The organism is Erythrobacter sp. 'gip.4 top 5' (assembly GCF_056495765.1).
In genome coordinates this window covers 164,701-222,371 of sequence record NZ_CP200270.1, presented here as the reverse complement: position 1 = coordinate 222,371, position 57,671 = coordinate 164,701, and the positions used below count along the sequence as shown (strand labels likewise).

The window sequence follows — 57,671 nt, the reverse complement described above, 5'->3', positions numbered from 1 at the left end:
AGGCCGGGCCGCACCTTGGTGGTGACAAAAGCAAAGAACCCGCTGGTAAGAAGATAACGCAACGCCACAATCAGCGTGACGGCAATGCTGACGGACAGCAGTGCAAGGGGAAGCGGAAGATCAGCGGTAAACATAGTCACAAGCTATGCCGCAAATTTGCACCCCGCGACAGGGCAATCTCGCTCGCCGGCTACGCCAGTGTATCGAGCGATGTGCAAAGCGGATCGAGCAGTGCCATGTGCCGCCGCATCGCGATCCGCGCGAGGCTTTCGATCTGGGCCTTGCGCCGGGCCGTGGCCAGCGGATCAAGCGCGGCGGGCCGCAGAATCTCGGCATCATAGCCATCCGCCACGATCACGCCGCAGGTCTGCGGCCGAAAGGCCTCGCCATCAAGCGGCGCACGATCCAGTCCTGGCGGCAGACCCCAATAGAAGCGGTCACAAAAATCGAGGTAATCGGGCCACTTGGCATCGCCGAGCAAATCAGCGCGTGCGACCTTGATCTCGACGATAACGATCAGCCCCTTGGCATCGAGCCCCATCAGATCGGCGCGCCGCCCGTTCTTCAATGGCACTTCGGACAGGCACCAGATGCCGTTGCGCGCAAACAATCGCCCGATCCCGCGCGCCACATCTGCAGCGCACAACGCAGGCGAATCACACGAATCAGGCGAATCAGATGAGGCAACAGGCGCGCTGGACATGCAGCAGCGTTGGAACGAAGGGAGAACGCAGTCAAGTCGCGTTAGGGTGGGATCAGCCTTGAGTTGAGGGTGAAAGCACCCGCGCCATCGCGCTGCGCGCCGCATGAAACTCCCGCCAAAGCGCCAGCGCGGGGGCGGTCGTATCCTGTCCGCGGCGCGTAAGGGTGGCAAGCGCGGCTAGCCCGCTTTCAAGCATTGCTGCGCAATCGGCGGCGGTCTGCGAGACCAGCGCGCGCTGCTGCGGCGTTGCCCGCGCGATCACTGTGCCAAGTTCGCCGCCAATCTCTACCGGCTCGGGTGCGAGCCGCGCAAGCAACGCAAGGCGGGCAGCCTGTCCGTGAAGCGCCACCAGCGCCTCGGCCAGCACTTCAGGCGCGGTATCCTCCGGACGCGGCTGGGTGGCCTCAGGGAGAATCGATTGGGGTGGAAGGGTGGCCATGCAGCAAGCCTATGCCCGCGGCCTTGCCGATTGGTTAAGCCGACCCGTGCGGATCCTGCGATCAGACGTGTCATGGTATCGACGGCACAAATGTGTGGCGCGCAGCGATGCCACTTGCTAAGCGCTGCGCCGCGCGCAAGATTGTCTTGCAGCGCCGGGCACCCGTAGCTCAGCTGGATAGAGCGCTGCCCTCCGAAGGCAGAGGTCACAGGTTCGAATCCTGTCGGGTGCACCATATTTCTCAGACATCTCATGGCCAATCTGGTCAATGATCGCAGAGTGCTTTCCGGCGGGGAATGCCCCGATAGTTAACATCGGGAAGAAACGGACTTTTTCCCGATCGTAATGGGATCGAACACTTTCTCCATTCGTGAGAATTCGAGCACGTTCTCCCTTCTCTATATGGGGTATTTACCCCATGTCGCACGGCAATATTCTGCTTGGCGCGCAAAGCGGGTGGCGTATTCTTTGCCACGCATGAGCACTCTCACTCCACTCGCCTTGGCGCTGCCGGCTCTTGCCATGGCAGGGGCAGCGGCCGGTTTTGCCGGCGGCCTGTTCGGCATCGGCGGCGGGTTTGTGGTTGTTCCGGCGCTGATGTTCCTGCTGCCGGTGCTGGGTGTGTCGCCAGAGCAGACCGCGCGTGTTGCGGTGGGTACCTCGCTTGCGTCGATCATCTTCACCTCGATCCGGTCAACCAGCAGCCATGCCAAGCGCGGATCGGTGGATTTCGGCCTGCTGAAAGGCTGGGCGATCTGGGTGGTGCTGGGAACAGCCGTGGGCACGGTGTTTGCCGATTGGGTATCGGGCGCCCATCTCGCCGTGATCTTCGGCACGGGGGTGCTGGCCTTTGCCGTGTTCTTCCTGCTCCCGGCGCGGCAGGGTGCGCCGCTGTTCGCTGCGCTGCCATCCGGATTGCCGCGTGCTGGAATTGCTAGTGCGCTGGGCGCGTTTTCGACCTTGCTTGGCATTGGCGGCGGTACGCTCACCACCTTGACCATGACCGTTTGCGGCACGCCGATCCACCGTGCGATCGGCACGGCAGCGGGGATGGGCGCAGTGATCGCGATCCCGGCGACGCTCGGCTTTGTCCTGATCGGACTTGGTGAGAATGGGCGCGGCTGGGGTTCGCTCGGCTTTATCAACCTTCCCACCGCTGCGGTGCTGATCGCGACTTCGGTGCTGTTTGCGCCGCTGGGCGTGGCGGCGGCGCATATGCTGTCGCCTGCGATCTTGCGCCGGGTGTTCGGCCTCTACCTCACATGCATCGGCGTGTTGATGATCGCCAAGTTCTGACCTTTTTTCTGTTATCGAAAGGACGCTGCCCATGCCGACCACTCGCCGATCCTTCATCGCCGGTGCCAGTCTGACAGGCGGGCTTGGCGCCTTGCCATTGTCGGCTCTGGGGGCCGCGACCGTCACGCCGATGGTCGAACCCGATTTCGGACCGAAGATCGGGCAGGCGCTGCTTAGCCGGAACGAGAATCCCTATGGTCCGGCTCCATCGGCGCTGCGGGCGATTGCCGAGACGTCGAAGATGGGGTGCTATTACGCAGATCGCGGCCTGCAACGGCTGACCGCGATGATTGCTGAACGGCACAGCGTTGCGCCTGCGCAGGTGGTGGTCGGGTCGGGATCGACCGAGATCCTGTGCGCCATCGCGCTTGCCTGGGGACGCGATGGCGCGATCCTGTGCCCCGATCTGTTCTGGGACACGACGGTTCTTTATGGCGAGCGGCAGGGCATAGAATCGATCCGGGTGCCGTTGTCCGCGGACATGACAGTCGATCTTGCGGCGATGGCGGCCAAGGCACCGGACGGCGCGGCGCTGGTGCAGCTGTGCAACCCGAACAACCCTACCGGCGTGCTGATCGAGCCTGCCGCGCTGCGCCGCTTTGCAGCACAAGTGACCCCGCACGCGACCCTGCTGGTGGAAGAAGCCTATAATGAGTTGACCGACCGGCCTGAAGACAATGCCATGATCGATCTGGTGCGCAGCGGCGCTGATGTGATCGTGTGCCGCACCTTTTCGAAGATCTACGGCATGGCAGGGCTCAGGGTGGGTTACGCCATCACCAGCGAGGCCAATGCCAAACGCATAGAATCGCACCTGATGAGCTTTGGCGGCAATCTGGCCGGACTTGCCGCAGCGATCGCCAGCTATGACGATACGGCGTTCCTGAGCCAGTCGCGCGCCGCCGTGCTGGAAGGGCGGGCGATGATCATGGATGCGGTGGCGCAGGCCGGCCTTTCCGCGCTGCCATCGCAGACCAATTTCGTGTTTGTGAAGGTGCCCGATGCCAACGCCTTGCGCGATGCGATGGGTGAGCGCGGCATTTCCATCCGCGGCGCTTACGGCCCGTGGAAGGGCTATTCACGGGTCAGCACGGGGCGGATCGAGGACGTGTCGCGCTATGCCGCCGCACTTCCCGAACTGGCGCAGAGGCTGTGGGCGTAAAGCGCATCCTTCGCCTTCAAACGGGGTCTGCGCCGCCCTTTCGCTGGGAAAGCTGGCGCGAATAAACCCAACCGATGGCGATCAGGCTGAAGCCCAGCGCCATGAAGCTTGCGATTCGCAGCAGCCCTTCAAGACCCGCTGCGTCAATCAGGAACACTTTGATGACGGCGGCCAGCATTAGCACCAGCGAACCGATCCGCCAGCTGCGCGTCGCGCGCCATGATCCCCACCACAGGAACCCCATCGCCAGCACAATGCCGAGAAGCGAGATCAGCAGGCTTTCAGTCTGGCTCACCTCGCTGGCGGTCAGAACCGAACCGGCAAAGGTTTGTCGCAGCAGCGAATAGGCCAGCAGCGCAATCAGGACCATTGTCGCCGCCTCCCCCGCCGTGCGCACGGCGGCGGAGACAGTGTGCCACTGGGTCTGCACCAGCCACAGCGCGGCGATTGCGATGGCGTAGGCAGGTGTCAGCCAGTTAGCGATCGGGGTCGGCCCGACGTGCTGCACGCTCAGCAACGGATTGTGCAGGACGAGGGTGAACACGCCGAAATGCGCGAGCGCCGCAGCAAGCAGACCGAGGCTGACGGGACGCCGTACCTCTGCCGGCAGCCTCTGCCCCGCCGCATGGGCGCCTGCCACCAGCAGCCCCTGCCACAGGGTGCGTTCGGCCATGCCATAGTGTTCAAACTGGAACAGCGAGTTGATGGCGAAAAGCTGCTTGTAGACGCTGTGGAGCACGACCGCGCCGATGACTCCGAGTCCGAGCAGCGCGGCGGCGTGGACATCACGCCGCAGGCTCCGGCCGGTCCCACACAGCGCGGCCAGCGCCGTCCAGAGCGGAGCGATCCGCACAGCCAGATCCGCCAGAGACACAGCCGAGGTTGCCATGAATGGCTGGCCGATCAGCGCCAGCGCTCCGGCTGTCGCCCAAGCAGCCAGCGGCACCACCGACCACGCCGCCGCAATCGCCAGCGCGGTCGCCCATGCCGCGATGCGGGCGGGCTGGGTCAGGAGCAAGGCAATGGCCGCTGCGGCGGCAACCCAGGCCAGCGCCACGCTGGGCAAAACCTGCGCCATGACGCCATAGGTCAGGCCGACGGCGAAAGCCTCAGCCACATGGCGAGGGGGAAGGCGGCGGGTGATCACGGCCATGGTGGCAAAAGGCGCTGCTGTCGCTGCCCAGCGCACCACGGCGCGCAGCATGTCGGCGGGCAGGGCTAGGTCGCCCAACTGGGTGAATTCGTTTTCGAAGCCTGGTGTCACGGCCAGGGCGAGCAGCGTAATCGCCGCCCCGGCCCAGGCCGCGCCCTGCAAGGCGGGTGCATCGCGGCGGGCATGGCACCACAGCAACGGCGCGCTCACGATTGCCGCCATGACCGGGGCGAGCCACGCCGGGGTCAACATGAGCAGCGCGGCAAAGCCCAGCAAGGCAGCAGGCGCCAGCACGGCCACCGCTTCGCGTGTCCGCGCCTCCTCCCCGCGCCGCCAGAGCAGTGCGAAGGCCGCCGCAGGAATCAGGGCGAGTCCGGCACAGACAGCCGCCAGCACAGGCTCGCTGTCATCTGCGTTCCAGCTGCCGTAGCGTACGTAAACGGCGATCGCGATGAACAGGCAGACAGTGCCAAGCTGCGCAAGATCGAGCAGCCCTGCGCGCCCGCGCCCATGGTGGGCGAGCGATACGCCGGCAAAGATTGCCACTTGCGCGGCGGCCACCAGCGCGAAGAAGCTCGCATCGGGATCGGGCCAGATGATCAGCAGCCAAAGGCCAAGGCCTGCTGCAACCAGCGTTCCGGGGCGCAGCACCGCGAACCGCCAGCCAAGGCCCGCCAGCGCTGCGCCGATCAGCAGATACAGCCCCCACGTCAAGGGCACGAAGCCCGCATTGCTGACCAGAACGGCCATTTGCAAGGCTGCCAGCGCACCTGCGGCAAGGTGCGGCAGGCGCGGTCCGCCCTTGGCGTGAAGGAAGGCCGGCAGGACAGTGCCCAGCACCACCAGATAGACCCCCAGCGCCGCGAAATCCGAGCTGGTGGAAACACCCGCCAGCATCATCAACACGCCCCAGCCCAGGCCCGCCGCCAGCGCCGCATAGCTCAGCCAGCGGTGCCCTTGGGTCTGGCCGCTCCACGCCAGACCGCCGCAGATCAGTGCCAGATAAAAGGACAGCAGCGGGACATTGGCACCGTCGCTGTCGACCAGCAGCGGCGCGGCGAAGCCACCCACCAACCCGATCACGGCGCTAGGCAGACCGAACCGGAACGACAGGCCAATCGCCGCGGCGGTAACGCTGGCAAGCCCGATGAAGGCGGCGCCGGCGCCGATCAGGCCATAGGATGTGCCTGCAAGATAAAAGGCGCCGTAGAGCGTTGCCAGCCCTGCACCGGCAAGCGCCTGACGCACACGCGGATCGGCCAGCCTTGCATCGAATCGAAACGCGGTTTCCGCGCCCGCCAACAGCGCGATGCCAAAAACGAAGCTCATCGCAACCCGAACCAGCGGAGTCAGTAGGCCCGCTTCAATCGAGAAGCGCACGAGGAAGATCCCAGCAATCGCCAACGCAAAGCCACCGCCCCAGATCGGTAAGCGGCGCCCAAAAATATCCTCAAAATCGAACGAAAAACTGCGCGGCGCTTTTGCTGGCTTCACCACATCCGGCGCGCTTTCATCGGTAGCGGCCGGCGAGGTGGAGGCGACTTGCGGCTCCTCAGCGAGCGGCGGCGCGCTCGCTACAGGTTTCGTTTCAACCGGGATGGCCGCTGTTTTGGCCGCGACTTGCACAATCGGCTGCGCCGCAACCAGTGCATCCGCCGGGGAACGCGGAGCATAGCGTACCGCGTCCAGCTGCTTTGCAAGGTCGGCAATCCGGCGTTCGAGCTTGTCGATCCGCAGCCACGCGGCCACGAGAAATCCGCCAAACAGAAGGGTTAAAAAGCCGTCCATGATCCGGTGCCTTCATCGCGGCGGTGCAGGGGCTTTGCAATCGACAATGCTTGTGAGCCAGGAAGACGTGCGCGTGTTCCCCGGTTTACGCAAACAAGCGCCCGGCCACGGCATCCAGCTTCGCCATAACTTCGGGATCATGCTCGTCCGGCGCGGTGATGACCGCATCGTCGAGCGCGAAGTCGATGGGTGACGGTTCGCGCTCCTCCGGCAGGGCGGCGATGAAGTTGGCCACCATTGCGCGGGCCAGCGCGCCATTGGTCTGCATCTGCCCGACCACCTGCGCTACATCGACAGCCTCGCCATCGCGCCAGCAATCATAGTCGGTTACCATCCCCACCAGCGCATAGGGCAGCTCGGCTTCACGGGCGAGCTTGGCTTCGGGCATCGCGGTCATGCCGATCACGTCCGCGCCCCATTGGCGATACATCCGGCTTTCGGCGCGGGTGGAGAATTGCGGGCCTTCCATGGCGAGATAGGTCGCGCCGACTGCCACCTTGCCGCGCGCCTCGGCCACGGCCTCAGCGGCCATCTGCGACAGGCGGGGGCAGACCGGATCGGCCATCGAGACATGAGTGACAAAGCCGCTGGTGTAGAAGGTGCAGGCGCGGTGTACAGTGCGGTCGATAAATTGTTCGACCACGGCAAAGCGTCCCGGCTCCAACTCCTCACGCAAAGACCCGACCGCGCTGATCGCCAGAATGTCAGTGCACCCGGCGCGCTTCAATGCATCGATATTCGCGCGCGAATTTAGTTCGGTGGGCGTAATCGGATGCCCGCGCCCGTGGCGTGGCAGGAATCGCACCTTCACCCCGGCCAGCGTGCCGCACAGGATTTCGTCCGAAGGATCGCCCCACGGCGTCTCGATCGCGATCCACTGCGCGTCCTCGATGGCGTCCATGGCGTAAAGCCCTGATCCGCCGATGATTCCGATGCACCATTCGCTGGCCATGCTGCTTGCCTGTTCGTTGCTCGCCCCTTGGGTTGGGGCGTGGGAGGAGGGGCTTAGGTCAGGTCGAAGCGGGTGGGCAAGGCCTTGCGGATGATTGTGTCCGCCGCCGCATAGGGCTGCGCGATCAGCGGGAGCGCCTGCATCGCGGTGAAATGCGCGGACAAGGCGGGCCAGCGGTCAATCGGCGTTTCGGCCACCAGCGATATTTGCATCAGCACGGTTGCCACGGTTATGTCGGCAATCGAAAGCGCATCGCCCGCGAAGTATTCGCGTCCGGCAAGCCGCGCTTCGAGCACGTCGAACACCGGCGGAAGCTGGTTTGTCCAGGCATCGCGCGCTTTGTCCAGGTCGGGTTCTTGGCCTTTTGACACGGCGAAGAAGATCGGGCGGAAGATGCCCAGCCCTCCGGCCATGGCGAGCGCGGTATCGGCGTATTCTTCAATGAACAGCGCCTCACCCAACGCCATCGGATCATCGGGATAAAGCGCAGGCGCCGGGTGCTTTTTCTCGATAAAGGCGCAGATTGCGGAAGAATCGGGCAGCGTGCCTGCCACGCCGTTTTCCGCCACCGAACGGTCGCGCAGCACCGGGATGCGTTTCATCGGAGAGATATCGCGGAACCATTGCGGCGGGGCAAACACGTTCACCGCCTCGATCTCGTAAGCCACACCCTTGGCGATGCAAACGCCTTCGATCTTGCGCAGGAACGGGGATACCGGGCTGCCGTAAATTACCAGATCAGGGCGGGAATCGGTCACGCATTTCTCTCCTCGAAAGCATCTCTCGCCGCCTCTTTAGGGGCCACCGCCGATAGCGCAATCGCCAGTGGCCGGGCGGGATTGGGCGGCGTACACGGGTTCCACAGCAGCGATTGCGTTTTGCGATGCAACGCGCCAATTTGGGCAGGAGAGAGACGACTCCCGCTTCGTTTGAGAGGAATAGATATGGTCACCCAGTACAAGAACCTGATTGGCGGCAAGATGGTCACCACTGACCGCATGCTCGATGTGGTCAATCCGGCCACCGAGCAGGTGATCGGCCAGGTCCCGGCTTGTGGCAAGGCCGAGCTTGATCAGGCCGTCGCCGCTGCACGCACCGCGTTCACAACCTGGAAGAACACGCCGATTGAAGAGCGCCGCGCCGCGATCATGGCCATCTCGGGCGCGATCAAGGCGAACGCTGACGAACTCTACCGCCTGCTCACCAGCGAACAGGGCAAACCGCACGATCAAGCCAAGGGTGAAATCTATGGCGCTGCCGGGATGAGCGCGGCGCAATCCACCCTCAATCTCGATGACGAAGTGACCGAAGACAGCGACACGCGCCTGTCGCGCACTCGCCGCGTGCCGGTGGGCGTGGTCGCCGGGATCGTGCCGTGGAACTTCCCGGTGATGATGGCGATCCAGAAAATCGCGCCCGCGATGCTTTCGGGCTGCACCATCGTGCTGAAGCCATCACCCTTCACGCCGCTGACCACCCTGCGCATCGCTGAACTGATCGCGGACAAGGTGCCTGCCGGTGTCGTGAACATCATCACGGGTGAGGATGATCTCGGCCCGCTGATGACCGGCCACCCCGATATCGACAAGATCACCTTCACCGGATCGACCGCAACCGGCAAGAAGATCATGGAGGGCGCATCGGCAGACCTCAAGCGCATCACGCTGGAACTGGGCGGCAATGACGCCTCAATCGTGCTGCCTGATGCGGACCCGAAGAAGGTCGCCGAACAGCTGTTCTGGTCAAGCTTCTCCAACGCAGGCCAGATCTGCGTCGCCGCCAAGCGCGTCTATATCCACGAGGATATCTATGACGAGCTGTCCGCCGCCATCGTCGAATTCGCCAAGACCGTGACCGTGGGTGACGGCGCGCAGCAGGGCACTGGTGTGGGTCCGATTCAAAACAAGAAGCAGTTTGACCGCGTGGTGGAGCTGATCGAGGACGCCAAGGACAACGGCTACAAGTTCCTGCTCGGCGGTAATGTCGATCCTTCGGGCACCGGCTACTTCGTGCCGCTGACGATCATCGACAACCCGCCCGAAGACGCACGGATCGTGGCCGAGGAGCAGTTTGGCCCGGTGATGCCGTTGATGAAGTTTTCGACCGAGGAAGAAGTCATCGCGCGCGCCAATGCGTCTGAATACGGTCTTGCAGGGGCCGTGTGGACGGGCAATCCGGACAACGGCGTCAAGATCGCCGAACAGCTCGAAACCGGGACGGTGTGGGTCAATGAATATCTGCACCTGTCGCCTTTCGCGCCGTTTGGCGGGCACAAGCAGTCCGGCTTTGGCGCCGAATACGGCAAGGAAGGGTTGAAGGAATTCACCTATGCGCAGGTAATCACGGTCAAGAAGGACAATGTCCCGGCTTGATCCAGGAGTGATTGGCAGGCATCGTACAGGCAAAGGGAGAGTGGTTATGCGTAGGCACATCAAATCTTTGGCTGCCGTTTTGCCGATGCTTGCCGTTGCCGGACTGGCCGGGGCAGCGATGCTTGCCCCGGCCGCACCGGCCCATTCGCAAAGCCTGGGTGACATCATGGGGTCGGCCAAGAAGGTGCTTCAGGCCGCCACCGTCTCCGATCAGCAGATCGTCGCCTATTTCGGGCAGATGTCCGATCAGATGGATCGCCAGAACCCGCTGGCTCCGGCCACAAATCCCTATGCGGTGCGGCTGGCGAAGCTGACCCGGGGGCTGGACAGCTATGATGGGCTCAATCTCGATATCCAGGCCTATCTGGTCAACGAAGTGAACGCCTTTGCGATGGGGGATGGCACGGTGCGGGTCTATTCCGGGCTGATGGACGCCATGACCGATGATGAAGTGCGCTGCGTGATCGGGCATGAAATCGGCCATGTGAAGCTGGAACACGGGCAAAAGCGGATGAAGCGCGCGCTTCAGCAGGATGCGGCGCTCAGCGTGGCCGGAACCGCCAGCGGCGGGGTGCGCCAGATTGCCAATTCCGAACTGGGCGGCCTGCTGCAGAACGTGATGTACGCCCAGCATTCGCAATCTGCGGAAACCGCGTCGGATGATTACGCGCTGACCTTCATGTCGGCCAATGGTTACAACCTGCAAGGCTGCCCATCGTCGATGGACAAGCTGGCGGCGCTGGGCGGGGGCGGCGGAATTGCGCTGCTGCAAACGCACCCCGATCCGGCCAAGCGGGCCAAGCGGATGCGCGCCAAGATCAAGTGATCGATCCCGGCACTCTGCGTGCGGGGCTGGTGCGGGTGGCGTCCCGCGCCGGCCTTGGTGTGTTTTCGGGTGCGCCGCAGCGCCTCACCGGCGGAGCGGTGATGGAAAGCTGGCGGTTTGGCGCTGGCGACGCCGCCTATGTCCTGCGCCGCGCGCCAAGCCCCGCGTTCATGGATGGGCGGGCCTACGGGCATTCCACTGAAGCCGCGCTGATCAAGGCCGCCCGCGCCAAAGGTGTGACCGCGCCGCAAGTGGTCGCGGTGCTGGAGGAGGCCGACGGGCTGGGCTCCGGCTTCGTCATGCGCGCCTTGCCGGGGACGGCTGATCCGAAGGTTATTCTGGGGTGCGATGACCCGGCAGGTCTGCTCACGCAAGCGGCCCGGGACTTGGCGCGCATTCACCGACTGCGGCAGACGGACGTGCCGGACGGCGTTCCGGTGATGGACACCCGCGCCGCCATCGCTGACCTGAAAGCCCAGTTCTTGGCGGCCGGTGGCGACCGGCCGATCATCGCGCTGGGGCTGAAGTGGCTGGAAGATAATATTGACGCTCTTGCCCACCCCCAACCCCTCCCGCAGGCGGGAGGGGGGCATCTTGTCCTCAACCACGGCGATTTCCGGATGGGCAATCTGCTGGTTGAAGGCTCGCGGCTGACCGGCGTACTAGATTGGGAATTGGCCCATTTCGGCGACCGCCACGAGGACTTGGCGTTCGGCTGCATGGCGGTGTGGCGCTTCGCCCGATATGAACGGCCCGCGCTGGGGCTGGGGTCAATCGAAGACTACATCGCCGCCTATGAGGCCGAGAGCGGTACGACAGTCGATCCCGCCCGTTTCCGCTTCTGGACGATCTACCGCACCGTATGGTGGGCGCTGGGGTGCCTCAAGATGGCGGCGCAATGGCGCTCGGGCGCGGACCGGATGCTGGAGCGCGTGGTGATCTCGCGCCGGACGAGTGAGCAGGAACTCGACCTGCTGCTGCTGATGGAGGAGGATGCTCCGGAGGTGGAGCGGGCGCGGCCAGTTGCGGCCCCTATCTCGGTGGAGGAAACCGAATTCGGCGAAGCAAGCGACCAAGAAACCCTGACGGCCATTTCCGAATGGATCGCCTCGATAAAGGATCAGCTTTCACCGCACGACCGGTTTCAGGCAGCCGTTGCGCGAAACGCACTTGGCATCGTGCGGCGAGAGGTAATGAACGGAGCCTCCGACCTGTTCTTCCACGACGGGCGACCATCGCAAATTTTGACAGGTGATATTTTGTTCGATGCGCCTGAGTTTCTAGCGACCCTAAGAATGCGTGCGCTAGCCAAAGTGGAAATCGATTCCCCGAAATATCCTGCGCTCGCCCATGCGCGCAAAAAATGGACCGGAGAGCACTAAATGGACTTCGCCATTCCCGCCGACCTGCAGGCGTACCTCGACGAACTCGACGCCTTCATCGCTGCCGAGATCAAGCCGCTCGAAGCGCAAGACGACAACATCCGTTTCTTCGACCACCGCCGCGAATATGCGCGCACAGACTTCGAAGCGGGCGGCCTGCCCCGGCACGATTGGGAAGAACTGCTCAAGGAAGCCACCGCCCGCTCCCACAAGGCCGGCCATTGGCGCTTCTCCGCCCCCAAACGCTATGGCGGGAAGGACGGCAGCAACCTTTGGATGGCGGTAATCCGCGAGCATTTTGCGAAGGGAGGCCTCGGCCTCCACAACGACTTGCAGAACGAACACTCCATCGTCGGCAACTTCCCCTTCGTCGCCATGTTCGACCAGTGGGGCACCGAGGAACAGAAAGCCGAATTCATCACCGGCAGCTTTGAACGCACACGCCGCGTCGCCTTCGGCCTCACCGAACCCGATCACGGCTCCGACGCCACCCACATGGAGACGGTTGCGGTGCGCGAGACCCGCGACGGCATCGATGGCTGGCGGATCGATGGAGCAAAAATGTGGATCACCGGGATGCACATTGCCACCCACTGCGCGATGTTCTGCCGCACAAGCGGCAAGGCGGGGGATGCCAGCGGGATCACCTGTTTCCTTGTCCCCAACCCCACCGAAGGCCTCACAATCGAGGAGTGGATGTGGACCTTCAATATGCCCACCGATCACCCGCGCCTGTCGGTGACGAACGTGTGGGTGCCGGACTCTGCCATGCTCGGCCTAGAAGGCCGCGGCCTCGCGCTGGCGCAAAGCTTCGTTCACCAGAACCGCATCCGCCAGGCGGCATCAAGCTGCGGCGCGGCGCTTTATTGCATCGATGGAAGTGTGAAATATGCGCGGGAGCGCAAGCCGTTTGGCGAGGAACTGGCGCGCAATCAGGCAATCCAGTTTCCGCTGGTGGAACTCGCCACGCAGGCGGAAATGCTGCGGCTGCTGATCTTCAAGACCGCGTGGGAGATGGACAATATGCCCCACGAGGAGATCGAGCGCACCATCAGCGACAAGGTTTCGATGTGCAATTACTGGGCGAACCGGCTGGTGTGCGAAGCGGCGGACCGCGCGATGCAGGTGCATGGCGCCATCGGCTATTCGCGCCACAAGCCGTTTGAACACATCTATCGTCACCACCGCCGCTACCGCATCACCGAGGGCAGCGAGGAAATCCAGATGCGCAAAGTGGGGGCGTATTTGTTTGGCTATCTCGGGCCGAAGCGCGGGATGTTCTCGTGATCGTTTAGCCGTCCGCCTCCAGCAGCGCCCGCAAGTCTTTGAGCGCCTTGGCCCGCAACTGGTGGACCCGCGGCACGCTGACATCGAGCACGGCAGCGATTTCCGTGAGGTTTAATTCCTCGACGAAAAACAACTGGAGCACCAGCTTCAGCCGATCAGGCAGTGCGATCATCGCGTGCAGCAGACGGTCGCGGTCCTCGGCGGCGCAAAGCGCCTCGAACGGATCGGGATCATCACTGGCGAAGGCGAGGCTGGTTTCATCATAGGCGTCCTCAATCGGGGTCAGCTTTACGCCCGAGGCTTCGATAGAGAGGAGTTCGGCGTCGCTCACATCCATGGCCCGGGCGAGTTCGGCGCGGCTGAGCCTTTGATGCGCGCGCAGACCATCATGGTGTGGCTGGCCCAATCGGTCGCGCCGGACCATCCGCTGGGCGCCAGCCTCAAGGCGTTCTATGGCGGGCTGGCCAGCCAGATCGGCGCCAATTGCCTACAGGCGGATGCGCAGCATATCGGCAGTATTCAAAGCGATATCAGAGATTTGCTGGACGCGGCGGGGTAGTGGTGGCCAATGTTTCACGTGAAACATTTGCAGAACATCGGGTTCAGGCGATCCATTCCGCGATGATCCGGGCGGCGTCTTGCGGGTCTTGGAACGGGTGAAAATGGGTCATGTCTGGGCGGTAGAGGTCGGTTCCTTGCGGCAGGATGCTGGCAAGCTCGGGCCAGGTCGGGGAACTCTTGAAATCGTTGAGATCGGTGGCTTGCGCCCGCACCACCAGCACCGGAATGTCGACGTGTCTGGCGGCCTCCAGAATCGCGCCATTGCTGCGGCTGGAGGCATAGACGCTGGCTTCGACCTCGGGCGCGCAGGCCAGTTCCAGCCCTTCGCCAGAGGCGGCTGGGGTGAGGCCGTAGCGACAATAATCGGCAAATACGCGAGCGTCGAACAGGGCGTAAGGATCGCGGGTCCCGAAGCGTTCGATCATGGCTTCGACACTGGCGAAATCGCGCTTGCGGCGAATAGCGGGATGGGGGTTGTCGGCGGTGTAGAGCGGCTGTCCCGGCGCGTAGAAGGCAGGTGCCAGGATCACCGGATCGAACAGGACGAGGCGGCTGAACCGCTCCGGCGCGTCCGCGGCGACTTGCAGCAGGGTGTGCGCCCCCATCGAATGGCCAATGCCGACCGCGCCGGCGATACCTGCTTGTGCAAGGAAATCAGACACATCGCTGGCAAGAAGCCGCCAATCTTCGATCGGCCCGGCGCGTGATTGGCCATGGCCGCGCAGGTCGACCGCATAGGCGGGATGATCAGGGAAGGCTTCGATGATGGCATCAAACACCCGCCCGTGAAACCCTGTGGCATGGGCAAAGACCAGTGGCACGCCAGTCGCATCGACGCTGCCTTTCGAAGCCCATTCGTGCACCGCAAGGTCGATGCCATTGACGAAGGCGTGACGGGTGACGGGCTGGGGACGGGCAGTGTTCATGCGCCCGACCAACCGGATCGCCAGCCCCAAGTCAATCGCCAAGCGGGATCAGGGGTCACAACGCCGGGGCAGGGGCGGCCTCGTCGCGGTTGCGCAGGAACCGGAGCGCTTCGGCCAGCCGTGAGGGCGCGATCAGGTGGAGCGTGCCAAGGTAAATTGTCACGCCCCAAATTACCGCGCACACAAGCGCCAGCAGATCGGGCAGTGGCGGTAGCGCGTGTAGCAGCAGCGCAACCCCGGCCCCCATCACCAGCGCCGCGCCAAGTGGCGGGGCAAGCGCGCTGCCCAGACCGGCCAGGCTGAAGCCCAGCACGGCGCGTGACAGCAATATCGTCGCCATGGTCAGCACCGCCATTCCGCCGACCCAGCCCCATGCAAAGCCGGTCACGCCCCAGTGCGAGCCGGTGTAGAACGCCACCGGCATCACCACGCTTCCCAGCATCGTTACCCTCAGAGGAATGCCCGGAAAGCCGCGCGCATTGGTGGCAGGCGCGAACAGGATCTGCAGCGTCAGCATCGCCATGGCCACCGCCAGGATCGGGAGCTGCGGGATGATCTCAAGCCATTTGTCGCCCAGCAGCACCGGCACCAGGACCGGGGCGACCACCGCGATCCCGGCATAGGCGGGCAGGCCCACCATCATCACCAACCGGATCGTGGCGAGCAGCGCGGAGGAGCCCCAATCGCCTGCGCCCTCACCCTGCTGGCGCGAATAGGCGGCATAGGCGACCTCATTGATAGGCGGCACGAATTTCGACGCCAGCAACTGCGCCAGAAACAGCCCGGTGGTGTAAACGCCCAGATCATGGGTATCGAGCACGCGACCTGCGATCACCACGTCGGCCTGGCTCTGGACGAACCAGAACAACTGGGTCGCGGTCATCACGCCGCCAAATCCGGCGATGTGGCCCGCGCCCTTGAACCGGAAGATCGGGCGGATTGGCGAGCGCGCGGCCCAGGTCATTCCGATCGCTTCGGTCAGCAGCATCACCAGCGGCGCGGCAACCAGTGTCCACACGCCCCAGCCTGACAGTGCGCCGGTTAGCGCTGTGCCGGCCCCCGTCACCGCCACCACCAGCCGCACCTGCGCCGGGCGGCGGAAATCCATCCGTCGGGACAGGACCGCATGGGGCAGGGCGCAAAACGGGACAGCAAGGTATAGCAGCGATTGCACCCGCAGCAGATCTGCCACCATCGGTTCCTTGAACCACAAGGCCACCAACGGCGCGGCGAGAAACTGGGCCAGCGCCAGCCCGCCATTCAGCAGCATGAGCATCCCCAGCGTTTGGCGCAGACGCTCCTCGGTCACTTCCTCCTCGCGGATCAATGCGCTCGCGAGACCATAGCCATTCATGGTGCTCAGCAGCATCAGCATCACCTGCGCCATCGCGAACAGGCCATAATCCTGCGGCGCGAGCAGGCGGATCACGATCAGGGTGGACGCCCAGGACACGATCTGGGTGAGCACCTGACTGCCAGAGCGCCAGATCACCGCTGTACGCACCTGCGCAGCCAGCGATGGCGCGGCGGCGGGCGCTGGCGCAGGTGCGACGGGATCGGCTTCAGCCACGGACAGTTTCATCCCGGATGATGGCAGCGGTAGACGCAGATGGGGGCAAGGCATCGCCCCATGCCTTGGCCAGCAACATCGCCAATGTGCGGCTGCGCACGAACAGCAGATCCGCCATCGCATATCCTTCGACCGCGCCCATGTCGCGTTTGTAGCCCGAATCCCCTGCGCCCATATCCATTACACGCTGACCATCGGCAATTGCATCCTGCATCGCACGGGTGTTGGCGAGCTTGCCGATACCGAACGCCTTCAGGTCTTCGACATAGCTTCCGGCGATCCCATATTGTACCGGCCCGTCATCTAGATCGAAGCTGAAAGCGATGGGGCGATCGTCCAGCATCAAAATGGTTGCGGACAGGTTTTCGGCGATCACGCGATCGCGCAGCACATGGCTCCATACGGCGCGCTGGGCTGCGGTCATGAACTTGGCGCCGCTGCCGTTGGTAGTGCGCGCGATCCAGCTTTGCGTTTCGATGCGGCCCATGTCCTCAAGCGCGCCGGCGGTCCAGTCGCGCCCCCGGATATGGCGCCAGTGCGGACGCCCTTGTTCTTCAAGTTTGCGCCACGCGGCGCGGTGTTTGCGCGCTGCCGAGGCGCGGGGCCAACCGCGCGTGCGCGCTGCATCGAGATCGATCACCCAGCTTGTACCGGCAGGGCGCGACAGGACCGTCCAGTTGGCGAGCTGCGCGGCGTCAACCAGCAGCATGGTCGCCGGATCGTCGGCGCGGGCCGGGCCGACCCGCCACACCGGGCCAAGACACCGTGCCGCTGAATGATCAAGGCCATGTGCCAGTTCAAATAGATCGCAATCGGGCGCAATCGAAGGGCTGCGCAGGGGCCAGTAAGACCCCGGCACCTTGCGCGCGCGGCCAATCGTCGGACCGAAGGGGATGGTCGGGATCGCGGCCAGCACTATGCCCCCGGCGCCGCGCTGCAACAGCAGCGTGCGCCCGCGGGCCGATCCGCCAGCCGCATACCACGCCGCACGCAGAAACCCGTGGCCAGCGATATTGCGCGCAGCCAGGGTGTCGATCTCGGGCGGGAAGCCCGCGACCGCGGTGACCGTCAGGCGGTCAGCGGCAATCCTGCTTTCGTACATTCCTCACCTGTGCAACCGGGGGGGGGTAAAACCGGCTGCCCCGTTGTAGCGCGCGGGGCGTAACCACCCGGTTAACCACAGGCCACACTAGCGTTTAAGTCAGACGCGCAGCATGCCAGGCAATGTGATCGGCCATGAAGGTCGAAATGAAGAAGTAGGAGTGATCATACCCGTCCTGCATCCGGATTGTGGCCGGGATACCGGCGGTCTTGCACGCGGTGGCAAGCAGAGGGGTGCCGAGCTGTTCCTCCAGAAACGCATCGGCGCTGCCCTGATCGACCAGCAGGTCGGGCAGACGCGCCCCGGCTTCGATCATTGCGACGGCGTCATAGTCGGTCCATGCGGTGCGATCGTCGCCCAGGTAGCGGCTGAAGGCTTTCTCGCCCCATGGCACTTGGGCAGGCGCACAGATCGGGGCAAAGGCGCTGACGGACCGGAACCGGGCGGGGTTGCGCAAGCCGATGGTCAGCGCGCCGTGGCCGCCCATCGAATGGCCGGTGATCCCCTGGCGCGCCATGTCAGCCGGAAAGCGCTCGGCGATCAGCGCGGGCTGCTCGTCCTCGATATAGGAGCGCATCTGGTAATGCTGCGCCCATGGTTCCTGGGTTGCATCCAGATAAAAGCCTGCGCCCTTGCCGAAGTCGTATTCGTCCTCAGCATCGGGCACGCCGTCGCCGCGCGGGGATGTGTCGGGGGCGATGAAAATCATGCCATGTTCGGCGCAAGCCGCGCGGAATTCGCCTTTCTCCATGACATTGGCATGGGTGCAGGTCAGGCCCGAAAGATACCACAGCACCGGCAGCTTCGACCCCGGCGCGTGATCGGGCACGAACACCGCGAAGGTCATATCGGTGCCAGTCGCGGCGGAGGCATGGCGGTAAACGCCCTGCGTGCCGCCATGGCTGCGATTTTCCGAGACCGTCTCCATCAGAACACCACGACGCTGCGGATCGATTTGCCTTCATGCATCAGATCGAAGGCAGTGTTGATCTCTTCCAGGCCCATGACGTGCGTGATCATCGGGTCGATCTGGATCTTGCCGGTCATGTACATGTCGACAATCTTGGGCACATCGGTGCGGCCCTTGGCCCCGCCGAAGGCAGTGCCGCGCCAGTTGCGCCCGGTGACCAGCTGGAACGGGCGGGTGGCGATCTCCTTGCCCGCTTCGGCCACGCCGATGATGATGCTGGTGCCCCAGCCGCGGTGGCAGGCCTCCAGTGCCGTTCGCATCACGTCGGTATTGCCGGTCGCATCAAAGGTGTAATCCGCGCCGCCATCGGTCATTTCGACGATCTTGGCGACCGTGCCCTCGCGGCTCATGCCCTTGGTGTTGAGGAAGTGAGTCATGCCGAACTGGCGGCCCCAGTCTTCCCGGTCGGGGTTGATATCGACCCCGATGATGAGGTTCGCGCCCGCCAGCCGCGCGCCTTGGATGACGTTGAGGCCAATCCCGCCCAGCCCGAACACCACGACATTGTCGCCCACTTGCACCTTGGCCGTATTGGTGACAGCGCCGACCCCGGTGGTGACGCCGCAGCCGATGTAACAGGCGCTCTGGAACGGCGCGTCCGCGCGGATCTTGGCAACCGCGATTTCGGGCAGCACGGTGAAGTTCGAGAAGGTCGAACAGCCCATGTAGTGATAGATGGGCGCGCCTTTGTAGCTGAAGCGCGTGGTGCCGTCAGGCATCAGGCCCTTGCCCTGCGTGGCGCGGATTGCAGTGCACAGGTTGGTTTTGCCGCTGAGGCACGACTTACACTGGCGGCATTCCGGCGTGTAGAGTGGGATCACGTGATCGCCGGGCTTCACTGACGTCACGCCTTCGCCCACCTCGCGCACGATGCCTGCCCCTTCGTGGCCCAGCACGCTGGGGAAGATGCCCTCGCTGTCCAGCCCGTCCAGCGTGTAAGCATCGGTGTGGCAGACGCCGGTCGCCATGATTTCGACCAGCACTTCGCCTGTCCGGGGGCCTTCGAGATCAAGCTCGACGATTTCGAGCGGCTTTTTCGCTTCAAAGGCAACAGCGGCGCGGGTTTTCATGGAGGTTTCCTTGGATCAGGTGTTGCGGGCGGGCACGGCTTCATGGCCGTACGGGCAATGGCGGCAGGCCGAACCGCAGCATTTGCCGCGCTTGAGATGCGCGGCTTGCGTGAACACGGCGTAGCCCGTTTCAGGGTCGCGATAGGTCGCCTCGCCCCGGGCGCAGGCGGCTTCGTGCAGGGCGTGCCATGGGGGCTGGGTCATACGGCGCGGGAGATAGGCGACACGTGATCGCAATGCCATGCCTGAAACAAAATTGCCACGCCCAGCAGCATACACGCTTGCGCGCTCCCTCCTTTTGCGCTCTCAAACGGACCTGCCTTTTTCCCGGAGAGCGCCCTTGCGTTTCGTATTGTGTCTTGCCGCCCTATTGTTCGCCGTGCCCGCCCATGCGCAGGGGATCGAGCAGACCAAAGGCGATTACGAGGACAAGTTCCGCCAGCTCGATGAAGTGTTGCCCACCCCCAACACCTATCGCAATGCCAGCGGCGCGCCGGGGCATGAATACTGGCAGCAGAAGGTCGATTACACGATCGAAGCCGAACTGGACGAGAGCCGCCGCCGCCTGACCGCGCGCGCTACCGTGCGTTACACCAACAATTCACCCGACAGCCTGCCGTGGCTGTGGATGCAGCTCGACCAGAACATCTTCAGGCGCGATTCGATGGCCGAGTTGACCGACGCGTTCGGCGGCCCCGGCCGGCGCGGGCCGAAGGTGACGCTGGGTTCGGGAAGCGAGCCGACCAAACTTTCCATGGAAGAACTGCGCCGCCAGCAATCCATGGCCGACAATGATTACGGCTATGATATCAGCGCCGTGACATCGCTGGCAGGGGCTACGCTGCCGCACACCATCGTTGGCACGCTGATGCGGATCGACCTGCCCGCCCCGCTCGCCTCGGGCGAGACGACCGAGTTCACCATCGAGTGGTCGTTCATCATCGTCGAAGAAGACGCGGTGAGCGCGCGTTCGGGCTACGAACATTTCCCCGATGATCCGCGCAAGGGCGGCAATGATATCTTCCTGATGGCGCAGTGGTTTCCGCGCATGGTGGCCTATTCGGACTACGAAGGCTGGCACAACAAGGAGTTTCTGGGTCGCGGCGAATTCACGCTGGAGTTCGGCGATTACGATGTCAGCATGACGGTGCCCGACGATCACATTGTCGCATCGACCGGCGTGCTGCAGAACCCCGAAACCGTGCTGACTGCTGCCCAGCGTCAGCGACTCGATGCGGCCAAGACTGCCGCAGCGCCGATGTTCATCGTCACCCCGCAGGAAGCGGCCGCTGCGGAAAGCGGCAATCCGCGTGGCAAGAAGACCTGGCAGTTTGCCGCCACCAATGTGCGCGATTTCGCCTGGGCTTCCAGCCGCAAGTTCATGTGGGACGCCCAAGGCCACAAGCAGCCGGGTGCGGAGCATGAAACCGTGCTTGCCATGAGCTTCTGGCCCAAGGAAGGCGGCGATCTGTGGAAGAAGTATTCCACCGCCGCGGTGGTTCACACCATGAAGGTCTATTCCCGCTTCAGCTTCGACTATCCCTATCCCACCGCGCAATCGGTCAACGGGCCGGTCGGCGGGATGGAATATCCGATGATCACCTTCAACGGCCCGCGCACGATCCTGAACAAGGACGGCAGCCGCACCTATTCTCTGGCCGAGAAGATGTTTCTGGTCGGTGTGGTGATCCACGAGATCGGGCACATCTACTTCCCGATGACGGTCAACTCGGATGAACGCCAGTGGACCTGGATGGATGAAGGCATCAATTCCTTCCTCGATTCGGTCGCCGGTTACGAATGGGATCCGGACATGCCGTGGACCCGCAGCCTGCCGCGCGACATGGTCAGCTACATGGTGTCCAGCAACCAGCAGCCGATCATGACGCAATCGGATTCGGTGACGGACCTTGGCGCCAATGCCTATGGCAAGCCGTCTGCCGCCTATCACCTGCTGCGCGACACCGTGATCGGGCGTGAACGGTTCGATTTTGCGTTGAAGGAATATGCCCGCCGCTGGAAGTTCAAGCGGCCCACCCCGGCCGATTTCTTCCGCACCATCGAAGAAGCCTCCGGCACCGATCTCGACTGGTTCTGGCGCGGGTGGTTCTACACCACCGATCACGTCGATATCAGCCTCGATTCGATCTACAGTCTGAAGATGGACAGCAAAAACCCGGATATCGACCTGCCGCGTCGCCGGGCCGAGCGTGCCGAGGAACCCGAAGTGGTCGGCATCGGGCTCAACCGTGAACAGAACCTGCCGATCTGGGTGCTCGAAAATCCCGGCGTGACGGATTTTTACGACAAGAACGATCAGTTCACTGTCACGCCGAAGGATCGCAAGGGTTACACCGATTTCCTCGAAGGCCTGGCCCCGTGGGAACGCGCCGCGTTTGATCGCGCGGTGAAGGAGGATGCGAATTACTACGTCCTCAACTTCACCAACAAGGGCGGACTGGTGATGCCGATCATCCTTGGCCTGACGTTCAAGGACGGCAAGACCGAAAAGCTGACCATCCCGGCCGAAATCTGGCGCCGCAATGCGCGTGAAGTCGCCAAGCTGCTGGTCTTTCCCAAGGGCAAGGAACTGGTGCAGGTGATGGTCGATCCCGATTGGGAAACCGGCGATGCCGATCTGGAAAACAACCACTATCCGCGCCGCATCATTCCCAGCCGGGTCGAAGCCTTCAAGGATGAAGCGAGCAAATCGCGCGTTGGCCGCGATCTTATGGGCGAAGCGGCCGGGGCAGAGCCGGTCAAGAACAAGAAGTGACGCGGTACGCTCTGCACGCCTTAGGGGCGCTTGCGCTCGTCCTTGCGGGGACGGGCACGGCGGTGGCGCATCAGCAGAAGTTCACGATCAGCACCATCATCGTCAATCAGCGCACCGGCATGATCGAAATCGCGCATCAGGTGCCGGTTCATGATGCCGAACACGCGCTGGTGGTGCGCCGGACGGGCAATGCCGACATTCATAGCCCCGACATCATCGGCAGCCAGGACAGCCGCGAAGCCTTTGCCCGCTATGTCACCCGGCGGTTCCTGCTTGCGGTCAACGGCGATCTGGTGACCCCTGATTACGTCGGCAGCGAAATCACCGGGGGCAGCCTGTGGGTGTACCAGGAAGTCCCCGCGCCTGAAGGCACGGTGGCGGTGCGGGTCAATTCCCAGATCCTTACCGATGTCTGGGCGCGACAGGAAAACCGCGTCAATATCGGCGGCGGCACCGCGCCTGCCACCTTCATCTTCCGGTCCGGAGACGAGGCGCAAACCGCGCCCCTGGCGCGCTAACGCCGCGCTGATTACGCGCGGCGGCGCCGCGGTGCTCCGCCCTGGGCCGCTGGGCTATGGCGGGTTTGCAGATCGGCCAGCAGCGCTGGACGCCCATAGAGATAACCCTGCACATGGCGGCAGCCGATGGCGCGCAGGAAGGTTTCCTGATCCCTGGTCTCGACACCCTCCACCACAACCCGCAGGCCAAGGCTGTGACCCATCTGCACGATTGCCTGAATAATCAGACGTGACTGGTGGTCCTCGTCAATCCCGGCAATGAAATCGCGATCAATCTTGACCTTCTGAATCGGAAAGGCCCTGAGGTGGGTGAGCGACGAGAAGCCGGTGCCGAAATCGTCGAGGCAAATGGTAAAGCCGCATTCGTCCAGCATCGCGAGGGATGCACGCAGCTGCCCCCCTGCATCAATCAGCATGGTTTCGGTGACTTCGATGGTGATGTTGCGCGGACTGAGCGCGCTATCATCGATCACGTCAATCAGATGGCGCACGAAATCGCCGCGCCGCAGATCGGCCTCGGACAGATTTATGGCGATCCGCGTTTCTGGCCCGAACAGGGCGAGGATGGTGGGGCCATCGGCCACTACGGAATCCAGCATCACGCGGCTGACGCGGCGCGAGAGTTCAGGATCGAGCAGCGCGGCGAAAATATCGCTGGCAGATAGCAATCGGCCATCCTCGTCGCGCAGGCGCAGCAGCGCCTCGACCGATATAATCGCGCCGGTCTCCAGATCCACGATCGGCTGATAGGCTGCCATTGCGCGCCCATCGTTCAGGGCACCGCGAAGCTGGGCGATCGCGGTCTGTCGTTCGGACTGGCGCGCTTCGATCTGATGGTCCCAGCACACCACGGCCCCGCGCCCGGTTTCCTTGCCGCGATACAGCGCCAGATCGGCGCGGCGCATGATCTCCTCGCTGCTGGCAACGGTTGTCATCCGGGCGATCCCGCAGGTGGCACCGATCTTCAGCAGCGTGCTGCCAAGCGGCGGCATGTCATCCAGTTCGGCCAGCAAATCTTCAAGGAACCGGGTGACATCCGCTAGTGCCATCGCAGACGGGAACAGCAAGGCGAATTCATCCCCGCCCCAGCGCGCCAGAAACATGCCCGGCGCAACACGCATTTTGAGCTGTTCGGAAATCGTCTCCAGCACCCGGTCGCCCACGAGATGGCCCAGCGTGTCGTTGACTTCCTTGAACCCGTCGAGATCAAGCAGGGCGATCGTCACCGGCTCACTTTCGACCCGCTGCATGGCCGCTGCCAGGCGCCGATCAAAGGTAGCGCGGTTGAACAGGCCGGTCAGCCGGTCCCGTTCAGCCGCACGCTTCAAAGCGACATTGCGCAGGTGCTCGTCCGTGCAATCGAGGATGATCCCGGCGACGCTGTCCGGCTTGCCATCCACATCGACCCGCTCGCCCACCACGCGAATCCGGCGGGCCTCGCCATCCCTGCGACGGATGCTGGTTTCAAACATGATCGGTTTGCCATCGGCAATCGTCTGTTCAAGCCCTCGCCTGACCATGGCGCGGTCTTCGGGTTCATACATGCCCAGCGCCGTGGCAATGCTGGGAATGTGACCCGGAATGTTGCCGCTGATCGCATAGACCTGATCGGACCAGTCGAGCTCGCCCGTGGCAATATCGATCCGCCAGCTGCCGACATTGGCGGCGCGTTCGGCCTGACGGAAAATCTGGCTCGATTGTTGAAGCGCGGCGTTGGCGAGGCTCAACGCGCGGGTGCGGGCGTGTAGCGCCAAGCTTTGTTCGGCCAGCTGTGCAAGCATGGACAGGGACGCGATCTGTTCGGGACGGAAGGCGTCCGGCTTGGGCGAAATGGCACACAGAGCGCCCAGCAGCACGCCATCATCGGTGCGGATTGGCACACCCAGATAAGACCGGATGAACGGATCACCGATGACCAGCGCGTTGCTATTCAGGCGCGGATCGCGGCGCGCATCGGGTATCAGCAGCGGCTCTTCGTTCATGACGCAATAGGCGCAGAAGGAATCCGCAATCGGGGTTTCTATCAGATCCGTGCCGGTGCGCCCCAGGAACCATTGCCGTTCCTGCTCTACCACCGATAGCAGGGCCATCGGGCAATCGAGCATGGTGCTCGCAAGAGAAGTGATGCGGGAAAATACGTCACGATCAGGCATCGCCTGAAGCTTGAGATCGCGAATGGCGCCGAGGCGATACTTGTCCTGCACGCCCCAACCTTTGGCGCCCAAGGCCTTAAGAAAGAGTCGTTGAAACGCCGCGTATTCGCGCAAAACACGATGAACGGAGGATCTGCCGACACCATTGGGGAGTAGGAGGGATCATTTCTCAGCCGCCAAAGGCTTGGGGCCTGCACGTTGTCTTAGGTGACCGGAAGCAAGCAGGGCCAAAGCCTGGGTCTCTACCGAACGGCATCCACGTGTTCTTCGATCCAGTCTCTGACCTTGGCAACGCGGGTGTATTGGCTGGGCAGGCCGGTTTCACCGCAGGTCTTGTAGCCGATGGTGACGCCCGCGCGTATTTCAGGGATCTTGATACCGGCGCTGACCACGCCGATCAGGATCGCCTGCGCGCCGCGATTGCCGTATTGGACCAACGGCCCGCCGCTATCGCCATAGCACATCTGCTCGCCGTTTCTGCCACCGACGCACAGAGCGGCATCGCTGAGGCTGTTCACAAACCCGGTTTGCCTGGTGCAGGCCTGTTCGCTCATAATCTCCATGATCACGATCTGGAGGTAATTGGTCGACTTGCTGCTTTTCGTTTCGGTCCAGCCCCAGCCGTAGGAATAGGCGGGCATCCCGCGCACGATCCGGCGCTGGCCGACAGCGAGGGTATCGAGCTTTGCCGGTGTGATTGCTTTCCTGCGGCGGACGCTTTCCGGATCGTTGGCCGTGCCGACGCGGCCCGCGCGCGGATCAAACTGGATCAGGGCGATATCGTAGACGAGCTTGTTTTGCCGGTCATATTGCGGATGCGGGATCGTGCGCAGGATCGGATAGCTGACCCCTTCATCAGCCTGCGGATTGAAAACCCCCAGCCGGACCCGGTGGCCGGCCGTGCTGATCGTATTTCCTTCGTCGTTCAGACAGTGTGCGGCGGTCAGCACCCATCCGGTCGCGATCAACGTGCCACCGCACAAGACCCGCCGCGTCACGCCCACATCTTTGCCATTGAGCCTTGCGGGACGCCACAGCAGAGCCTGCCACGGCGCTTCTTCGCGTCCGGCCCGATTGCTGCGAATGCCCTTTTCGGTGCGCGGGCAATTGAATTCCGTATAGGTCTTGCCGCGAAAGACTTCGCTTTGTGTAAAACAAATCTCGGTCTCGTAGGCCTCTCGCGAGAAGGGCCGCGAATATCCCAGGACTGGAAGCGGTGCGGGAAGGCCGGGAACCTCAGGCCCGGAATACTGGATGATGCGATCGCACCCATCAAGCAGTCCTGCATCGCACGCTGCGCTGTAAAGGTCAGCGGCACGGAAGGGATCGGTCCTTTCAATCTCTTGCGCCAGAGTAAAACAAGCCCGCTGAAAACCGGTGGCGCACGCTTTTTCGAGCCATGGGCTGATCGCCGCCAACCTTGCCGGATCACTATATCTGAACCGTCCGGCGATGATGAACGCAGCGTCGGCGCAAGCATCGCCCAAGCCGGAGAGGCACCCTGATTGCAGCAGCGCAAGCGCAGCGTCGCGGTCGGCTTGCGACGATGGGTACGACCCGAGCGCGCGGCCAAGCCGGACACAGGCTTCGGCATCATCCGGCGTGCAGGCGTTTTGCAGGGTCGGGATGGCGCGCATTCTTTCGGCTATTTCGCAGTAATCCGAAGCCGCTTGGCAGCCCTTGTCGAAATAGACGAGGGCGAGGTCACGATCCTCTGCGACGCCCTCCCCGAAATAGAATTGCTGTGCGCGGTCGACGCACGCAGCAGCGCTTCCGAAATCGCAGGCGAGATCTTGGTACTGGCGCGCAAGCGATGGATCAGGGTCTTGCCCGTTCTGCGCCACTGAGATCATGGCCTGACAGGCTGGCACGAAACCCTTGCGGCACATGGCGTCCCATATGCCGGTGGCGCGGTCCTGATCTTCGGGACTGTCGCTGGCCATCAGACGATCGCCAAGCGATAGGCAGGCGTCTTCACCGCCCGCCGCGCACGCCTGTTCCAATATGGCATCCGCCTGCACGCGGCGGAGCGGATCATCGCTTGATGTCTGCAGTTCCTCGGCAAACAGGTGACAGGCAATGAGATCGCCGAGATCGCAGCCGCGTTCGAGCAGGCCTTCAGGCTCCACGTAGCCGCCTTCAGGGTAGCCGTAGCCCGTCTTGGATAATTCGACAAAGGCGCGGCAGGCGGTGCCTACGCCGCCCTCGCAGGCTTCGTCATACAGGATATAGGCGATCGCGGGGACCGGCCACACGCCATCGCCGAACTCATAGGCATCACCGGCAGCCTTGCAGGCCTGTGCGTCACCCTTGTTGCAGGCGTCGGTATTGGTGACGACAGATGCGACCGCGTGGTCCCATTCCTCGACACTATAGGTCTTGCGGTTGATCCATTCAGACCGCTCTTGCGGGTTCAGGCCTTGGCCGAAGGCTTCGGCTTCCGGTGTGCTGAGATCGTTTTCCGGTTCTAGCGCAGGCTGGGCCAAAGCAATGCCGGAGAGGCTGAGCAATGCCGCCAGAGGCATCAGCCAGCCTGCCCATGTCCACTTGAAAGCCATAGCGCTCATCCCCCATTACTGACTAACTCTTCAGCGTCGGAATGTCACGCAAAGCACAGATTCCAAGTGTGGTGCCGCAATATTTCATGACCGTTCAACCATGAAGGCTGGACGCAAAACCTTGTCCGCATGTCCCAACTTCGTGATGATCGGCAAGTGACGCCATCGTGGCTGCAAACACAGGGCGATGTTGTGGGGGCGCTGGTCTCAGGCCGAAGCAAACGACAGGCCGTTCATACGGCTGGGTAAATGGAACGGACGGGCGCGCCGCGTGTTTGAAAGCCATGAGCAGTTCTTTAGGCTTCAGAGAAACGCGCCAAGAGTTTGAGCGTCCTGAAGCATGCCTGGGTTCGCAGACCGAAGATTCCGATGCAGTGACGCGCATGGCTGCGCCTGAGCCGGGCGACCGGCGATCCCGCGAACGTGCTCAAGCAGCCTATTTTTCCGAAACCTCCCGGCTTTCAAAATCGCTGCGGACCGTGGTGTCTGCCACACCGGTTGCAACGATTATTTCGGACCCGCGCCTTCCCGATAATCCGATCGTCGCGGTCAATCAGGCGTTTATTGATCTCACCGGCTATTCTTCGGGCGAGGTGCTTGATCGCAATTGCCGGTTTCTGTCCGGTGCCGGGACCGAGCCTTGGATGACGAAAAAAATCCGAGAGGGCGCGCGCGATCATCATCCCGTGCTTGTCGAGATTCTGAATTACAAAAAGTCCGGAGAACCCTTCCGCAACGCCGTGCTGGTTGCGCCCATTTACAATGATGGCGACGAGCTGATCTATTTTCTCGGTACCCAGATTGAGATCACGGGCTGCGCGCAAAGCATCAGCGAAAACCGCCGTGAACGGGCGATTGCCTGTATCAAACAGCTGACCCCGCGCCAGCTGGAAGTGACCAAACTGGTGGCCAAAGGCCTTCTCAACAAACAGATCGCCGCAACGCTCGATCTCTCGATAAAGACGGTAAAAATGCATCGCAGCCTGGTGATGGATCGGCTGGCGCTCGGCACGCAGGCCGATTTGATTCGGCTGGCCGTTGAGGCCGGGATTTAACGACGCCGGCGGCATTCCGGACACGCTGCTCCGATACGGTCTTTGGACTAGGCTGGCCCAAGGTCCATGTTAACTTCCCCGCGACCCCGGCTCATATGCTGCGCGGCGTCCACGCAGCCGGGCACTCCCCCCATCCCGATTCCGGCCTGCGTGGGCGTTTTTTCCGTCGTTCAAGACTCCGGGACCAAAAAACCGGCGCACGAAGCAGGAGCAGACTATGGAGCAATTGCTCTCCCCCTTTCAGTATTCTCTGATTTTCAACGCGTTTTCATTCACTTTTGCCACCATGGCAGCCACGACGCTGTTCTTGTGGCTCAATCGTTCTCAAGTCTCGCCGCGCTACAAGGGCGCGGTCACAATCTCCGGCCTCGTGTGTGCTATCGCCGCCTATCACTATTGGCGCATCGGTGAGAGCTGGGCTTCGGCCTTCACGCTGCAGGAAGGCGTGCTCGCCGCGACCGGTTATGCCTTCAACGATGCCTACCGCTATGTTGACTGGCTGCTTACCGTGCCGCTGCTGTTGATTGAGATCGTCTTGGTCATGGGCCTCACCCGGTCCGAAACCGTCAGCAAGTCGACGAAGCTGGGTTTTGCCGCAGCGCTGATGATTGCTCTGGGATATCCGGGTGAAATTGCCGACGACAACACGACCCGTGCAATCTGGGGCGCGCTTTCGACCATTCCGTTCCTTTACATCGTGTACGAGCTGTTTTCTGGCTTGGGCGAAGCAATTGAACGCCAGCATGTCGGCGTTCGCGGCCTAATCAAGCAGGCACGTTTGCTGACCTTTGCCAGCTGGGGCTTCTATCCGATCGTGTACATGGCGCCGTTTGCCGATGTGACCGGTCCGACCGCAGAAAGCATCATCCAGATCGGCTACACTGTTGCAGATCTCGTCGCCAAGGCGGTGGTCGGTGTGCTGATTTACATGATCGCCGTGCGCAAGACGGAGATTGAAGCAGGCACATATGATGATGGCACAGGCCGTCCTGTCACCGCAGGCTAACCGAAACGTGCACCTAAATGTTGCAAAGGCCCCGTCTTCGGCATTCATGCCGGCGGCGGGGCTTTGGCATTTTCAACTGCTTGCGATCGCAATCGCCTGTGGTTTTGCTGCGGTCAGCACGCAGTATGATCCGAATGTTATCCTTGTCAGCGCAACCGTTCTGTTCCTGATTGGCGGTCTTCCCCACGGCGCGTTCGATATCCACCGCGCTGCTAAAAGCGCAGGCCTGGGCCGCGCGCAGTTGCTGACATTCACGACTGTCTACATCGGCATTTTTGTTCTGATGTTGGCGGGGTGGAATATCGTTCCCGCGTTTGTCCTCCCCCTTTTCCTGATAACCGCAGCCCTCCACTTTGGCGCCGACTGGCCCGAGACGGATGAGAGCCTGTTCAAGGTGGCTCTGGGGTTTGCGCCGATCTGCGCAATCGGCATCAGCAATATCGATCAGGTGTCGCTGATTTTTGCGGCGATGGCCAATCCGGTTGTCGCGGTATGGACCACGCGCATTTTTATTCTGGTAGCACCGGTCGCCTTGTTGGTGGCGGGCATGGCTCTAGTTCTGATCGGTCGATCTTCCGGACCGGTGCGGCCAGCGGTTTTCGCGCTCATGCTTGTCAGCCTGACGGTTTTGCCACCAGTGGTCGGCTTCGCGCTGTATTTTTGCGCATTCCACACGCCGCGCCACATGGCGGATATTCGCGATGATCTTGCCGCGCAAAAGCCGGTCCATCTGGTGCTGGCGGGGGCCGCGATCACCGGCCTTGCGCTGGGTATCGGCGTGCTGGCATTGCCCATGGCCATGACCGGCGGGCTGCTGACAGCGTCAAGCGGGTTTCAGCTGTTGGGGGCATTGGCCATGCCCCATCAGAGCATGGCGTTGATCCTGAAACGATTTGTCTGAACAGCGCCAGAAACCGGCAACGCACCCGCCAGCGTTAGACAGGTCATCTCAGACAATGAATAAACCCGCCGCATTCTTTGCGCAGCCGCTTGTTGCTGACACATTGGCGGCTTAAACGGCGCGTGTGTCATGAATGGCTTTATCCTTGTCACATCGCTAGGCCGGCGCGGCGTCATGGTTTGCGTCTACGGACTTGACGCAAGGGACCGCCAGCTCGCAAAGTAAAGGAAGGCCGCCCGTGTCAAATTCCGTGTTGTTGTTCGGCTCGATTGGTACAATTCTCGAAAGTTCGGACATTCAGCGACGCGCCTATAATGCGGCGCTGCGAGAATCTGGCCTTGCTTGGCAGTGGGACGAAGCCATCTATCGGGAACTGCTGTTGCAATCAGGCGGCAGAGATCGGCTGGCCATGCTGGGGGCTGCCACGGGTCAGGCCTTATCTGCCGCGCAAATTGCGCAAATCCACACGCGAAAGACGCAGCTTGCCTGCGCTGAGATTGCGGAGACGAAGCCGGCTTTGCGTGCAGGTGTCGTTGAACTGATGGCGCTTGCTAACGCGCGGGGCTGGAAGCGCGGCTTTGTGACTTCGACTGAGCAAGCCAATATCGACGCGATCATGGGGCTCGATCCGGCCATTGCGCCGGATCAATTTGACGTGGTGATTGGCCGAGCGGACGTGCAGAGCGGAAAGCCAGACCCGCAGGCCTTTGAGACGGCGCTCGAGCGGCTTGGGGCCAAACCCGAAGACGCTATCGCTATTGAAGACACCGCCGTAAGCGTGATGGCGGCCGTGCGGGCTGGCATCACCACTGTTGCCGTGCCCGGCGCCTTTGCCAGCGACCAGGACTTTTGGCAGGCTGACCTCGTTCTGCCGAGTTTGACCGATGCACAAGGCGCGCTCGATCCGCGGCTGCGTGTGATAATGGGTATTTGATGCAGGTGCGGCCATTGGCGCCCTTTGGCGCCGAAGTGACCGGGATCGACTGTGCGGATCCCCAAATCGACTTTGCATCCCTGGCCCGGCAAATTGCCGTTGCGCGGGTCGCGGTGTTGCGCGAGCAACGCTGCAATGACGACGAATTCATGCGGTTCCTGGCTGGGTTCGGGCCGCTGGCCTTCACGGAAGGAGAGACGCCGGTCGCCCATGCGCCCCTTTTGAATGTGGTCAGCAATGTCGGGCGCGACAGGCCACCGGTGAGCCAGTTTCACACCGATTCCAGCTACTTCAAGGCGCCGCCATCCTTCACCGCGCTCCGGCCCGTACTGCTGCCGGAGCAGGGCGGGGCCACCCTGTTTTGCGACCAAGTAAAGGCGGCTACGGCTTTGCCGTCGCGCTGGGCGGCGTGCCTTGACGGGCGCACGGTGTTGCACCGTTGCAGCGGGCTTGACGGTGTTGACGACGAGCAATGGCATCCCCTGTTTCGGCGCCATCCGATCACAGGAGAAACCGCCCTTTACCTGTCGACCCCGGCGCGGTGTGTGGCGATCGAAGGGGTAGAGTCTGCGATGTCAGCCCGGATTATCTCGCTGCTCTATCGGCGCAGTTTCCGTCCCGCCCATGTGTACCGCCATGAATGGCGCGCTGGGGATATCCTGATCTGGGATAACCGTGTGACCATGCACCGCGCCGATCATAGCGCGGTGGTAGGGCCAAGAACGCTGCATCGCGGTATGGTGGGCGGCGAAGTCCCCCTGCCAGCGCGCGCCGGCAGGGGGAGAGCGGATTAGAAGTTGAACCCTGCCTTCACGCCCCAGATGCGCGGCGGCGCATAGTTCTGGAAAATGGCGCCTTGCCCACCGATCACACTGCGGTTCAGGATCGCCCGGTTTTCAAGGTTCTGCACAAAGCCCTGAAACGACAAGCGTTCATCCTGCGACATCCATGTCAGGCTGAGATCCGTGCGCGAATAGCTGCCCTGGCGTCCGACATCACGCCCATCAATGCCGGCATCGTAGTTGAACTCATTGACGAAATAGCTGTCGGACCAGAACAGCCGACCACTCGGTGTAAGGCTGCCACCGTTGTTCAGATCGATCCGATAGCTGGCGCCTGCGGAAAGCGTGATTTCCGGCGAGAGCGGGATAGTGTTGCCGGACAGATCAAGCTGATTGGTTGTGCCAGCCACAACATCAAAGCCCGTTGCTTGCGCCAGCGGGTTCGACACGACAAACTCGTCAAATCGGGCGTTGAGCCAGGTGCCGCTGGCATCCAACTTCAAACCGTCGAGCGGTTGCCAGGCCAGTTCGGCCTCCAGACCATAGGCGCGCGATGACCCCGCGTTGGAACGCGCCACCACGGTTGTGGTCGTGCCCGGGATATCAACAAAGGTATTGGCCAGGATATTGTTGTAATCATTGTAAAAGCCAGCAAAGTTGAACGTCAGGTCGGCGTCCGGGAAGGTGTTCTTCAGCCCCGCTTCGTAAGCCGTCACTGTTTGCGAGCCATAAAAGGGCACGGGCGGATTGCCGCCATTGTTGAACCCGCCGGACCGAAACCCGGTGGAGACCGACGCGTACAGAAGGTTATCTGGGGTCAGTTCAACGTTCAGCCCAGCGCGCCAGGTGAAGCGCGCGAAATCCGCCTCGTCGGGGTTCAGGTCGGCCGCGCCCACGGGGCTTTCATAGATAAACCGCTTGTCATCCCAGGTCTGCCGTCCGCCCAGCACCAGTGTGACGGTGTCTGCCAGTTTCCAGTCAACCTGTGCGAACACCGCGATACTGTCGGTCGTCACATCCTGCCGGAACGTGAAGGCATTGGGATTGCCAGGTGTGCGGAAGAAAAAGTCTTCGACGGCCGATTCATTGAAGTAATACAGGCCGGCCACCCATTGCACCGGGCCGTCATAATCGGACAGAAACTGCAATTCCTGGCTGAAACTCTCTGACCGGGTATCCAGATCCAGTGACGAGCCGAAGCTTTCGGAAAAATCCTCGTCACCCACACGGAACGAGCTGAAATCGGCGTAGCCTGTGATCGACTTCAGGTTGACCGCGCCCAGCGATGCTGAAACTTCGGCGCTCACCACGGTTTCGCGGGTGCGCCGGGTGAGATCGGTATCGCGGAACACATTGTAAGGATCACGGTCCGATGGGCCGGGTGCAGCGCCTGTGCGCGGATTGTTTCGGTCCAGGAACCCTCCCAGATCCTGCGCGCCCGTTGCCAGGCCCGCTCCGGCGCCGGGATTGGCGCGCAGCGTGCCAGCCGTGGTGTATCCAAATCCGCCCGCGCCGGTGCCATCTTGCGCCCAGTGGCTGCCGCGCACGATGATCTGAACATCGTCCGAAACATCATGTCGCAGCGTGCCGCGCACATACCACTGGTCGTTATCGTTGAAATCCCTCGCCTGCCCGCCGCCCGCGACGCGCGGTGCCAGTACGTTGACGTAGCCATCCGATTGCTGCCCCATGCCCACAAGGCGCACGGCAGTCCGATCCCCCAAAGGCGCGTTCAACACGCCTTCGACGCGCACATCGTTGAAGCTGGCATAGCGGATGGACCCGGATGCCTCGAACCGATCCACCGGCAAGCGCGAAATCAGGCTGATCGAACCGCCATAGGTGTTGCGGCCAAACAGAGTGCCTTGCGGCCCGCGCAGCACTTCGACCCGCGCAAGATCGACAAAGGCCGCAAGCGCCTGCGCGGTGCGTGGCTTGTAAAGGCCATCGACGAAAAAGCCGATTGTCGGATCGTTGGCCGCGTCTACCTCTTCGGTGCGCACACCGCGGATCGCGGGCCGCGCATCTGTGCCTGATTGTCCGAAGTTCAGCCCCGGAACAGACGTATTGAGCGTGCTGATGTCGTCAATCCCACGCTCACTCAGCACATCGCCGCTGATGCTGGTGATCGACAGCGGCACATCCTGCACATTCTGTTCGCGCTTTTGCGCTGTCACGATGATTTCACCGGAGATATCCGGATCCTCCCCGGTGTTTGACTGAGCATTGGCAGCCGCAGGCAGCACCAGGATCATGGATGAAGCCATAATGGCAGAACGCATTTCTATCTCCTTTGCGCACAGGTTGCGGCCCATGAACGGGCGATACCTGTGCCTGAAATTCGTGATTTGTCGCTGACACCAATGGTGCCGCCGTCAGCTACGGTTCGACCCCGGCATCGGACCAGCCGCACAGCGCAAAGCAGCGATTCACGTCGCTTTTCGTGACGTTTTTGCCGGTTGTTGCGCGATTGCCACACTCTGCCAGACGCCATCACCGGGACTGGCGTTCAAAGACCCGCGCGCGCGTTGGCGGATCGTCAATTGATCGTTGGAACCGCCATCTCAAGCCCGATCAGCAACAGGATCGTGCCAACGAAATAGACCAGCAGCGGCCGGGAGGCGCGGTCCATCCGTCCCGGCAAGGTTTGCCAACCCTGCGCATCGGCCTGTGTAAGCGATTTTCCTGCGGATGCTTGCGCGGCCAGAAGGCCGGGGACCGACCATTCCGCCCAACTTTCCCGCCGCCCGTCCAGCGCCAAAGATGCTAGCAAGGCAACGCCGATATTGACGCCTGATCCGATCACCGCAAACCACGGCCAGGCAATCGCGGTCTGGGTGGCCACCAGCCAAATTGCGACAAAGCCTGCTGCGACGCCAATCAGCAGCCCCCGTTCGCTGGTATGCTTGGAAAAGAAGCCCAGCACGAACATCGAAAGCTTTGCGCCCACGAAATAGCTGCCGATCCGGCTGAGCACTTCAAGGATCGAACCTTCCGATCGGGTGTAGGCCAGCGCCGGTGCGATGATCACAATAGCCCACACCACGGTGAACCAGCGGGTCATTCGCAACTGCGCCGCATCGTCCGCGGCGGGCTGCCAGTAGCGTCGCCAGAAATCGACTGCTGTGGTGGTGGCCATCGAATTGAAGGCCGAACTCAGCGTGGACATGGATGCCGCCAGCACCGCAGCGGCCAGCACGCCGGGTAGCCCGATGATATTGCTGTCACGGGCGAAGATCAGGATGATCTCGTTGGGATTGTCAAAGGCTTTGCCGCCGTAATGCCCCCACGCCAGCACGCCGATGATGAAGAAAAGGAAATAGACGCCGAAGGCCATGAATCCCATCAGGAGGTAGCTTTTCTTCGCTTCGCCAATATTGTGTGCGCCCAGCGTGCGCTGCACCATCATCTGGTTTCCGCCATACACGGTGACGTGAAACACCGTCATCGCAAGAAGGCCGGCCCAGATCGTGGTGGTTTTGGTCAGGTCAAAACTGGTATCAATTGCGGATAGTCGCCCCGCCGCCTTCAACGCCGCGAGCGTTTCGACAGGTGATACGGGCGCTGCGTCAAGCAAGGCCCATAAGATCACTAGCGCCCCGCCCAGCAGCACCACCGCTTGAAACACATCGGTCCAGATGACCGCCAGCATGCCGCCCATCGCAGCATAAGCCAGCGCCAGCAGCGTCACGAAAACGATGCCTTGCCACACTTCCACACCCGTCATGAAGCGGATAACCAACGCCGTTGCATACAAGATGGCCGCTGTCGAAAGCGCCTGTGTGACGAGGAAGATTACGGCGATGACAGCGCGTGAGGTCGGCCCGAACCGGCGCTCCTGATAATCGTAAATTGATGCGACGCCGGACAGATAGAAGAATGGCAGGAAGAAGGTGATCACAATGACGATCACCACCGGGTAATTCAAATGGATGGCCAGCGCGGCCAGCCCGTCGGAATAGGCCCAGGCGGGCGCGCCCAAGAAACTCAGCGCACTCACATAGGTCGCCATCACGGACAGGCCCACCGCCCACCACGGCGTGGCAGCCGAGCCCAAATTATATTCTCGGGATGTCTGGACCCGGCGCGACACGCGCCATCCCAACAGCAGGTTTCCTGCAAGAAACGTGACGACGATTCCCCAGTTGAGCGCGCCGAAATCCCCCATCAATACCTCTGGTTACTGGCGAGTGAGACATCGTCCTAGGCCAATGGCCAACGCCCGGCTGCGTGATACAGGCTAGACGGTATTAGCCGCCCCAGCCGGAACGCTTGCCTGAAAGGGTTTTCAGAGACCGCAGGATGATTTGGGCCTTAGATTATGAGGCGGTTGGCTTACCATCATGGTCTGCCGCTTTCGTCGTAGCGGATTGTGCGCGGGTACGGGCCAAGGCACGGTTGGCAGACCAATACTGCCACAGGCAAAAGGCTATGATCGCACTGAAAAGTATCACTAGTTCGTGGAAGTCCAGGTAGTCCATCGTCTTCTCCATCCGGCATGCCACGCAGTGTTTGGCCGCGCAGTTACGACGCGGCCCGCCGCTTGGCTTTGCCGAGCACCGTTTAAGATGTGAGATTTCCGCTCCCGGCGGCCAAATTGCGCCCTCTTGCGGGGGTCTGCCGCTTTCCTGCGCAGAACGCTGCTGCCGCAATCCCACGGCGATGCCGCGGATAACGACGCCAGATTTCAGATCAAGAGACCTTGCTCAGCAGCCGAGTTGATCCGCCAGATCGGTCAGGCTAGCGGCGGACCAGTCCCATGCCTGTTCATGGTGCGCATCAGGCGCGGGTGCGCCGCCGTATTCGTCGGGGCGGTCGATATAGGCGCACAGCAACCTGCAAGCGCGGGCTGCTGCCAGATCGCTGTGATGCGCGGCGACAAGGCCCAATTCGTGTGGAGCGATCCCCAGAATCTCGGCGGTGTGCAGATAGGCTTTGGGATCAGGCTTGTAGGCGCCGCTCACCTCAGCACCCAGGATCGCGTCCCACGGCAAGCCGGCCCGCCGCGCCATCGCCAGTAGCAGCGCGATATTGCCATTCGACAGGGTTACAATGGAAAAACGCGCCTTCAGCCTGTTCAACCCTTCGATTGTGTCAGGCCAAGGATCGAGTCGGTGCCAGGCGCGGTTCCAATCATCCAGCAGCGCCGCATCAAGGCGAGCCGGATTGACGTCGCGCGTACGCAAGGTTGCTTCCAGCATCTCGCGGTGGAGCGCATCGAGCGGTACGAAGGCGCGGCCCGATGTCTTCATCCCGATCATCGCGGTGATATACTGATTGCGCCAATCATCCGCGAAGGCAGCAGCATCAGTGCCGTCGATGCCAATCGTTTTGAGGTACACGGCGGATTCACGCGCGATGCTGGTGCGCCAGTCGACCACGGTGCCGAACACATCAAAGGCCAGCGCCTTGGGTAGGGGTTTTTCCGGCATATCAGGCACAGTTCAATTGTGTTTGCGTCTCATGGTAATCCCGCCTTATCCATACATAAGGCAGTCTGGCGCGGTCTGCGGCGCTTCGTCACTGCCCCGCAAACGCTGCATTTGCAATTCACTGATCACAGCAGTCGTGCGCAATTCGGCCATTTGCGCGCCGACAGTACCGCCGGTGCCGGGGCCAAAGGCGAAGGTCTGCCGTGCGTTTTGTCGTGTCATCTAAACACGATCAGTGCCAGCAAACACGCTTTCGCAGCAGCCCGGCCCTCTTGAGACAGCAGGTCTGCAGCGGATGCTTACGTAGTCCGCAGTGATGGTAAATCGGGCCGCGGTGATGGGATTTTGCGCGGGCGGCTTTGGCGCCACTGCACGAACACGCGATTGACAGAGTTACCCCGAGACCATAGGCGATGTTATCTTGTCTCATGCCGATGCAAACTCGTTCGGGTTTGCAGGGCAACAGCGCAAGGCACTTCTACGTCAGGAACCCCAATGAAAGCGAGTTGCGCCAGCAAAATGGCCTCATTTCTTGGCGCGTCCGCCATCGCTTTGGTTTCTCCCGCATGGGCGCAAAGCACAAGTAACCTTGATGAAAGAGATGGCGCTGCCAGCACGGACAATGCCGACGGAGTCGCGACATCAGCTGACATTCTGATTACAGGCGTGCGGCAGCCCTATCGCGGCGACTTTGCCCTGAGCGAGATCCCTCAGTCGATCGCCGTGATCCTGGATACAGCGATCCAGCAAAACAATTTTTTGCGCCTGACCGATGCGCTTGATCTCAATGCATCGGTTTCGCGGCAGAATTCACTGGGCGGCCTGTTCGATAGTTTTGCGGTCCGCGGCTTTACGGGTGACGAAAACATTCCGACCGGTTACCTCATCAACGGCTTCAATGGCGGGCGCGGCTTCGGCGGGCCCCGCGATGTCGCCGGGCTCGAACGGATCGAGGTGCTGAAAGGGCCGGCGGCTGCAGTGCTCGGTCGCGGCGAGCCTGGCGGAACCATCAATCTGGTAACCAAACAGGCCGAGATCGGGCGAACATTCGGCGGCGCATCAATTCAATATGGCAGTTTTGATCGGCTCCGGGCTGAGGCTGACCTTAATCTCGCACTGACCGATGGCCTCACCGCGCGTCTGATCGGTTACGGCGAAACGGGAGACACCTTTCGCGACCAGGTCGATCAGCGTCGCTGGGGTTTCTTGCCCTCGATTGGTCTGACGATCGGAGAGAACACGCGCATTACCTATGATTTTGAATACTCGCGCGTCGAAACCCCGTTCGACCGCGGCGTAGTGGTGCTGAACGGCGATTTCGACACGGTGCCCTTCACCCGCTTTCTGGGAGAGCCCGGTGATGGAGACCACGTGGCCCGCGCAACCGGGCACCAGCTGCGCGTGCAGCACGATCTCGGCAATGACTGGAGCGTGCTTGTCGGTGCAAGCTTGCGTGATACTTTGCTGACGGGTTTTTCGTCCGACCCCGAACTCGTCCCTTCGCGCCAGCAACTGTTCCGCGATGGGCGATCGCTTTCACGCCAGCGTCGTTCGCGCCGCTACGATTCGCGGCAATGGGTGGTGCGTGCAGAATTGTCCGGCGAATTCGAAACTGGTGCGCTGCGCCACCGGGTTCTGATCGGCGCAGATCATGATCAGTTCGATAATGATCAGCAATTCGGCCGCTTTCGTCCACCACCGCTCAGCGGCAATCCTTCGGCGCAGGCGGGCAATATCATCGACATCCTCGATCCAGTGTATGGCCGCTTTCCCTTGCCGACCCCGGGGCCACAGAATGACCGGCTCGATGTGCAGCGGTCGAGCGGGTTCTTCGTGCAGGACCAGATCAGCCTGACCGACCGCCTGCAAGTGCGGATCGGCGGCCGCTACGACGATGTCAGCCTGCGCACACTCAACCGCCTGACCAGCATTGACAGCCAGCGCAGTGTCGGCCGGTTCAGCCCGCAAGCCGGTATTGTCTATGAACTTAGCGCCCCGCTCACGCTTTATGCCGCATACGGAGAGGGGTTCCGTGCCAATATCGGCACTGATGTGACTGGCACGATCTTCGAGCCGGAGACAAGCGTCTCCACCGAGATTGGAATGAAGCTGACAACGCTCGGCGGCCGCCTCAATGGAACCTTGGCGGTGTTCCAGCTCAACAAGGACAATGTGCTTGCCAGCGACACTGGCAATCCAGGCTTTTCCGTTGCGATCGGCAAAGCCCGCAGTCGCGGGGTGGAATTCGATGTGGCCGGCCAGCTTCCCGGTGATGTCGATGTTCTGGTCAGCTATGCCTATATCGATGCTGAAGCCAGATCGACGTTGCTGGAACCCAATTTCAACTTCCAGGTTCGCCCCGGCGATCCTTTGATCAACATCCCCGATCACAACTTCAACGCGCAGGCGAGCAAGCGCTTTGCCGTCGCTGGACGCGAGGCATCGCTGGGTGCAGGGATCCAGTATGTGGGCGAACGGTCGGGAGAGACTGGCACGGCTTTCACCTTACCTTCGCACACGCTGGTGCGATTGTTCGGCGAGTTTGAGCCGGTTGCAGGGCTCAGGGTGTTCGCGGCGATCCAGAACCTGTTCGATGCGCGCTGGTATGCCAACAGCTATGCCCCGCTGTGGGTGCAGCCGGGTGCCCCGCGCACCGCGTCGATTGGACTTCGTGGGCAGTTTTGACCGATGCCAAGAGAAAGATCATGATCCCAGCGCTCGAAGCCAGTGCGCTATCGCTCGTTCGGGATGGTGCTGTGGTCCTGAACGACGTGTCCTTCACCGTCGCGCCGGGCGAAGTCTATGCCCTGCTCGGCGGCAACGGAGCGGGCAAGTCGACGACGCTATTGACCCTGCTCGGCTTTCTGCAACCGTCGAGCGGTGAGGTGCTGGTGAATGGCCGGACAATGGCAAGCGATGTCGAAGCGGCCCGCGCGCAGATCGCTTACCTTCCTGAGGCCGCAGCACTTTACGGACATCTCAATGCTTACGAAAACCTAGGCTATTTTCTCGATCTGGCAGGGCGCAAGGTGACACGCGCAGCCGTTGACGCGGCGCTGGATCAGGTGGCCTTGCCGCAGGCAGCGCGGACCCGGCGGATGCAGTCCTATTCCAAAGGGATGCGTCAGAAGACCGCGATCGCATTGGCGCTCTTGCGCGATGCGCCGATCCTGTTGTTGGACGAACCGACCTCGGGCCTCGATCCGGTGGCGATCGACGAATTTCACGACATGGTAAAATCGCTCGCCGCTTCCGGGCGGACAGTGCTGATGGTGACCCACGATGTCTACGGCGCGTGCCAGGTGGCCGACCGCGTCGGGCTGCTGCGTGGCGGGCGGCTGGTCGGCAGTTTCGAGGCGGCCCAAGGCGCGCGGATCGATACCGAAACCGTCCACGCTGCATTTGCCGAACGTCTGACGCCGTGAAGACTGCGCTACGCATCGCCCGCGAGGAATGGCGGTTATGGGCCCGATCGCGGGTCGTGCTGGTCGCCGCGTTGACTGTGGCCGTCTTGCTTGCTGCAACGAGCGTACTGACCGCTATGCGTGTCGGCGACGAGGGGGCCAAGCGCACGGCGCAGCAGGAGCGCGCCGAGGCCACCTTCTTCGCCCAGCCTGATCGTCACCCGCACCGGATGGTCCATTACGGCCATTACGCCTTTCGCTCGCCGCCGCCGCTGGCCGCGTTCGATCCGGGCGTGGACGCCGTTACCGGGCAGTCGATCTTCCTTGAAGGCCACCGGCAGAATACGGCGATGTTCGCTGACACCCGCTCGAGCGCCGACCTTGGCGGTTTTGCAGCGCTCAACCCGGCGAATATCTACCAGTTGCTGCTGCCGTTGCTGCTTATCATCATCGGCCACGGTATCGTGCTGCGTGAACGCGAAAGCGGAACGCTGGCAGTGATGCTGGCGCAAGGGCAATCGGGGTTTGTGATCGCGGGCGGCAAAGCTCTGGCACTGGCCGGCGTGGCGGGACTGTTTCTGGTGCCGGTCGCGGCGCTGGCAATCTCTTCCGTCTTAGCGGGGGAAGCGCCATTGGCCGGGGCGATGCTACTTGCAGGTTATGCGCTTTACCTCGGAGTGTGGGCTGCGCTGGTGCTGACGGTATCACTCCTGGTGCGTCAGCGGAGCGTTGCGCTCGGTATGCTGATATTCGCATGGTTGCTGGTGGCGCTGGTCGTCCCGCGGCTCGCTATCAATGCGGGGAGTGCAGCGGTCGATGCGTCGGGCAAAATCGAGAGCGATCTTGTCATGCTGGCGCAGCAGCGCGCCCTCGGCGACGGACACAATGCCTCCGATCCGGCTTTCGACGCCTTGCAAAAGCAGGTGCTAGAACAATACGAAGCGGCCAACATCGAAGAGCTTCCGATCAACTGGCGCGGCGTCGTCGCTGGCCATTCCGAGGCCAAGCTGACTGATCTTATGAACACATTCGCTGAAAGCCGAATGCGGCAGGAAGCGCAGCAATCACGGATCGTGACGCTGTTTGGCCTCGCATCGCCGACACTGGCTGTTGGCGCGGCATCGCGCACGCTAGCGGGCACGGACCTTGCCACTCATCACCGCTTCATGCGCGAAAGTGAAGCTCTACGGTTCGATTTTGTGCAAGGCCTCAATGATTTGCATGCCACCGCGCTGACATACGCTGACGATGCGCAGCGCAGTTCAGATCCCGAGGCGGAGGCACGCACGCGGGTCAACGCCGAGGCATGGCGATTGCTCGATACCTTTCGTTTCACGCCCGATCCGGCGAGCGAACGGCTTGCCCGCGCAGGCCTGCCGTTGGCTTTGATGCTGGGGTGGCTGCTTGGTCTGTTCGTTATCATCACTGTCGGTGCGCGGAGGCTCAAACCATGAGCGCGGTGGTGCGCGAGGCGCGATTCCTGCTGCGGGACAGGGGGGCGCTGCTGTGGATCGCGCTGGCCTTTATATTGTCGATCTTTGCAACGGGCTTCGGCCTTGCCGAGGTGCGTGAACAGCGCGCGACCATCGCCGAACTGCTTGTCGAGGATGCCAAGGATCGCGCAAATGCTTTAGCAGGTCAGGAGGATTGGGGCGGCGCAGCCTATGGGGCCTTTCACCTTACCTATGCACCGCCGTCCGACTTTGCCTTTGCAGCGCTCGGCCAGCGCGACACGGCGCCGTGGCTACACCGGATAAGGATGCTCGCGCTCGAAGGGCAAATCCACGAAGCCGATACGAAGAACGCTGATTTCGGCCTGATTGGGCGGTTCGATTTTGCCTTCCTCGCCGCGGCGGTCGCGCCGCTCTTGCTGATCCTCCTTTTGTACGATTTGCGCGGCGCCGAGCGCGTGGCGGGACGCCATAATCTCCTGGTGGCGACCGCGGGCAAGCCTGCGCGCTTGTGGTTGCCGCGCGCGGGGGTGCGGTTTGCTTGCCTTTGTTTTGCGCTGTTGCTGCCGTTCTGGATCGGTGCAGCCATAGAGGGGACCGCCCTTGGCAAGGTGCTTGTCGCAAGTGCGTTGGCTCTTGGCGCAATGCTGATTTGGTGGCTGATCACCGAGCTGGTCGGACGCCTGCAAGCCGCTCCCCCAGTGCTGCTGGCCGCGCTGGTCGGCATCTGGCTTGCGCTGGCGTTACTTATCCCGGCAGTTGCGCGGGCGACGATAGAGGCGATCATCCCCGTACCAGACGGCGCGGAAATCCTGATGCTTCAGCGCGAGGCGGTGAACGACGCGTGGGATCGGCCTAAGGAAGCGACCATGCGCCCTTTTCTCACTACCCATCCCGAGTGGGAGCCGCAGAGCGCGGTCACCAAACCGTTCGAATGGAAATGGTTTTACGCGTTCCAGCAGGTAGGCGATCAGGAGGCCGCGCCGGTGGTGCAGGCTTATCGCGAAGGCCGGATCAAGCGCGACCAAGCCGCCGGGATCGCAGCCTTCCTGTCGCCAGCGGCATTGGTCGAGCGCGGGTTTGAACATTTGGCCAAGACCGATACCCCAGGGATGATCAGCTACGAAGACGCAGTGCGAGGCTATCATGCACAATTGCGCGCGTTTCACTATCCGCTGCTGTTCCGCGACCCGCCCTATAATCCGGCGGTGTTTTCCAAATTGCCGCGCTACAAGGCCGAACCATGATCGTGCTCAGATCCATATTCCTAGCGCTGCTTTTGCTCACCTCATTTCCGGCAGCGGCACAAATCCACACCTTCACCATTGCCGATCAAGCTATAGATCCCGGCACACGCAAGGATTTTCGCATCATCGTGCCTGCGGGGAATGACGGTTCGACCTTCATTCCCATCACCGTCATCCACGGGGCAAAGCCCGGCCCGGTGCTGGCGGTGGTGGCCGGGGTGCATGGGTTCGAATTCGCGTCGATCCTTGCAGCCGAGCGACTGGCAGAGCGGATCGATCCGGCGCAATTGACGGGCACGCTGGTACTGGTGCGCGTCGCGAACATTCCCGGCTTTGAAGGACGATCGCCCAACGTCAATCCGGTCGATCGCAAGAACCTCAACCGCGTCTTTCCAGGCAAAGCCAGCGGCACCCAGACCGAGCGCATCGCTGACCTCATCGCTCGCGAAGTGGTGGGCCGCAGCGCCTTCCTGATGGACGTGCACAGCGGTGACGGGGCCGAATTTCTCGATCCTTTCATTGGCGTCTATGGCGGACCGCTCGCCACCGATTTCCCGTTGGCGCTGAAGGTCGCGCGCGGCTTCGGCTTTCCCAATATCGTGCGCTACAGCATGGAGAGCCAAGAGCAGATCGACCGCGGGCGCTCGCTCAATCGGCAGGGCGTGACGATGGGCAAGCCGACAATTCTCGTTGAGATCGGTCAGAACAGCAGCCGTGAGGATAAGCATGTCGTTGCTATCGCAGCCGGGGTCGAGACTGCACTCCAGCTGCTTGGCATGGTCGAGGCGGCGAAGCCTGACGTCCAGCCCCCTGCACGTCTGTTTGAAGGCACGGTTTCTGTCACGGCATCACATGCTGGCCTGTTCCATCCGGCCAAACTTGGTCCACGTCCTCTGGCAAAGGGCGAAATCATCGGGACAATCAGGGACTACACAGGCCAAGAGTTGGAACGGCTCCGTTCGCCGGTCGATGGTTATGCGCTCTACGGCATCACCGGCCCGCCGGTGAAATCAGGCGATGAGGTGGTAACGATTGGGATACCGGCTTCGGGCTTCTGAACCGCGCAATGGCAATTTCTGAGGATCCAGGTGCAGTATAACATCCCCTATTAGCGCTGTGTGCTTGGGTAAGTTTCAGCCAACAGGTCTCCTCCAATGAACGGCTCCACCGATACGCGTCTTCCCGTCCGTATGCTCGGCTTGTTTATGGAAGGGTGACCGCAGTCGGGTTGATGCGCAGCGAACACGCCACCCATTCGCTTTGGCGAACCAAGGCGTCTATCATTTAGTGGATGACCGGCACCTTCGCGCAGTCAGGATACGTCTTGGCCATAGCAAAACCGAGAATACGGTCCGCTATCTCCGATTTAACGTCGAAGACGCGCTTACCCTCTCAGAAACCGAGGAAATTTGAACTACCGGCTCCTCGTTTACGCCCAGGAGCCAGCCTTGCAGCCCGCGGGACTCACCTGCCGTTTCGCAGCGGTGGTGAAACCGGCAGACCCAGTCACGGGCCATCCTGAAGAGTTGGCCCGCTTGATATTCCATCGCAGCACACATTGAATACTTTATGAAATTTGGATGACTAGCGATAAGCATAAGGAAGGCTGAAGAATTTCCTCGATGACGAACGTGGGTCTCGGCGCATACTTTAAACAGGCGCGATTTCGCGGGGCAAGTTTTGGACGTAACCGGGTTGTCATGCCGCAATCATTTCTGGCGGCGCAGCGCGGCCTTCGGCATCAGTCTTTTCCCATTTGAGATCGCCCATATAACGCCACGTCATTTGTCCTTCATCATCAAGCGCAATCAGATGCAGCCAGTGATTATCAAACAGCGCACGCACATTGTCATGCCGGGATAGTATCTCGGTCATCGCCTTCACTGGCGCCTCGATGCACACTGTCAGCCGCAAAGGCTCGTGGGCGAGCTTGGCCCCATCATGAACCGATTGCCACGGTAGGCCTGCCCGCAAGGTGCCGCCATTGCCTTCGACCACGCCAATCCCGCCAACGACATTGTGGATCAACTTGTTGCCACCGCCCCACACCTCGGGATCGACGCTGGAGCCGTAGTATTGCAGCGAAATCCAGCTAGCGACCACCACAGGTGCGGTCATGATCAATTCAAGCACACCAAAACCTTCATCCTGTTGCCAGACATAGTCATGCAGGAAGGCGCGTCCGTTCAGGCTAGTTCCGCCAGTGCGCGCGCGCGGCGCGGCGATGAAGGCCTTGCACCCGGCAAGCGCCCATTCGGGGCGGATCTCTGCCCAATCGCGCGTGCGCTTAGGGATGTCCTTACCGGTTGTCGCCCGTGGAAGGCGCAAGGCCCGTTCACTGCGGGCGATCAGTCCGGCACTTGCCAGCCATGCACGCGCTTGCGCGATAGCAGTGGCGTGCCCAGGAGAAGGATGATCCTCATTGTAAATCAGCACCTCGTCAGCGGTTGTGTCATGCAGCGCGCCAAGGAATAGCGTTTCTGCCGGAACGCAGATTCCGGCTGCGGCCAGCCCTGTGCGGACATCCGGGTCATTCAGCAGGCTCGCCAGTAGCCGGGCGTTGACTTCGCCCGAATAGCCGCCGCACGCCCCGCAATGCAGGCCGCTCGCATGCGGATTATTGACCACATTGGCCCCGTGACCGACCAGCAAAACCAACGGCGCAAACTCACGTGTCAGCGACATCGCGCGCAGAACCGCCGCCGCCGCCGCAATCTGCTGATCACGCGCCAGGGGCGGATCGAACACCGGCAAGGGATCATGCGGCAAAGGCGGCTTCTTGAGCGCGAGGCTATCGCGCAGCAGCTTGCCGAAATAGATTGGCCCGGTTGCCTCAACAAAGGCGAAGGACGATACCGCCGCCAGCTTGAACCGCCCCCAAGCACGTTGTGCACGGGCCAGATAGCGTTCGGAACGGTCCTTTTCCTCGTGAGCGGCTGTGCCAGAATAGCTTGTTACGCTGGCATTGAGCAGCACCGGCAAACGGTGTTCGGGGACATCGGAGGCAAGTCTGCGGTGTGACGCGCCAATCCCGAAAAACCCGGCGAAGCCCAATGTGCAAATGCCTCGATCAACCGACTCCAGCGCCCGCCGGAAGGTTTCGGAGCGCACGTCGATACAGAACGCTGCCTGCAGCACAGGTGCTGCCTGTATAGGGGCCACAGCACCGCTCTTGAGCGTCTGGCCTAATGCGCGCTGCGCGGAACGCTCGGCCGCGTCCTGAAGGATCGCATCGATGGTGTGATCCGCATCAGGTTCGCACGGAGCGGCATGGGCCGCCATCACATCGCGCCATTTTGCGCCGATCAATGCTTCATATTGGACATATAGTGCCGCTTCCCAGATCAGCCGGATCGACAAAAGATCCACCGGCGCGCCGTCTCGGCCGCCACCGAGTTCGGCCTGCCACTGCTGATACCGACTATATTGTGCCCACCCGCCCAGCGTGATCAGCAAGGAATGAAAATACGTCGGCCACGCCTCGGCAGGAAGACCAAGCAGCGCCACATGACGCGCCATCGCCTCCATCGCGCTATCAGGGGCATCAGCCACGAAAGCGGCAAAGCCATGCAGCCCTGCGATTTCAGGGGTCAGATCATGCGTTGCAACCGCCTGCCATGCCCTGAAGGCGCCACGACCCTTAGGCGCAGCCCATAACGCCTGGCCCTCGTCCCACCAGCTTGCCGCCCAATGGCCGAAACGTTCGTTGATGATGGCTGGCCAGTCGATCTTCGAAACTTCTGCCGCCAGATCGGCTATCGTCGGCAAAGGCGTACGCGGCGGCGCGGCACATTGTAGCGCCAGCCTCAACTCTTCCACGGTTTTCGGGCGTAAGGCAGAGGAGCAATTATTCAGCGCTGCTGAAAGATCATCGTCGGTGATCATCCCACTCTCGATGCGCTGGGCAAACCAGGCGCGCGGCATGATTGTGGTCGCTGAACTGACCCGCGTCAGCAGGGCCGCAGTATGGGCCAGATCGAGCCCGGTCTGCCCAAGATAGGGATTGACGGCTACGCTTGAGGCAAGCGGCCATAACGGCGCGATGGCCCTGGCGGCGGCATCCGCCACTTCGTGCAGGCTCGGACCAGACAATTGTTCGGACAACGTAAATTTTTGCATGGAGACAACCCTCTGTGAAAGGCGAATATCAGATCCGCGTAAGACGCTGCAGCTTCCAGCCGCCCAGAAGCCGGTCGAGCAGCGCATTGGCGTAGAGCCCGTTCGACAGATGAACTCTCAAGCCAGCTGTGGCAGGGTGATGGGCCCAGAGCGGAAACATCGATTGTGCAATTGCCACCAGACCAAAGCTGGCTACCGCGAGGATGATCAGCACCCATTCTAGTGAGCCGGGCTGCGGCGCGACGGGAAGTGTGCCAAGGGTCAAGGCATAGGCCAGCGCATGCAGTGCAAAGTAGCCCAGCGAAGCCGCCAGCGAATAGGCAACCATTCGACGCATAAGCGCCCCCGGCGCCGAACCGGCCAGACCCTGCGCCAGCAGATAGGCCACCCCGAAGATCAGGATCGCCCCCAAGGCGTTGGCTTGCGGTGACTTGTCCTGGAAACCGAATAGGGCACTCATGCCAGCATAGATCGCCAGTGCAGCAAGGAAGGCTGCGGCCACGGCTTTGGCATCGGGAATGGCGACCGGGCCAGGGCGACGGCTCGCCGCGATGCGCTCAACCGCGCCGCCCGAAGCAAGGAAACTATGGGCCTTGTAAAGCGAATGGGCCACGATGTGCAGCAGCGCCAGGGGGAACAGTGCCAACCCGCACTGCATGATCATGAAGCCCATTTGTGCCACTGTTGACCACGCTAGCGATGTCTTGACCGCGGGCTGCGTCAGCATCACCAACCCGCCAAACAAAGCCGTAAAGCCGCCAATCATCACAAGACCTGCAAGCACACCGGGCGACATCAGCAGAACATCGGCAAACCGGATCAACAGAAACCCGCCGGCATTGATGACACCGGCATGCAGCAATGCTGAAACAGGAGTCGGCGCTTCCATCACCTCGCTGAGCCAGCCGTGCAACGGGAACTGCGCCGAGGTGATGGAAGCGGCAAGCGCAAGACACAAGACTGCTAGCGACACCGCTGCCCCCCCCATTCCATCGCGCGCCGCCTCGAGGATCGCCGCAATATCGGGGGTACGATAGATGTATGTCAGCAGGGCCGCCGCCGCGATCAGCGCAAGATCGGCAAGCCGTGCGGTGATAAACTGCTTGCGCGCTGCGCGCTGCGCGGCCGCGCGGCGTGGATAGAACAGCAGAAGCCGGTTCACGCACAGGCTCGTGCCGATCAGTGCCGCCACCAGTTGGAGAAGGTTGCCCGCGCCGACAAACAGCAGGACGCTCGCAAGTGTCAACGCCAGCCAGCCGGTGAAGTGGGCGCGCCCTTCTTCTTCGGCCATGTAGGTGCGCGCATAACGCAGCACAACCCAACCGACGAAGGCCACCAAGGCCAGCATTGCGAGGCTGACTACGTCAACCCGCAGCGTCAAACCCGCGCCGCCCCATACCAACAGGTTGGCGGTGAAAGGTGCCTGGTCGATAAGATGGACAAACCCCGCCACCGTTGCGGCGAAACAGGCAATCAAGATCGCCTCGAGTGCCAAGCTAATGAGGCGAGCGTAACCGTCGCGGGCCACCAGAGCGGCTATCCCGAAAACAAGGATACCGCCGATGCCCGACGCAAGCAGAATTGCGATCTCCATTGCCTTTCGCTCCCCACAAAGCCCGACGCGGGCAAACTATCGGCGTGCTCTAGTGGGGAGATCGAGTTCTGATAATTTCAATGAATATATATATTCGTTCGCATTATATGATTTAGGTAATTTTCGCGATGTCGAGCAATTGGGAAACCAGAGGGTTGGGAAAGCGCCGTGATTGACTCATCGCATAAAAGCTTTCTGTCAGGCCAGGGATTGCCATTAGGTCATGCAACATCCCCATCTCAAGCTCATCGCGCACGACGATTGGCGGTGCCAGCCCAACCCCTGTTCCTGCGCGCAGCAACAAGCGGAGCATGGCCATATCATCCGCTTCAGCGACGACATTGGGAAGAATGCCGAGCCGCTCGACAAGAAGATCGAAATCGGCACGTACCCCGCTGTCCTTGGCCGGAAGAATGAGCCGTGCTGTCGTGAGCAAATCGCGTAGCGACACCTTTGCCGGATCCACAAGTTCTGTCCCGATCAAGCTGACTGGCGTTTCATCGACCAGATGGGCCGTCCAATTGGTGGCGCTGTCACGGAAGGGAAGGCGGTTTGTTAGAAGAATATCAATCTCATGCGCCTCCAGCGCCTTGGCCAGATAGGTGAGGGATCCGGTGTGCACCACCAGGTGGACATCATCACGCGCGAGTACCGGAGCAAGAAACCGGATCTGGAAATTGCGCGACAGCGTTGACACGGCCCCGACCCGCAAATGCTGACGTGCCTGCGCCTGGCCGCCAGCAAAAGTCACCATCATCTCATTGGCCGTTTCAAAGATGCTATCTGCATAATTGAGTGCAACCTGACCAGATTCTGTCAGCTCAAGCCGTCTGCCGCGCCGCTCGAACAACGCATGACCGATCTCCTCTTCCAATAGGCGGATCTGCGTCGAAAGCGCAGATTGCGACACATTGAGGCGCCGCGCCGCATTGGTAAGATTCCCGTCATGGGCAACGGCATGAAAATAGCGCAGGTGCTTGAAGTTGAGGCGCATTGCTGAAGGCCTGTTCAATGATGTTTCAATTTTCAGAACGATAGCGAAGATATATTGAATTTAAATGATCACTACAAGGGAGCTAGTTGACCGGTAGGTTTCGTATCGTTGCAGGCTTTTGAACATGAACCCCTTTCCAGACGAACTTCACCCAGCCGTAGAATCAAGCGGGCAAGCTCACGTTGAGCAGCAAGTCCATCGGCGTTCCCGCTCGCTCGTTACCTTGGTTGCGAAACCAGCGTTTAGGCTCGCTCTTCCGCAAGGCCCGGTGCCGGAAGCGTGGGGGCAAGGGCTCGGGCAGTTGCTCGATTGGCTCGGTCTGGACATGCCCCCTGCCATTAAGCCCGCTTCACGCCGGCTTCAGCAGTTTGCCGATTGGGCGACGCCCGGGCTTTCTACCGAAAGCGCCGCGATCTTTGCACCGTGGCACATCACAACGCCGGATATGCTGCAGAAATCTGAAGAGGGTTCAGCGCCGCAGGTCACCTGGCTGGCCAGTTATCTGTTCGATTATGGCGCTGGAAAGATGCAGCGCCGCAGCCCGCTTGATCTTATGCTGATGTCACCGCATCTGGCAGCCTGCCAGCCAGCACAGGCCGGCGGTGCGCCGCTTCCGCGACTGACGTTGATGAAGACGATGATCGCGGCGGCAAAAGCGGAAGGTCGCCGCAAGGTGGCCATCATTGTCGATGCGGGCTCGTGCAACGCAATGACCAGCCAGTTGCTGCTGGCTGACCGGGCCCTGACGCGGGATAACATTGCGCTTGAAATCATCTCCGTCGAGGATGCTTTGAGTGTGCTGGTGCGCCTGCCTGATTGCTGGGATGCACTGATTGTCATGCCGCAATGGCGCAGTGTCGTCTTTGCGGTGCTGGCCGAACTCAGCGGGATCAAACAGCCTTGGCCGTTGCTATGGCATGGAAGGGGCTTGCAGCTGGTGACCAGTGAAGCGATTGGTCCAAGGGGCGGCCATCAGGCATTTGATGCTCCGTTGCTGATGCTAGGACTGATAGCCGCGATGCAGCAGCAGGGCCAGCCGCACGCTGCCCAGCAGCTTTATGAAAAAACCGCGCAAGTGTGGGATCGCGGCGTTGCGACACCAGGACGCCCATCGGTTGCGCCCTATGCCCATCACCTCAGTGATGCGCAGTTCCTCGATCAGATCACCAAGGCGCCACCAGCGACAAACCATCGCCCAACGCAGCCTTGGCGTTTGCTGATGAGCAACGGACCGGAGAAAAGCGCGCGCCGTAAGTCAGATCTGCGGCTTGTTGTGCCGTAGTAAGTAGGCGGTCGCATCATCTTCAGATAAAACAGAGAGCGTAAAAATGCCGAGCCGAACTATTGTAGCGACGGAACTTGCCAATTTGCTTCGCCAGATTTCGCATCCCGATCGCATCCGCCTGATCCAAGAGTTACAAGCGGGAGGCCAGTCCGTGAACGAAATGGCAGCCAATCTTGGCATTAGCGCAACCAGAATTTCGCAACACCTCGCGGTGCTTAGATCGCAAGGATTGGTCAAGGTCGAGAGCAACGGTCAGTCGCGTCTTTATCGACTGGCTCAACCCGAGCTTGCCCTGTGGCTGATAGATGGCATTGATTTTATCGCCAATCGCATAACGCATGCCGACGACACAGAGATCGAAAGGGCCAAAATGCTATGGGGTGCACAAAACACTGACGTGACCAATTGAAAACTTAGTCTATCTGACCGGCGCGCGACTGCAGTTGGTATACGAGCACCTGATCAGAACGACATGAACAGATTTACATTGGCGACATGATCCATGCGGTTTTCGCCCTCGCGGAAGACAGTCTGGTTGAGGTAGCCCGGCACCATTTCGATTCCTTTCGCAATCGGGATTGAGACCCCTGCGAAATTGCGCCAGATGCTGAGACCGCCACGTTGGAAATCTGTTTCGTTCAGCTCGATGAAGGGCTCGGAATAAGCAACCAGTTTGTTGTTTTCGCTGATCGGCACGCGCAGCTGGACGAAATTGCGAACCCGCCACGAGGTGCTTTCACCCTCCTCGAAGGTGCGCTGTTCAAGGCGTGTACGGCTGTCGAGGGTAATGCCGTCCCGGTCGAGGAGCCTGACATTCAACTCCTGATAGTAACGGTGCTCGTTCAGTTTTACCGGGCCGACGGGGTCGGTGAGGATGTAGGCATAGCCGCCGCCGATGCTTACGTCCTTGTTCAGGCGGTAGCCGACCAGTGTGCGCAGCAGCAGCTGGCCCAGCCGGTCGGCATCATTCGTGAACCGTTCTTGCGCCTCTGCGCGCACGAACCAGTCGCGGTCCTTGTCCACGTCGACAACCACGAATTGACCAGTCCAGATGTTGAAATCGTCTTCGGTTGCAGCGGCAGGGGAAGCGATGCAAGTGATTGCAATCGCACACAAGGCAATCCTGGTGGTCGCATTATTCGCCATTAGGTAGTCCCTCGGCCAATCCTCAAAACGACGTAGGAAGACAAGCATATCTCCTCCCGCTGCGCCGGTTCAACCGCCGTTATACGGAATGGTCGAACTGTGGACGGCCATCTTCAGCTTGCCCTCCGCGTCGCGGACGTAACCGATTGTGTATTCGACCTTGGTCTCTGCGCCGCCATCGGCAGGGGTGAAGTAGTAGTTCCCCATCGCCACGGCCATGTGACACACATTATTCATGATCCCGGCGTTCTGCCACCGAACCTTGGTCCATGGCTTGATGGCGAAGCCCTTGTCTTCCGGAAAAGATTCGTTGCCGCCCACAAAATAGGAAAGCGCGCCATCGAAACCGGGACGGAACTGTTCGACCGCGGCAAGCGTCGGCTTGAACAGCACGAGGCTGAGATCATAGGCGTAAAACTCGTCGATGTGGTCTGCGGCGGCCTCGCGATAGTCGCCGCCATCGCGGAAGACCTTGCCGATCTTCACGATACCATCACCCCATTCGCTCTGCCGCGCGATCACCTCCTTTTCGGTAATGCAGGCAAGCTGGGCTTCGGTGGGCTGCATATTGGTGCCCGCGCCAATGGGGGCGATCATCGCCTGGGCATGGCCGGGCGTGCATAGGGCGAGAGCGATACTCGCGGTGGCGATGGCGAGAGAGGTCTTGGTCATGGCAGGTGTCTCCATTAGCGCGTAATTCGAATGCGCTTCGCAGTGTCGCCACCTGTCATGAGGGGCTTGGTCGCAGCGCATAGGACAGAGATACTGTTTCCCGCACTTCGAGAAATCGGCCATTTGGCTCCCCTTGCGGCCTAGGCCGGGTGGCCTATGCGCTTTTGCTTCAAGGCTCTAAGCTAGAATCCATGGTGATGCGCCCCTACATTCTTTCTTCCGATGCCGAGACAGTGGCCGAATTGCGCGAGCTTTACCGCGCATCCGAGGCGCGCGCGGCCCGTTTGCGGTTGCTATCGATCTCGGGGCGGGAACTGGCAAAGGCAGACGACGCGATGTTGGATGACGTGTTGCAGACGTGTGCGGAACGCCTCGCATTCTTCGTCGGACGCCAGTCTGCCAAGATCGCGTGTGCCGATGACGCGCGAGGCATCGCGATCAGGGCACCAGGAGCGGGCGGAGCGGTGGTCGCGCGGCTGGCCATCCCGGATCTCGAAGAGATTGATGCGGTCCCGGATTCCGAGGATCGCGAAGCTTTCCGGATGCATCTTGAATTGATGGGCACGACCATCGACCGGATCGCGCGCGAGCGCGAACGCAACGATCTGCTCGCGGCGCTGCAGGAGCGCGAAAAGCGGCTCGCGCTGATGCTGGAGAAAGTGTTCACCGCACAGGAGGAGGAGCGTCGGCGGGTCAGCCATGAATTGCATGACGGCGTGGCGCAGACCGCAACTGCGCTTGTCCGCCTGCTGGAGAGTGCGGAAAGTAATGGCGCCGCGGCTGCCAGCCCCGCGCCAAAACAGGTCGCGCGCGGCCTGGTGTCGGAACTGCGCCGCGTCATTGCCGGCCTGCGTCCGACTCTGCTCGACGATCTCGGCCTGCTGGCGGCACTGCAATCACTGGGCGAAGGGCTCGCAAGCGACGGCTTTTCTGTGCAGATGGTGCTCGACGGGAAGAACGCACGGCTCGCTCCGATGATCGAAACGGCGCTGTTCCGGGTCGCGCAAGAGGCGGTCGCAAACATCCACAAACACACCGGCGGCCCTTGCGCAGTTATCATCGAGGCGCGGCTGAGTGAGGATCCCGTCATCCTCAGGATCATCGACGAGGGATGCGGTCCGGCTGTTCCGCTGCGCGGTCAGGACGGCGCAACAGGCCACCGGGTCGGGATCGATGTCATGAACGAGCGGATGAGCGCGCTCGGCGGCGAACTCCATTGGTCCGGCCAGCCGGGGTGCGGGGTCGTGGTCGAAGCGCGCCTGCCGCGCGGAGGCCTGCAATGAGCGGCGCTCGGATTCTCATCGTTGACGATCACCAACTCGCGCGCGAGGGTCTCGCTGCGGTGTTGGCCGGAAAGGGATACGACGTCGTCGGGCTTGCCGACACCGGAGAACAGGCGGTCGAGTGCGCGCGTGAACTGGTGCCAGACGTGGTGCTGATGGACGTGCGCCTTGGCGCCGGGATCGACGGGCTGGAGGCAACGCGGCGCATCGCCGCCCTTGGCCTGCCGGTTCGGGTGCTGATGCTGACGCTGCATGACATGCCCGGCTATGTGCGCGAAGCGCTGGGCGCAGGGGCGGCAGGCTATGTGCTCAAGGACACGGCCATCGGAGACCTGTGTGCCGCGATCGAGCAGGTCCTCGCCGGACAATCGGCCCTGCCGCTAGAGCTTGTCACCGCAGCCTTGCGGGCACCTGTGCTGGCCGCGCCGTCACAGACCCATCTCGCGCAGGTTCTTACAGAGCGCGAACAGCAAGTGGTCGCGCTGGTTGCGGAGGGCCTCACCAACAAGGAAATCGCGCGCGAACTCGGCATCAGTCCGGCGACTGTGAAGGTCCATGTCGAGCGGTTGATCGGCAAGCTCGGCGTCGCGGACCGAACGCAGGCGGCCGTGCTGGCGGTGAAGATGCAGGCGGGAGGGGCCGTGTGATGAGCGCCCGGCGTTCCGCCTTGCTGATGCGGATCTGGACCGATCGGCCGCTCGCTTTCAAGGGGCTGGTGGTGGTGGCGATGCCACTGACCATCCTGCTCGGTTCACTGGCCTCGCTCTACCTTGCGAGTAGCGCAGAGACTCGCGCCGAGGACGATGTGCGCCGTGCCTTTGCCATCCAGCGCGACATTTACCAGGTCCACGCGTTGCTGGCCGAGGCGGCAACCGGCGTGCGGGGCTATGTCCGTCTAGTTCCAACGGAACGACAGCAGTTTGCGCTGCAAGGGGGTGGTCCTCCGGTAGCGCAAGGACCCATCGCTCATGATACAGCGGCTCGAGCTTCAGCTCCGGACTGACCTCCCGCTCCCGCACGAATGCTGCCTGGAGCGCGCCACGAGCGAGTTCTTTTAGCTGTGTAGCCGTGTTGAGCCCCCTCAACCGCAAATCGATTTCCGGATGGCGGGCACTAAATTCTCGGACGGCGGCTGGCACGAAACTCGGGTGAATCCAGCTGGGGAAGCCGATAGCAACAACCCCGGTGACACCGCGGGTAATCTTCGAAACGATGGAGAGGCCCTGCTGAATTTCCTCCATGGACCGTTCCGCGTGCGAAAGCAGCGCCCGGCCCGCTTCCGTGAGCCTTACGACGGGGCGACGCACAAGCAGCGCTTCGCCGGCAATCTCTTCCAACCTCATGATGAGCTTACTGAGCGTCGGTTGCGGAATCCCTAAACGTGCGGCGGCACGTCCGAAGTGGTTTTCTTGCGCCGTCACGATGAACGCTTGCAAATGCCGCGCCTCGACCTCGCTCATTCTCAAAGGTGATGATGTCATGGCTTTTTAAGACGTAGACGAATGATGGGACGGTTTATAGATAGAAATTTAAGTTCGTTTGGCAGGTAGGGCCGTCCACTCTCAGACGGGCAGGGATGCCTAACAAGAGGAGGCCTTCGGTGGAACAACCAATCGCCGCAACGCGTGCAGGCCAAAGGATAGCTCTTCTGGACGTAATCCGCGGTGTTGCCCTCTGCGGGATCTTGGCCGTCAACATCTTTGTGATGGGCACCGTGGGCAGCACCCAAGGGCGCAGCTTCCCGGCACAATGGAATGCTGACTGGATCGCATGGGTATTGCAGCGGGTTTTTTTGGAAGGGCCAATGCGCGGGCTCTTTATGGTTCTCTTTGGCGCAGGCATGGTGTTGATGCTGCGCAAAAGTGAGGGCGAGCACCCGCAAGTCGCGCCGGTCGATGTTTGGATTCGCCGGTCCATAGCGCTGCTGGCGCTGGGAGTGATTCACTTCCTGGTCTTGATGTGGCCGGGAGAAATTTTGTGGACGCTGGGGATGGCAGCGTTTCCCCTACTCGCCTTCCGCACAGCCCGGCCTCGGACATTGTGGGTTTGGGCGCTGATCATCATCGCCTGCCTCATCGCGCATCGCGCATACAGCACCAGCGGCTACATCGAGAGCTATCAGGCTGCTCTGGCGGGCGAAATTGCGCTTGCGGAGGGGCGAGCACTCACTCCACAGCAGAGCGCCGGCCTTGAGGCTGCCGCTGGAGCTGTAGCTTCGAACTATCCCGCATCAGAAGCCCTAGCGGCGGAGGTGGAGCAGCGAACTTCGCTCGCAACGCTAATCAGTTGGAGTGCTGCCGGATGGTCATTTCGCCATCTTGAGATCTACAGCTGGATTGGCGTCGCAGAGAGCCTCGCTTTCATGCTGGTTGGCATGGCTCTCTACCGCTCCGGCGTTCTCACAGGCATGGCGTCCGCGCGCGTGTACTGGTGGCTGCTGCTCGCCGGCGGCGGCGTCGGCGTTGGGCTGCGACTGGTGGACATGTGGTGGCAGGCGCGGACCGGCTTCGAGCTCGACATTCATCAGCTAAATCCGGCAATGTCGCTTTTGAGGTCGGCCTGGTATCAGCCCGCTCGCCTGGCTTTGACATTGGCTTATGTCAGCCTGCTTGCATTGCTGTGGCGGGGAAGCTGGCATGCCTGGACGCCGCCGTTTCGCGCCATGGGCCGCCTTGCTCTTACCGTGTACACACTCCAGTCGATCCTGACCTCTATCTTGTTCTACGCACTTGGGTATCTTGGAAAGTTAGGCGCCGCGGAGTTGTTGTTGACAGCCCTCAGTATCTCAATCGTCACGGCTGT

49 protein-coding genes and 1 tRNA gene (2 of these 50 only partly in view) are annotated in these 57,671 nt (G+C 61.7%); 25 read left to right on the top strand and 25 right to left on the bottom strand.

Annotation, left to right across the window (positions count from 1 at the left end; genetic code table 11):
* The 3 genes in view from ACRANW_RS01140 to ACRANW_RS01130 are tightly spaced (at most 56 nt apart) and all read right to left on the bottom strand, a layout consistent with a single transcriptional unit that may run on beyond the window.
* Positions 1–134: the beginning of a sterol desaturase family protein gene (locus ACRANW_RS01140; RefSeq protein ID WP_479433978.1), read on the bottom strand. It extends 643 nt beyond the left edge of the window; only the first 134 of its 777 coding nucleotides appear in the window; its start codon is at positions 132–134; the stop codon falls past the left edge of the window.
* A 56-nt stretch (positions 135–190) separates the two neighbouring features.
* Entirely contained in the window at positions 191–703 is a 513-nt protein-coding gene (locus tag ACRANW_RS01135; protein WP_479432743.1) for an MmcB family DNA repair protein, read from the bottom strand.
* A gap of 52 nt (positions 704–755) precedes the next feature.
* Positions 756–1,142 (bottom strand): hypothetical protein, encoded by a 387-nt coding sequence (locus ACRANW_RS01130; RefSeq protein WP_479432742.1) that lies wholly within the window; start codon positions 1,140–1,142, stop codon positions 756–758.
* A gap of 158 nt (positions 1,143–1,300) precedes the next feature.
* Here ACRANW_RS01130 and ACRANW_RS01125 point away from each other — a divergent pair.
* The 3 genes from ACRANW_RS01125 (at position 1,301) to ACRANW_RS01115 (ending at position 3,600) form a co-directional block, all read left to right on the top strand.
* Positions 1,301–1,377, top strand: a tRNA-Arg gene (locus ACRANW_RS01125).
* A gap of 242 nt (positions 1,378–1,619) precedes the next feature.
* On the top strand, positions 1,620–2,438 hold the full coding sequence (locus tag ACRANW_RS01120) for a sulfite exporter TauE/SafE family protein (protein WP_479432741.1): 819 nt from the start codon (positions 1,620–1,622) through the stop codon (positions 2,436–2,438).
* Positions 2,439–2,469: 31 nt separating this feature from the next.
* Positions 2,470–3,600, top strand: a complete 1,131-nt coding sequence (locus tag ACRANW_RS01115) for a pyridoxal phosphate-dependent aminotransferase (RefSeq protein WP_479432740.1) — start codon at positions 2,470–2,472, stop codon at positions 3,598–3,600.
* A gap of 16 nt (positions 3,601–3,616) precedes the next feature.
* On the opposite strand, the gene ACRANW_RS01110 is transcribed toward ACRANW_RS01115, so the two are convergent.
* The 3 genes from ACRANW_RS01110 to ACRANW_RS01100 form a co-directional block, all read right to left on the bottom strand.
* Positions 3,617–6,541 (bottom strand): DUF2339 domain-containing protein, encoded by a 2,925-nt coding sequence (locus ACRANW_RS01110; RefSeq protein ID WP_479432739.1) that lies wholly within the window; start codon positions 6,539–6,541, stop codon positions 3,617–3,619.
* Positions 6,542–6,626: 85 nt separating this feature from the next.
* Positions 6,627–7,493, bottom strand: coding sequence for an S-methyl-5'-thioadenosine phosphorylase (gene mtnP / locus ACRANW_RS01105; RefSeq protein ID WP_479432738.1), 867 nt, complete (start codon positions 7,491–7,493; stop codon positions 6,627–6,629).
* A gap of 53 nt (positions 7,494–7,546) precedes the next feature.
* The gene (locus ACRANW_RS01100; protein WP_479432737.1) at positions 7,547–8,251 is read right to left on the bottom strand and encodes a glutathione S-transferase family protein; all 705 of its coding nucleotides are present in this window, start codon (positions 8,249–8,251) and stop codon (positions 7,547–7,549) included.
* Between the two features lie 186 nt (positions 8,252–8,437).
* On the opposite strand from ACRANW_RS01100, the gene ACRANW_RS01095 reads away from it, so the two are divergent.
* From ACRANW_RS01095 to ACRANW_RS01080, 4 genes are read left to right on the top strand one after another with little or no spacing between them, the layout of a single operon-like run.
* The gene (locus tag ACRANW_RS01095; protein ID WP_479432736.1) at positions 8,438–9,865 is read left to right on the top strand and encodes an aldehyde dehydrogenase family protein; all 1,428 of its coding nucleotides are present in this window, start codon (positions 8,438–8,440) and stop codon (positions 9,863–9,865) included.
* 46 nt (positions 9,866–9,911) lie between these two features.
* Positions 9,912–10,691 carry a M48 family metallopeptidase gene (locus ACRANW_RS01090; protein WP_479432735.1) on the top strand — a complete coding sequence of 260 codons (780 nt, stop codon included), beginning with the start codon at positions 9,912–9,914 and terminating at the stop codon, positions 10,689–10,691.
* A complete protein-coding gene (locus ACRANW_RS01085) occupies positions 10,688–12,073 on the top strand; it encodes a phosphotransferase family protein (RefSeq protein ID WP_479432734.1) in 1,386 nt (461 codons plus the stop codon). Before ACRANW_RS01090 ends, ACRANW_RS01085 begins: the two co-directional genes overlap by 4 nt.
* Positions 12,074–13,360: an acyl-CoA dehydrogenase family protein gene (locus ACRANW_RS01080; protein WP_479432733.1), complete on the top strand. Its 1,287-nt coding sequence runs from the start codon at positions 12,074–12,076 to the stop codon at positions 13,358–13,360. It begins immediately after the preceding gene.
* Positions 13,361–13,364: 4 nt separating this feature from the next.
* Here ACRANW_RS01080 and ACRANW_RS01075 read toward each other — a convergent pair whose 3' ends face one another.
* Positions 13,365–13,697 carry a sigma-70 family RNA polymerase sigma factor gene (locus ACRANW_RS01075; protein ID WP_479432732.1) on the bottom strand — a complete coding sequence of 111 codons (333 nt, stop codon included), beginning with the start codon at positions 13,695–13,697 and terminating at the stop codon, positions 13,365–13,367.
* Between the two features lie 33 nt (positions 13,698–13,730).
* Between ACRANW_RS01075 and ACRANW_RS01070 the strand changes: the two genes are divergently transcribed.
* Positions 13,731–13,919 (top strand): hypothetical protein, encoded by a 189-nt coding sequence (locus ACRANW_RS01070; protein ID WP_479432731.1) that lies wholly within the window; start codon positions 13,731–13,733, stop codon positions 13,917–13,919.
* A gap of 43 nt (positions 13,920–13,962) precedes the next feature.
* On the opposite strand, the gene ACRANW_RS01065 is transcribed toward ACRANW_RS01070, so the two are convergent.
* The 6 genes from ACRANW_RS01065 to ACRANW_RS01040 all read right to left on the bottom strand — a co-directional run bounded on the left by ACRANW_RS01065 (position 13,963) and on the right by ACRANW_RS01040 (position 19,763).
* Complete coding sequence (locus tag ACRANW_RS01065; RefSeq protein ID WP_479432730.1) at positions 13,963–14,847, bottom strand: alpha/beta hydrolase; 885 nt, start codon at positions 14,845–14,847, stop codon at positions 13,963–13,965.
* Positions 14,848–14,902: 55 nt separating this feature from the next.
* Positions 14,903–16,429: a lipopolysaccharide biosynthesis protein gene (locus ACRANW_RS01060; protein WP_479432729.1), complete on the bottom strand. Its 1,527-nt coding sequence runs from the start codon at positions 16,427–16,429 to the stop codon at positions 14,903–14,905.
* Positions 16,410–17,519, bottom strand: a complete 1,110-nt coding sequence (locus ACRANW_RS01055; protein ID WP_479432728.1) for a GNAT family N-acetyltransferase — start codon at positions 17,517–17,519, stop codon at positions 16,410–16,412. The genes ACRANW_RS01060 and ACRANW_RS01055 overlap by 20 nt, the downstream gene beginning before the upstream one ends.
* Positions 17,520–17,613: 94 nt before the next feature.
* Complete coding sequence (gene fghA / locus ACRANW_RS01050; protein ID WP_479432727.1) at positions 17,614–18,447, bottom strand: S-formylglutathione hydrolase; 834 nt, start codon at positions 18,445–18,447, stop codon at positions 17,614–17,616.
* Positions 18,447–19,559, bottom strand: a complete 1,113-nt coding sequence (locus ACRANW_RS01045; protein WP_479432726.1) for an S-(hydroxymethyl)glutathione dehydrogenase/class III alcohol dehydrogenase — start codon at positions 19,557–19,559, stop codon at positions 18,447–18,449. Before ACRANW_RS01045 ends, fghA begins: the two co-directional genes overlap by 1 nt.
* Positions 19,560–19,574: 15 nt before the next feature.
* A complete protein-coding gene (locus ACRANW_RS01040) occupies positions 19,575–19,763 on the bottom strand; it encodes a DUF5522 domain-containing protein (protein ID WP_479432725.1) in 189 nt (62 codons plus the stop codon).
* Between the two features lie 136 nt (positions 19,764–19,899).
* Between ACRANW_RS01040 and ACRANW_RS01035 the strand changes: the two genes are divergently transcribed.
* Together ACRANW_RS01035 and ACRANW_RS01030 are read left to right on the top strand one after the other, a co-directional pair.
* Positions 19,900–22,335 carry a M1 family aminopeptidase gene (locus tag ACRANW_RS01035; protein WP_479432724.1) on the top strand — a complete coding sequence of 812 codons (2,436 nt, stop codon included), beginning with the start codon at positions 19,900–19,902 and terminating at the stop codon, positions 22,333–22,335.
* Complete coding sequence (locus tag ACRANW_RS01030) at positions 22,332–22,853, top strand: DUF6702 family protein (RefSeq protein WP_479432723.1); 522 nt, start codon at positions 22,332–22,334, stop codon at positions 22,851–22,853. Before ACRANW_RS01035 ends, ACRANW_RS01030 begins: the two co-directional genes overlap by 4 nt.
* Positions 22,854–22,864: 11 nt before the next feature.
* Here the strand turns inward: ACRANW_RS01030 and ACRANW_RS01025 are convergent, their stop codons facing one another.
* Together ACRANW_RS01025 and ACRANW_RS01020 are read right to left on the bottom strand one after the other, a co-directional pair.
* Positions 22,865–25,078, bottom strand: a complete 2,214-nt coding sequence (locus ACRANW_RS01025) for a putative bifunctional diguanylate cyclase/phosphodiesterase (RefSeq protein WP_479432722.1) — start codon at positions 25,076–25,078, stop codon at positions 22,865–22,867.
* Between the two features lie 170 nt (positions 25,079–25,248).
* On the bottom strand, positions 25,249–27,564 hold the full coding sequence (locus ACRANW_RS01020) for a trypsin-like serine protease (RefSeq protein WP_479432721.1): 2,316 nt from the start codon (positions 27,562–27,564) through the stop codon (positions 25,249–25,251).
* A 284-nt stretch (positions 27,565–27,848) separates the two neighbouring features.
* Here ACRANW_RS01020 and ACRANW_RS01015 point away from each other — a divergent pair, with 284 nt between their 5' ends.
* From ACRANW_RS01015 to ACRANW_RS00995, 5 genes are all read left to right on the top strand, one after another.
* Positions 27,849–28,619, top strand: a complete 771-nt coding sequence (locus ACRANW_RS01015; protein WP_479432720.1) for a PAS domain-containing protein — start codon at positions 27,849–27,851, stop codon at positions 28,617–28,619.
* Between the two features lie 217 nt (positions 28,620–28,836).
* Positions 28,837–29,625, top strand: a complete 789-nt coding sequence (locus ACRANW_RS01010; protein ID WP_479432719.1) for a bacteriorhodopsin-like — start codon at positions 28,837–28,839, stop codon at positions 29,623–29,625.
* A 46-nt stretch (positions 29,626–29,671) separates the two neighbouring features.
* Positions 29,672–30,526 carry a beta-carotene 15,15'-dioxygenase, Brp/Blh family gene (locus tag ACRANW_RS01005; protein ID WP_479432718.1) on the top strand — a complete coding sequence of 285 codons (855 nt, stop codon included), beginning with the start codon at positions 29,672–29,674 and terminating at the stop codon, positions 30,524–30,526.
* 238 nt (positions 30,527–30,764) lie between these two features.
* Positions 30,765–31,460: an HAD family hydrolase gene (locus ACRANW_RS01000; protein ID WP_479432717.1), complete on the top strand. Its 696-nt coding sequence runs from the start codon at positions 30,765–30,767 to the stop codon at positions 31,458–31,460.
* Positions 31,461–31,474: 14 nt separating this feature from the next.
* The gene (locus ACRANW_RS00995; RefSeq protein WP_479432716.1) at positions 31,475–32,254 is read left to right on the top strand and encodes a TauD/TfdA dioxygenase family protein; all 780 of its coding nucleotides are present in this window, start codon (positions 31,475–31,477) and stop codon (positions 32,252–32,254) included.
* Here the strand turns inward: ACRANW_RS00995 and ACRANW_RS00990 are convergent.
* The 4 genes from ACRANW_RS00990 to ACRANW_RS00975 all read right to left on the bottom strand — a co-directional run bounded on the left by ACRANW_RS00990 (position 32,251) and on the right by ACRANW_RS00975 (position 37,896).
* Complete coding sequence (locus tag ACRANW_RS00990) at positions 32,251–34,524, bottom strand: TonB-dependent receptor (RefSeq protein ID WP_479432715.1); 2,274 nt, start codon at positions 34,522–34,524, stop codon at positions 32,251–32,253. The genes ACRANW_RS00995 and ACRANW_RS00990 overlap by 4 nt on opposite strands.
* Positions 34,525–34,781: 257 nt before the next feature.
* Positions 34,782–36,410, bottom strand: a complete 1,629-nt coding sequence (locus ACRANW_RS00985; RefSeq protein ID WP_479432714.1) for a sodium:solute symporter family transporter — start codon at positions 36,408–36,410, stop codon at positions 34,782–34,784.
* 538 nt (positions 36,411–36,948) lie between these two features.
* Complete coding sequence (locus ACRANW_RS00980; protein WP_479432713.1) at positions 36,949–37,674, bottom strand: haloacid dehalogenase type II; 726 nt, start codon at positions 37,672–37,674, stop codon at positions 36,949–36,951.
* Positions 37,675–37,719: 45 nt separating this feature from the next.
* On the bottom strand, positions 37,720–37,896 hold the full coding sequence (locus ACRANW_RS00975; RefSeq protein WP_479432712.1) for a hypothetical protein: 177 nt from the start codon (positions 37,894–37,896) through the stop codon (positions 37,720–37,722).
* A gap of 297 nt (positions 37,897–38,193) precedes the next feature.
* Here ACRANW_RS00975 and ACRANW_RS00970 point away from each other — a divergent pair, with 297 nt between their 5' ends.
* The 5 genes from ACRANW_RS00970 to ACRANW_RS00950 are packed head-to-tail and all read left to right on the top strand — an operon-like array spanning position 38,194 to position 44,834.
* Positions 38,194–40,359, top strand: coding sequence for a TonB-dependent siderophore receptor (locus ACRANW_RS00970; RefSeq protein ID WP_479432711.1), 2,166 nt, complete (start codon positions 38,194–38,196; stop codon positions 40,357–40,359).
* 20 nt (positions 40,360–40,379) lie between these two features.
* Positions 40,380–41,099: an ABC transporter ATP-binding protein gene (locus ACRANW_RS00965; RefSeq protein WP_479432710.1), complete on the top strand. Its 720-nt coding sequence runs from the start codon at positions 40,380–40,382 to the stop codon at positions 41,097–41,099.
* Entirely contained in the window at positions 41,096–42,532 is a 1,437-nt protein-coding gene (locus ACRANW_RS00960) for a DUF3526 domain-containing protein (RefSeq protein ID WP_479432709.1), read from the top strand. Before ACRANW_RS00965 ends, ACRANW_RS00960 begins: the two co-directional genes overlap by 4 nt.
* Positions 42,529–43,776 (top strand): DUF3526 domain-containing protein, encoded by a 1,248-nt coding sequence (locus ACRANW_RS00955; protein WP_479432708.1) that lies wholly within the window; start codon positions 42,529–42,531, stop codon positions 43,774–43,776. Before ACRANW_RS00960 ends, ACRANW_RS00955 begins: the two co-directional genes overlap by 4 nt.
* A 32-nt stretch (positions 43,777–43,808) precedes the next feature.
* Positions 43,809–44,834: a M14 family metallopeptidase gene (locus ACRANW_RS00950; protein ID WP_479432707.1), complete on the top strand. Its 1,026-nt coding sequence runs from the start codon at positions 43,809–43,811 to the stop codon at positions 44,832–44,834.
* Between the two features lie 640 nt (positions 44,835–45,474).
* Here the strand turns inward: ACRANW_RS00950 and ACRANW_RS00945 are convergent.
* The 3 genes from ACRANW_RS00945 to ACRANW_RS00935 form a co-directional block, all read right to left on the bottom strand.
* On the bottom strand, positions 45,475–47,895 hold the full coding sequence (locus ACRANW_RS00945) for a YbcC family protein (protein WP_479432706.1): 2,421 nt from the start codon (positions 47,893–47,895) through the stop codon (positions 45,475–45,477).
* A gap of 28 nt (positions 47,896–47,923) precedes the next feature.
* Positions 47,924–49,489, bottom strand: a complete 1,566-nt coding sequence (locus ACRANW_RS00940; RefSeq protein WP_479432705.1) for a proton-conducting transporter transmembrane domain-containing protein — start codon at positions 49,487–49,489, stop codon at positions 47,924–47,926.
* Between the two features lie 112 nt (positions 49,490–49,601).
* Positions 49,602–50,483, bottom strand: a complete 882-nt coding sequence (locus ACRANW_RS00935) for a LysR family transcriptional regulator (protein WP_479432704.1) — start codon at positions 50,481–50,483, stop codon at positions 49,602–49,604.
* 445 nt (positions 50,484–50,928) lie between these two features.
* On the opposite strand from ACRANW_RS00935, the gene ACRANW_RS00930 reads away from it, so the two are divergent.
* The gene (locus ACRANW_RS00930) at positions 50,929–51,765 is read left to right on the top strand and encodes a hypothetical protein (RefSeq protein WP_479432703.1); all 837 of its coding nucleotides are present in this window, start codon (positions 50,929–50,931) and stop codon (positions 51,763–51,765) included.
* Positions 51,766–51,811: 46 nt separating this feature from the next.
* Positions 51,812–52,177 (top strand): ArsR/SmtB family transcription factor, encoded by a 366-nt coding sequence (locus ACRANW_RS00925; RefSeq protein WP_479432702.1) that lies wholly within the window; start codon positions 51,812–51,814, stop codon positions 52,175–52,177.
* Between the two features lie 53 nt (positions 52,178–52,230).
* Here the strand turns inward: ACRANW_RS00925 and ACRANW_RS00920 are convergent, their stop codons facing one another.
* Positions 52,231–52,914 carry a DUF2490 domain-containing protein gene (locus tag ACRANW_RS00920; RefSeq protein WP_479432701.1) on the bottom strand — a complete coding sequence of 228 codons (684 nt, stop codon included), beginning with the start codon at positions 52,912–52,914 and terminating at the stop codon, positions 52,231–52,233.
* Positions 52,915–52,983: 69 nt separating this feature from the next.
* Positions 52,984–53,586, bottom strand: coding sequence for a phosphoribosyl-AMP cyclohydrolase (locus tag ACRANW_RS00915; protein WP_479432700.1), 603 nt, complete (start codon positions 53,584–53,586; stop codon positions 52,984–52,986).
* A gap of 191 nt (positions 53,587–53,777) precedes the next feature.
* Between ACRANW_RS00915 and ACRANW_RS00910 the strand changes: the two genes are divergently transcribed.
* Both ACRANW_RS00910 and ACRANW_RS00905 read left to right on the top strand, forming a co-directional pair.
* Positions 53,778–54,869 carry a sensor histidine kinase gene (locus tag ACRANW_RS00910; protein WP_479432699.1) on the top strand — a complete coding sequence of 364 codons (1,092 nt, stop codon included), beginning with the start codon at positions 53,778–53,780 and terminating at the stop codon, positions 54,867–54,869.
* Complete coding sequence (locus ACRANW_RS00905) at positions 54,866–55,516, top strand: response regulator (protein WP_479432698.1); 651 nt, start codon at positions 54,866–54,868, stop codon at positions 55,514–55,516. Before ACRANW_RS00910 ends, ACRANW_RS00905 begins: the two co-directional genes overlap by 4 nt.
* A 57-nt stretch (positions 55,517–55,573) precedes the next feature.
* On the opposite strand, the gene ACRANW_RS00900 is transcribed toward ACRANW_RS00905, so the two are convergent.
* Entirely contained in the window at positions 55,574–56,329 is a 756-nt protein-coding gene (locus ACRANW_RS00900) for a LysR family transcriptional regulator (protein ID WP_479432697.1), read from the bottom strand.
* 224 nt (positions 56,330–56,553) lie between these two features.
* Here ACRANW_RS00900 and ACRANW_RS00895 point away from each other — a divergent pair, with 224 nt between their 5' ends.
* On the top strand, positions 56,554–57,671 hold the 5' portion of the coding sequence (locus ACRANW_RS00895) for a DUF418 domain-containing protein (protein WP_479432696.1). Its footprint extends 136 nt past the window's final position; 1,118 of the gene's 1,254 nt are visible here — the first part of the coding sequence; it begins with the start codon at positions 56,554–56,556; its stop codon lies off the right edge, out of view.

Excerpts from the sequence above, each read along its gene's own strand:
- ACRANW_RS01015 (WP_479432720.1), top strand. The coding sequence starts at position 27,849 with ATGAGCAGTTCTTTAGGCTTCAGAGAAACGCGCCAAGAGTTTGAGCGT.
- ACRANW_RS01135 (WP_479432743.1), bottom strand. The coding sequence starts at position 703 with ATGTCCAGCGCGCCTGTTGCCTCATCTGATTCGCCTGATTCGTGTGAT.
- ACRANW_RS01080 (WP_479432733.1), top strand. The coding sequence starts at position 12,074 with ATGGACTTCGCCATTCCCGCCGACCTGCAGGCGTACCTCGACGAACTC.
- ACRANW_RS01130 (WP_479432742.1), bottom strand. The coding sequence starts at position 1,142 with ATGGCCACCCTTCCACCCCAATCGATTCTCCCTGAGGCCACCCAGCCG.
- ACRANW_RS01095 (WP_479432736.1), top strand. The coding sequence starts at position 8,438 with ATGGTCACCCAGTACAAGAACCTGATTGGCGGCAAGATGGTCACCACT.
- ACRANW_RS01120 (WP_479432741.1), top strand. The coding sequence starts at position 1,620 with ATGAGCACTCTCACTCCACTCGCCTTGGCGCTGCCGGCTCTTGCCATG.
- mtnP (WP_479432738.1), bottom strand. The coding sequence starts at position 7,493 with ATGGCCAGCGAATGGTGCATCGGAATCATCGGCGGATCAGGGCTTTAC.
- ACRANW_RS01110 (WP_479432739.1), bottom strand. The coding sequence starts at position 6,541 with ATGGACGGCTTTTTAACCCTTCTGTTTGGCGGATTTCTCGTGGCCGCG.
- ACRANW_RS00970 (WP_479432711.1), top strand. The coding sequence starts at position 38,194 with ATGGCCTCATTTCTTGGCGCGTCCGCCATCGCTTTGGTTTCTCCCGCA.
- ACRANW_RS01040 (WP_479432725.1), bottom strand. The coding sequence starts at position 19,763 with ATGACCCAGCCCCCATGGCACGCCCTGCACGAAGCCGCCTGCGCCCGG.
- ACRANW_RS01020 (WP_479432721.1), bottom strand. The coding sequence starts at position 27,564 with ATGGCTTTCAAGTGGACATGGGCAGGCTGGCTGATGCCTCTGGCGGCA.
- ACRANW_RS01060 (WP_479432729.1), bottom strand. The coding sequence starts at position 16,429 with ATGAAACTGTCCGTGGCTGAAGCCGATCCCGTCGCACCTGCGCCAGCG.
- ACRANW_RS00915 (WP_479432700.1), bottom strand. The coding sequence starts at position 53,586 with ATGACCAAGACCTCTCTCGCCATCGCCACCGCGAGTATCGCTCTCGCC.
- ACRANW_RS00975 (WP_479432712.1), bottom strand. The coding sequence starts at position 37,896 with ATGACACGACAAAACGCACGGCAGACCTTCGCCTTTGGCCCCGGCACC.
- ACRANW_RS00910 (WP_479432699.1), top strand. The coding sequence starts at position 53,778 with ATGGTGATGCGCCCCTACATTCTTTCTTCCGATGCCGAGACAGTGGCC.
- ACRANW_RS00925 (WP_479432702.1), top strand. The coding sequence starts at position 51,812 with ATGCCGAGCCGAACTATTGTAGCGACGGAACTTGCCAATTTGCTTCGC.
- ACRANW_RS01075 (WP_479432732.1), bottom strand. The coding sequence starts at position 13,697 with ATGGATGTGAGCGACGCCGAACTCCTCTCTATCGAAGCCTCGGGCGTA.
- ACRANW_RS01070 (WP_479432731.1), top strand. The coding sequence starts at position 13,731 with ATGCGCGCGCAGACCATCATGGTGTGGCTGGCCCAATCGGTCGCGCCG.
- ACRANW_RS01045 (WP_479432726.1), bottom strand. The coding sequence starts at position 19,559 with ATGAAAACCCGCGCCGCTGTTGCCTTTGAAGCGAAAAAGCCGCTCGAA.
- ACRANW_RS00900 (WP_479432697.1), bottom strand. The coding sequence starts at position 56,329 with ATGAGCGAGGTCGAGGCGCGGCATTTGCAAGCGTTCATCGTGACGGCG.
- ACRANW_RS00930 (WP_479432703.1), top strand. The coding sequence starts at position 50,929 with ATGCTGCAGAAATCTGAAGAGGGTTCAGCGCCGCAGGTCACCTGGCTG.
- ACRANW_RS00920 (WP_479432701.1), bottom strand. The coding sequence starts at position 52,914 with ATGGCGAATAATGCGACCACCAGGATTGCCTTGTGTGCGATTGCAATC.
- ACRANW_RS00945 (WP_479432706.1), bottom strand. The coding sequence starts at position 47,895 with ATGCAAAAATTTACGTTGTCCGAACAATTGTCTGGTCCGAGCCTGCAC.
- ACRANW_RS01115 (WP_479432740.1), top strand. The coding sequence starts at position 2,470 with ATGCCGACCACTCGCCGATCCTTCATCGCCGGTGCCAGTCTGACAGGC.
- ACRANW_RS00980 (WP_479432713.1), bottom strand. The coding sequence starts at position 37,674 with ATGCCGGAAAAACCCCTACCCAAGGCGCTGGCCTTTGATGTGTTCGGC.
- ACRANW_RS00990 (WP_479432715.1), bottom strand. The coding sequence starts at position 34,524 with ATGCGTTCTGCCATTATGGCTTCATCCATGATCCTGGTGCTGCCTGCG.
- ACRANW_RS00935 (WP_479432704.1), bottom strand. The coding sequence starts at position 50,483 with ATGCGCCTCAACTTCAAGCACCTGCGCTATTTTCATGCCGTTGCCCAT.
- ACRANW_RS00965 (WP_479432710.1), top strand. The coding sequence starts at position 40,380 with ATGATCCCAGCGCTCGAAGCCAGTGCGCTATCGCTCGTTCGGGATGGT.
- ACRANW_RS00955 (WP_479432708.1), top strand. The coding sequence starts at position 42,529 with ATGAGCGCGGTGGTGCGCGAGGCGCGATTCCTGCTGCGGGACAGGGGG.
- ACRANW_RS00940 (WP_479432705.1), bottom strand. The coding sequence starts at position 49,489 with ATGGAGATCGCAATTCTGCTTGCGTCGGGCATCGGCGGTATCCTTGTT.
- ACRANW_RS01090 (WP_479432735.1), top strand. The coding sequence starts at position 9,912 with ATGCGTAGGCACATCAAATCTTTGGCTGCCGTTTTGCCGATGCTTGCC.
- ACRANW_RS00985 (WP_479432714.1), bottom strand. The coding sequence starts at position 36,410 with ATGGGGGATTTCGGCGCGCTCAACTGGGGAATCGTCGTCACGTTTCTT.
- ACRANW_RS01005 (WP_479432718.1), top strand. The coding sequence starts at position 29,672 with ATGCCGGCGGCGGGGCTTTGGCATTTTCAACTGCTTGCGATCGCAATC.
- fghA (WP_479432727.1), bottom strand. The coding sequence starts at position 18,447 with ATGGAGACGGTCTCGGAAAATCGCAGCCATGGCGGCACGCAGGGCGTT.
- ACRANW_RS01055 (WP_479432728.1), bottom strand. The coding sequence starts at position 17,519 with ATGTACGAAAGCAGGATTGCCGCTGACCGCCTGACGGTCACCGCGGTC.
- ACRANW_RS01065 (WP_479432730.1), bottom strand. The coding sequence starts at position 14,847 with ATGAACACTGCCCGTCCCCAGCCCGTCACCCGTCACGCCTTCGTCAAT.
- ACRANW_RS00905 (WP_479432698.1), top strand. The coding sequence starts at position 54,866 with ATGAGCGGCGCTCGGATTCTCATCGTTGACGATCACCAACTCGCGCGC.
- ACRANW_RS01010 (WP_479432719.1), top strand. The coding sequence starts at position 28,837 with ATGGAGCAATTGCTCTCCCCCTTTCAGTATTCTCTGATTTTCAACGCG.